The organism is Bacillus sp. HY001 (assembly GCF_007558965.1).
Taxonomy (GTDB): Bacteria; Bacillota; Bacilli; order Bacillales; family Bacillaceae_G; genus Bacillus_A; species Bacillus_A mobilis.
Window position 1 is genome coordinate 1 of the sequence record NZ_VLTE01000056.1, and the last position, 57,671, is coordinate 57,671.

A 57,671-nucleotide genomic window follows, 5' to 3' on the forward strand; every position below is an offset into this window, starting at 1 on the left:
TGGAATTTAAAAAAGATGACTCCTGTTGGATACAGAAATCATCTTCTTGATGTTGCCTAACTTTTTTCAAAATGTCCTTTACAAAGGGTACAGATTATAACCTTTATGCTTTTATATTATTATCCTGCAAACTGCACAGCAGTATTTGCGTGTATTAAAGCAGTATCAAAAACAGGTACAGTAAGGTCGTTTTGAGAAATAAGCAAAGGAATTTCAGTACACCCTAGTAATATGCCTTCTGCACCATTTTGAATTAATGATTTTGCAATTTGTAATAGCTTTTCTTTTGATGATTCTGAAATAATTCCTTTACTTAATTCATTTAAAATAACATGATGTATAAAATCTCTTTCTTCTTTAATTGGGATGATTGTCTCAATGTTATAATTCGCTAGACGAGATTTATAGAAGTCTTGTTCCATCGTTTGTCTTGTTCCTAATAGTCCAATACGTTTTATATTCTGTTCTACCATTTTTTTTGCACTTACATCACCGATGTGAAGGAGTGGTATTGATATTGCCTGTTCTACTTCTTCAGCAAATAAATGGACCGTATTGGAACACATTAATAAACATTCAGCCCCGGAATTTTCAACCTTTTTTGCAACGGTGACTAATTCGTTTTTCACTTCTTCATATTGATGATTTTGTAGTAAGGTAGTTACCTCACCAAAATCCATGCTATATAAAACAAGCTTTGCATTTTGATCGTATTGAGAGAGTGTAAGTGTATTAATATGTTTATAGTATAACGATGTAGATTCCCAACTTAGTCCACCAATTAAACCAATTACTTTCATCATACATTCCTCCCGAAACAATTTTGAGTTCATTATTTCATAATTCCGATAAGAATACAATGATTTAAATGTATCATTTAACAAAAAATAAAAATAATTAGAAAAGTATTGAAATTTATTCTTCTTAGTGCCATAATACGAATTACAAATTAATACTTATCCAGAGAGGTGGAGGGAACGGCCCTATGAAACCTCAGCAACCCCTATGTACATTTATAGGAAGGTGCTAATTCCGCAGAGGACACGATGTGTTTTTTGGAAGATAAGAGGATTCTTGAACGTGAAAGAAAATGACCTCTTATATAAGGGGTCATTTTTTGTTGTATAGAAAGGGAGTGTCGATGCATAATTCAATTTTAAAATAAATATAGAGTAATTAAAGTTGACTAATATGAGAGGGGAATTGTAATGAACAAATTATCAACGAAGTTAGTAGTGGCAATCGGAATTGGAGCAGCATTATACGGCATATTAGGACTTTGGGGATTTTCTATTGCACCAAATACATTTATTAAACCTGCATTAGCTATTTTAACTGTTTTTGGAGCGTTATTTGGCCCAGTGGCAGGACTGCTAATAGGACTTATCGGTCATACCGTAACGGATACAATCGCTGGTTGGGGTATTTGGTGGGGATGGGTTATTAGTTCAGGCATTATCGGCTTTGCAATGGGACTCATTCAAAAAAGAGTTGGCTTTAGTGTGAAAAACGGGACGTATAATATGGCGAATATTTCTTATTTAGCTATTGCGGGGTTACTTGGTATTGTCATTGCTATTATATTTGCTGGTGCATTCGATATTATTGTGATGGGAGAACCGTTTGACAAAATTGTTATACAAGTATTAGGAGCAACAATTGCGGATGTTATTGTATTTTTAGTACTTGGGTTACCAATTACAATAGGTCTAGCTAAGTCTAATAAGAAACATACACATTTAAAAATTGAAAAGTAGGGATGTTAACATGCAACCAATGATTTCTTTTGAACAATTTAGTTTTCAATATGAGCATGCGGCGCAGCCTACTGTAAAAGACATTACGTTTCATATATATCCTGGGGAAAAAGTATTAATTGCTGGACGTAGTGGTTCAGGGAAGTCAACGTTAGCTCATTGTATTAATGGGCTAATCCCGTTTTCTTATGGGGGGATTAGTACTGGAAATATTTTAATTGCCGGAAAAGACCCGAGGAAAGGGAGTATTTTTGAACAGAGTAAACAGGTAGGAACAATTTTGCAGGATCAAGATGCTCAATTTATTGGTCTTACAGTAGAAGAGGATGTAGCTTTTTATTTAGAAAATGAATGTGTAAATCAAAACACTATGAAAAAAATTGTTTCAGACTCATTAAAAAAGGTAAAGATGCATTCTTTTCATAAACAAAGTCCACATGAATTATCAGGGGGACAAAAACAATCTGTTTCTCTAGCAGGGTTGTTAACAACGAATGCCGATATATTATTATTTGATGAACCTTTAGCGAATTTAGATCCTGTAAGTAGCTTACATACAATAGAACTTATTAAAGATATACATAAACAATATAATAAAACAATTGTAATTATTGAACATCGAATAGAAGAAATGTTAAATCTGGATTTAGATAAAATCATTTTAATGGATGACGGGAGAATTGTTGCGATAGGAACTCCAGAAGAGATTTTAACGTCAAATATATTACCATCTATCGGCTTAAGAGAACCTATGTACATAGAAGGATTAAAGAGATTACCTTTTGGTGGTAATAATGGCGTAATATATCCACTCGAAAATCTTCAAAGAGAAAGTGTAAGTAGCGCAATAAATGAGTGGATGGAGAAGCAAGTTTTTTGTAAAAGCACTCCTACCAATAAAGAATTATTAAAAGTAGAAAATTTATCGTTCTCCTATCCTAATAAACAAAAAATATTAGAAAATATAAATTTCTCAATAAAAGAAGGGGAAATTGTAGCACTTTTAGGTCATAATGGCGCTGGAAAATCAACATTAGCTCATAGTCTTATAGGCATAAACAAAACACAAAATGATAGGATTTTATTTGATGGAGTAAATATTAATTCTTGGTCTATTCGTAAACGTGGAGAGATTATATCTTATGTGATGCAAAATCCAAATCATATAATTACGCAACCTACTGTAATAGAAGAGGTTTCATTTTCATTAAAATTAAAAAAAGTTTCAAAGGAAGAAATTAAGCTTAGAGTGGAAGAAACATTAAAAATTTGTGGTTTGTATCCATTTCGTAATTGGCCAATTCAGGCATTAAGTTATGGACAAAAAAAGAGAGTAACGATTGCATCTGTACTAACAACAAATCCGAAACTGATCATTTTAGATGAACCGACAGCGGGACAAGATTATTATCATTATAAACAGTTTATGTCGTGTATTAAAAAACTAGCTGCAAAGGGAATATCTTTTATTTTTATCACACACGATATGAATCTCGCATTAGAATACGCAGATAGAGCAATCGTTTTACACGAAGGGGAAATTATTGCAAATAATACTGCGTCTATCGTATTAGGTCATTCAAAAACGCTACAAAGAGCGAACCTAAGGGAAAGTTCTTTATTCAAGCTAGTTAATTTTAGTGGGATTGCCTATCCTGAAAGGTTTATAGAACTTTATTTTGAGGTTACTAGGAGGGAGGAACATGTATAGTACATACTTTCACCGTATGGATGGAGCAGTGAAATTATTGTTATTTATTTTTTGTATGACGCTTACTTTTTTGTTTTTTGATTTTCGTATATTGTTTATTGTATTTATGATTGGCTGTATCGGACTTCTAATTGCAAAAATTCCATTTCGTAAAATTTTAATTGTTTTTAGTGTTATATTTACATTTAGTTTATTAAATTCTGTCATGATTTTATTTATTACACCAACACATGGATCTGAATTAACTGAATCATATACTTCGTTTTTACAAATCGGATATGCGACAATTACTTATGAAACATTATTTTATGCAGCTACACTTTCATTAAAATATTTTACGTTATTACCATTTACACTTATTTTTATTTATACGACTGATCCAAGTGAATTTGTAAGTAGCTTAAGTAAATTTCGAATTCATTATAAGATAACCTATGCAATAAAAATTGCGTTACGTTATATACCTGATATTCAGTCTGAATATAAAATTATTAAACATGCACAAGAGGCGAGAGGAGTAGCCTTTGAAAAAGGAGAAGCAAGTTTATGGACTCGTATGAAAAATCGTGTCTTAATTTTCTGGCCTTTAATTATTCATTCACTAGAGAGAATCGATACAGTTTCAAATGCAATGGATTTAAAAGGATTTGGAAAAAAGGCTAAACGTACGTGGTTTTATACAAATAAAGCAAAAAGCGGAGATTTCATTGCTTTATTTGTAGGTGTTTTTATTTTAATTGTAGCAGTATATTTAAAGTTACATGTATTTCAAAACTTTTGGTATCCATTTTAAAGCACTCTCAAATGAGTGCTTTTACTTATTTTTTTGTAGACATGCTCAAAAAAGGGATATTTACATAATGTATAATACGAACCAGTTAAAATGATCAACTACCTATTAGTTTTCAAACCAAAAGGAGGAGAAATTATGAGTTACGGTGGTTCTTGTGGTTTTGGTGGAGGTTTCGCTTTATTAGTTGTGTTATTTATTTTATTAATTATCGTTGGATGCAGCTGCTGGGGCGGAGGGTACTAATTTCTAATTAGTCTCCACAAGTGTAAACTTAAAAAACATAGAAGATACTTATGTATCGATACAAATAAAAAAGGAGCATAAATGCTCCTTTTTTATTTGTATTCAGATGAGTTCGTATTCCATTTTGGGAATGTAATTGTCAAAGATGTACCCTTATTAATAACGCTTCGGATTTTTAAACTACCTTGCATCGTTTCAATAATCTTAACAGCAACCATGGTACCTAAACCTGTACCTTTCGTTTTTGTACTAAAATATGGTTCGCCAAATCGATTTATTTGCTCTTGTGACATACCAATGCCGCTGTCCTCAATTCGTATGATAACTTTATTATTACTAATAGATGAAGAGATATTTAAAGTACCACCATTAGGCATTGCTTCAATACCATTTTTTATTAAGTTTAAAAAACATTGTTGAAAGTGCTGTTTATTACCAACAATCGTTGCCTTAGAGAAATCTTTTGTAATATGTATTGTATTCATATTACATAATGGCAAAATCATATTAATAACTCGATTTAACTCTTGTTCTACTGAAATATGATCTAATTTTTCTGGAGCAGGCTTGGCAAACGTTAAGTAATCATCGATAATTTCTTGGGCACGATTTAACTCTTCAAGTATATGTTTAATATACTCGTCTCTCGATTCAGGAGTTAAATTCGGTGTTTTTAAAAGCTGTGTAAATCCTTTTACGACAGTTAAGGGATTTCTTACTTCGTGCGATATACTAGCAGCGAGTTGGCTAACAATCTCCATTTTTTCCATTTTTATCAGCTTCGCTCGCATACATATTGCATCTTTTAAAACTTCATTAAAATAAATTGCAAATAACATCAAAATAGTCGGTAATATTATGAAATAAATAATGTATAAATTATTCACTTCAAAATCCGATAAAGTTAATACAATTACAGTTGTAAATATTGCTAGAAAAAATGTTAAAAACATTGCATAAGCTACTTTAATTTTCCTATTATACGTATTAAATTTTGCGGATGCGAATGCTGTAATGATAAACATTGTGCCATACACGAGTATGGTTAACATACTAAATCCATAAAATGAAATTCTTGTAATTAATAAAATAGCAAACAAAATGATACCGACAGGGAATCCACCATAAAGTGTACCAACTATAACTGGTATTTGTCTTAAATCATGAATACAATTTTCATCCATATAAATCGGATAACGCATACATAAAATAAGAGGGATACTCGTACAAAGGATAATAAGTAGTTTTTTATATTTCTTCAAATAGCGCCCGCTATCATATATAAAATAGAAAATAAATATACTACTTAAAATATAAAGAAGATTATTTAATACGTTTTGATTAATATAAACAAAGTTCATGATATATGCCTCATTATTTTGAATTTCTATTTCATATGTATTATACATGATTATAGTAGAAACTTTTTGCTTTTAATAATATAAGTTTATATCTTTTTAGCATTTGCTACGTTTAACCATTCTTCATAAAATTCTTCAACTGATGCATATCGTTCCGTACGGTTTTCACTTACAGCACGGAAAGCTATCTCATATAACTCCTTACTTGCTTCCCATTTTATAAAAGAACGATCTTTTTCACCACCTAAAAGAGCAAAAGCCATTGCCCCCATATTAAATACATTTGTTCTCGCATCAATCATAGCGTTTAGCTGAAATTCCTCAGGGGACATAAAACGCGAGGATCCCCATAGCCGTCCCATTGTATTTACATAGGGTTTCTTATTGTATAAATCTATATCACAAATCAGCGTTTCATTTGTATGGAAATTATATAAAATACTACCGTCATAAAAATCTATTGCTACATAGTTTTTCTCTTCGATATATGTATGGAAAGAAAAAATTGAATTTAAGGATTGAATGCGTTCCATAACTGATAAATGCTTAAATTTATAAAATGGAGAGTTTGGATTTTTATATTTCTCAGGGGACGGAAAACTCCAATGCGAATGAAGACATTCACCATCAAACCAATCGAAAATTAAAACATATCCAGATTGAACAGGAAAATGCTCAATTAATTGTATAAGCGACTCGTGCTTTAATGTCTCATATAGGGAAACTGAATTTTTTAATCTATCAATAGCATCACTGGTTTTACCGTTATATGCAATTGTATTTGCTCCTGCATATTTAATAAATTTCTTATGCCCATCTTTTTCTACACCGAAAGATAGATTACCTGAATCTTGCTGGTCAAAAACCGCAAATACGGTTCCTAATTTCGTAAGCCAATCAAAATTATGATGTTCTTTTAATTGGAATGTTATTTGATTCAACTGAATTTCAACTGGATTAGCTTTCATAATATACCTCGCATTTATTATAATATAAGTTGTATATTTCAGTATTCGACATATTTTGTGAAAATCCTATGTTAATCACATGAAATTTTATAAATATAATAATAAATAATTATAAGAAGGTGGAAAAAGTGGAACAACAAATCGTAATTAAACCATATCAGAATGACTGGCATGAAGAGTATGTAATAGAAAAAGAGAAATTTATTTCTTTATTCGGAGGAGATTGTATTGCTATTGAACATATTGGAAGTACATCTGTAGAGGGATTAGGAGCGAAACCTCTAATAGATATGATGATTGGCGTAACGGATTTGCAAATTATCGAAAAGTGGATTGAAGCGCTAATAAAAATTGGATATGAATATGTTCCAAAAGAAACACCTAATTGGCGTTTTTTTAGAAAGGGAAAATGGAGAGCTGGTACCCATCATTTACATGTTTATATTTATAATAGTGAGGAGTGGAAGAATAACATTTTATTTCGCGATTTTCTTATAGAACATAAATGGGCACAAATTGAATATAGAGAATTAAAAGAGAAACTTGCAGCTACATATCCGTTTGATCGTGTTTCATATACAAGTGCAAAAGCGCCGTTTATTCAAAATATAATAAAATTAGCTAAAAGTGATCACTAGAAAATTCAAGTGATCTTTAAATTCTCATTTTATTTTAATCTTTCTCTCATGTTCCTTTCTTTTTAATTTGATATTCTGCTTGTTACAGAAGGTTTATAAGGAAGGAGCTTGAATGAATTGGAGAAGCTACTAAGAAATAAGTATTTTCATTTGTATGTTAAAATTATAGGCATTACTATTATTTTTTGTAGTATAGCATTGTTATTTATTAATGTAATATACGGCAACGCATTAAATATGAAAGGGTTAAATAAGAAATTAGGTTCTTTCGGTGAATACGGCGCAATTTTAGCTGCATCGTTATGGATTTTACGTCATATATGGTTATTTTTAAAAAAGAAAAATATAATTGGGTTTAAATTGATAAAGGATGTATATCTTTTTATTAAAAAGTTTCACGTGTTAATTGGATATACTGTATTAGCTGTATCAATTACTCACGGCATTTATTTCTTAGTAAAAGGAAGTCGGCATTTGCTTATATTTTATAGTGGTATATTCTCTCTTTTCATTTTAATCATACTAGGAATCGTTGGATTTTTCTTACAGAAACATAATAAAAAAACAAACTTGATATTGTATAGAAAAGCACATCAAATCATTGCAATTATATTTGGGATAGGATTACTCATTCATTTAACTGTATAGGAGGAATTACTGTTGCAACACATATTAATTATTGAGGATGAGGAAAGTTTAGCTGATTTTTTAGAATTAGAATTAAAGTATGAAGGATATAAGGTAGACATTCAGTTTGATGGAAGGGAGGGATTAGAGGCCGCACTTGAAACAAATTATGATCTTATTTTACTTGATTTAATGCTGCCTGGGTTAAATGGACTAGAAGTGTGTCGTAGATTAAGGGCAACTAAAAATACACCTATTATTATGTTGACTGCACGCGATAGTATTATGGACCGCGTGACAGGATTAGATAGCGGAGCTGATGATTATCTTCCGAAACCATTTGCAATTGAAGAGCTGTTAGCGCGAATGAGAGTTATATTTAGACGAGAAGAACATATAGAAAATAAACATGTTTCATCTCTTACATTCAAAGATTTACAGCTCCAGATTGAATCGCGAACGATTACGAAAGGAAATGAAGAAATCGAACTAACAAATAAAGAATTTGAACTATTACTGATGTTTATGAAAAATATTAATAGAGTACTTACCCGTGATGTTTTATTGGATCAAGTATGGGGATATGACGCGATGGTTGAGACAAATATCGTTGATGTATACGTTCGTTATTTACGTAACAAGTTACATAGTGTGGATAAGGAGGAATATATCCAAACGGTCCGCGGTGCTGGATATATAATGAAATGATTAAAAATATTGTGCATCGAATTCGAAATCTACCTATAAAGTGGAAACTAACACTTTGGTCGACGACTCTAGTATTTATTTTATTCATTTTATATAGTGCTCTGCAGTTTATTGTAATAAATAAGTGGACTATAGACTATGAACAGAAACAAATAAATAGACAAGTGACAGAAATAGCGGCATATTTCCAAGATAAAAATGATACCCTTTCGAGTAAAACGTTTGAAAACAGTAAAGATTTCTTAAACAATATGATTGATAAACATCAAATGATTCGTATTATCGGTATGGACGGGAAAACAATTGTTACTGTTTCGCGAGAGTTTAATGAAGCGTGGATAAAACCAAAACAAGTTACACAAGAGGAATTATTTATAAAAAGACATGTAGAAGATCGCATATTAGTTCAGCGTATACCAATTCAAACAAAAGAGTTCACTGGTACTATTGAACTTACGAAAAACTTAGAGGCTTTCGATCATTTATTAAAAATTATTCTAGTGGTAATGGTTATTGCCGGAATATGTGGACTAATCTTTAGTTTTTTAGGTGGTTTACTAATTACGAAAAAACTATTATCAAGTGTTCAAAATATAACGGATACGATGAAACGTATTAAGAAAAATGGACTAAATGAACGAGTTCCAGTACGTGAAAATAATGATGAACTTGCAAAATTATCGTTTCTTTTTAACGAAATGATGGATGAGGTAGAAACTTCTTTTACACAACAGAAACAGTTTGTAGAAGACGCATCCCATGAATTGAGAACACCACTAACAATTATTCAAGGACACTTGTCCATGTTAAATCGGTGGGGGAAAAATGATCCAGCAGTTTTAGATAAATCGCTTCAATCCAGTTTAAAGGAAGTTGATCGTTTAAATAAGTTAGTTTTAGAATTGCTAGAACTATCAAGAGCTGAATCAGAACAGATGCATCCAATCGCAGCTGATCCAGTCCATGTAAATAGCATATTAAAACAAGTTACACAAAACTTTGGCGTACTTCAAACTGAATTTCAATTTGATATGAAACTAGGTGGAGATGCGGCATATGTCTCAATACCTTCATCTTACTTAGAACAAATTATTATTATCGTAATGGATAACGCAGTGAAATATACAAAAGAAGTTAATAAATATATTTGTATTGAATCTAGTGTACAATCAGGGAAAGTTAAAATTCGTATTATAGATCGTGGAGCGGGAATACCCGAAGCTGATTTACCTTTTGTTCTTAACCGCTTTTATCGTGTGGATAAAGCAAGAAGTCGAAAACAGGGTGGAAATGGTCTAGGTTTGTCTATTGCAAAACGACTTATAGAGAAATACAACGGAACGATACAAATAGAGAGCAAAGAAGGCGATGGAACAATCGTTACGATTACACTGCCTACCGTTTCACTTAAATAATTCGGAAAGAAGGGATGTTTTGTGCGTTCCTTCTTTTTTATGGTCAAATTATTTTGTTTATCCCGAACTTTCTAGTACATTAGAATCATTAAGGGGGAATAATAATGAAAGCTATCGTACAACAATATAAATCTGGATTTGAAGGGGTAGAATATAAAGTATTACCAGAGATAACACCCAATGCTGGAGAAGTGAAAGTGAAATTAAAATCAGCCGGCTTAAATCATCGTGATTTATTTATAATGAATAATAGAAAAGAAATGCAATTACCGTTAGTTCTAGGATCAGATGGTGCAGGTATTGTTACGGAAATTGGAGAAGGGGTTTCAGGTGCTTTATTGCAAACCGAGGTTATTATTAATCCTAGTATCGGATGGGATAATATTGCTGAAATACCTGAGTTACCAGAGGTGTTAGGTGGACCGAAAGATGGAACGTTTGCAGAATATGTTATTGTGCCAGCTGAAAATGTAGTGGCAAAACCGTCATATCTTACTTGGGAAGAGGCTGGGGTTCTATCTTTATCGGCACTAACTGCATATAGAGCACTTTTTACAAAGGGTAGATTAAAGTGTGGAGAACATGTTTTAATTCCAGGGATAGGTGGCGGTGTAGCGACATTTGCTATGTTATTTGCAAAAGCAATTGGTGCAAAAGTAAGTGTTACTTCAAGAGTAGAGAGTAAAAGAAAGTTTGCCGAAACATACGGTGCAGACTTTTCTTTTAATAGTTCTGGAAATTGGGAAGAGAGTTTAAGCGGAAAGAAAGTAGATTTAATAATTGATAGTATAGGTCCAGCAACATTTTTAAAATACTTTGATGTATTAAAACCAAATGGGAGAATTGTTAATTTCGGTGCAAGCTCAGGAGATAAAATTGAATTACCATTACGAGCATTATTTTATAATCAAATCGATATAATGGGAACATCTATGGGTAGCCGTGAGGAATTTCATGAAATGGTTATGTTTATAGAGAAACATAAAATTAAACCAATTATTGATAAAATATATTCGTTAGAAGAAGCCATTCAGGCGTTAAATCGTATGGAACAAGGAGAACAATTTGGTAATATCGCACTTCGTATGTAATAAAAATATGATTTCGCAACTAGTATATTTAAATAACTATGTTATGTATTCTACACATAAAAAGCGTATGATTCGTATTGTTTTAAAGGTTTTTCAGCTTTATACATAATTAGCCGATATAATTAGTCTTACTATTGTCAAATGAGTACTAGTAAAGTGAGAATTTGATGAGAAAAGTTTAAGCCCATTTTCATATTGATGTTGTATACTGTGTAAATCAAGAATGCTTTTATGTAAGGAGAGAGTATTATGAATTACACAGTATTTCAATGGTTTAATAATTTTGCTGGATCGTCCAAACTATTAGATACGCTAATGCTTGCAATTACAAATAGTGCTGTATATGTAGCAGTTTTGTTTATGTTTATCTTATGGTTTAATAATGGAAAAAAAGTCAATGCAATTAAAAAACAATACACAGTGTTATATACGACACTTTCAGTCATTATCGCATTACTAGTAAATGTTGTGATACATGCGGTATATTACCATCCACGTCCGTTTGTATCACATGATGTACATCAATTAGTGCCACATGCAGCAGACTCATCATTTGTAAGTGATCATTCTGTACTTGTATTTTCTATTGCATTTGTATTTTTACTTAGAGGAGAAAAACTTAAATATGTCGCTCTTATTTGGGCAGTATTAGTTGGTGTTTCACGTATGTACGTAGGAGTTCATTATCCTCTAGATATACTTGGCGCTGCTTTCTTAACATTTATTACGAGCGGTTTAGTAGTGCAAAGTACACGTATGTTTGAACCGATAGCGAAATTTGTATTTAAAATGTACGCATTAGTAGCGAAACGAATTCCTTTTTTAGCGAAATATAATCATATAGCTTAATTCTTATAAATAACTATTTGTAAGTTTGTTTAAAAGTTCTCCTTTGGAAATCCAGAGGAGAACTTTTTTTATTGTGCACAAGAAAAGGACATATGCATTAAAAGAGTGGCGAAAGAACAACTGGGTTAGCACCTATTAAATTTGTAGCTTATTATAAGTTAATCATCATACGGCGGAATATTCATAAATTTCACGCACCGTAATATAAATAGAAAAATAAAATAAAAGCAGAAACAATAGCTACATTCAGAACGATTTAAAGGAATTAAAAGGAAAAGTTCGAAAGTTATAGTATTGAAAGCAAAAACTACATAATTTCTAGCACACTATCGCAGTAATTATTTGTGAAAGAAAGGGGATAAATATGCATAAACTTCAAACGAATAAAGGCGCGCGGTATTTTATGGTTGCTTTTATTGTTTTGTTTCTTATTATGCTTTCGCGGTTTTTCTATATTCAGGCAGTAGGAGTCTTGCATAATGTGAATGTAAAGGATCTTGCAAACGAGCAACATAATAAAAATGGTGTTTTGGAAGCAAATCGTGGCACTATATATGATCAAAATGGAAAGGTACTAGTCCAAGATTCCACAACGTATCGTGTCGTTGTAAATTTGAAAGGTACAGATAAGGTGAAAAATAAAGAGGAAACTGCAAGACAATTAGCTGATGCGCTTGAAATTGATAAAGAGGATGTATTAAAAAATTTTCATGAGGGACGTACGCAAGTTGAAATTGGAAAAGTTGGCCGGAATTTATCTAGAGAAGTGAAGGAACAAATTAGGCAATTAAAAATCCCAGGTGTATCCTTTATGACAGAGAAAGCAAGAGTATATCCAAATGAAGATTTTGCATCTTATATACTTGGTTTTGCTAGACCTGATGATAAAGGAAATACAGAAGGGAAATTTGGGCTTGAAAAGAGTCTGGATAAATATTTGCGCTCGACAAATGGGAAAATAGAATATGTGGGAGCACCAAGAGGAATCCCGCTTACAAATGATATAGGGAAAATAGAACCCGCTAAAAATGGGAATAACGTATATCTTACGCTCGATAAACAAATTAATAGTTTTTTAGAAGAAGCGATGAATAAGGCACAAGAGCACTATGATCCTTCTATGTTAGTAGGAATCATAGCGGATCCAAAGACAGGAAAAGTTTTAGCAATGTCTAGTAAGCCTAGTTTTAATCCTAATAAAGGCGATATCGAATATTTTTTAAATGATCCAATCGCAAATGCATACGAACCAGGTTCAACAATGAAAATATTTACGCTAGCTGCTGCAATTAATGAAGGAGTATATAACGGGAAAGAATATTTCCAATCCGGAAAATATTCCGTTGGTTCATCTGATATTAAAGATCATAACGGTGGATTTGGATGGGGATCTATTACATTTGATGAAGGCTTTGAAAGATCATCAAACGTAGCTTTTTCTATTTTAGAAGATCAGTTATTAAAACCGGATAAATTTAAGCAATATATGAATAAATTTGGATTCAACCAAAAAACCGGAATAGATTTACCTGGTGAAAGTAAAAATACTTTATTATTAAATACACAAATTCAACAAGTTACAACTTCTTTCGGGCAAGGTTCTACAGTAACTCCGATTCAATTAATCCAAGCAGCTACTGCTATAGCTAATGACGGGAAAATGATGCAACCATATATCGTTGACAAAGTTGTAAATCCAACTAACAAACAAGTTATTATGGAAAATCAACCGAAAGAAACTGGGAATCCGATAAAAAAAGAGACAGCGGACAAGGTAAGGAACTTAATGGAACGTGTTATTACATCTTCAAAAGGTACCGGTACAATGTATAAAGTGGATGGTTATCCAATAGGAGGTAAGACAGGAACAGCGCAAATTCCGAATCCTGAAAATGGACGTTATATGGAAGGAAAAGAAAATTATATTTTTTCATTTTTAGGAATGGCTCCGATTGATGACCCAGAATTAATTGTATACTTAGCTATTAAGCAGCCGAAGTTAAAGGGAGACGAGTATGGAGCTAAGCCACTTGCTGAAATATTTAAACCTGTTGTGAAAAATAGTCTTGAATATTTAAAAGTGAAACCATATACAGAAAAACAAATGGCCGATGCAACGAAAAAATCTCAATTAAAAGTACAAAATCATGTCAATCAATCAATGGATACCGTAGAGAATAATGTAAAAAAAGAGAAGTTCCAACCGATAATTTTAGGTGAAGGGAAAATAATAAAACAATATCCGCAGTCTGGTGAAGTAATGAGTGAAGGTGATCGTATATTTTTATTAGGAAGCAACGCAAGAATGCCAAATTTACAAGGTTGGTCAATGCGTGATGTTATGTATTTCTCTAAATTATTAAAATTAGATTTAAAAACTACAGGTACGGGCTATGTAACAAATCAAAGCATTGAAAAAGGACAAGCTATACAAGAAGGAGATGCATTACAACTAGACTTAGAACCACCGTTACAACCGTTAGCAGAGGCGAATACAAATTAATTTCAACACTTTGAAGAGCCTAGATCCAATAGGTTCTTTTTAGAGTTATAAGTAATTTCACGCACCGTAATTTTTAGAAAAAATAATAAATAAGTGAATTAACAGAAGCAGCCCGTTAAATATCTGATTATTTTTTATTTACAGTTAAAAATAATTGTGATAATATGGAAAAAATCAAATGCAGTGAAGAGAAGAGTAAATAAAATGAATTTTTCACAGAGAGCTCCATTTAGCTGAAAAGGAGTAAAAATTCTTTATTGAACCAAGTCTCTGAGCAGCGCATCGGAACTTATTATGAGGGGATGGTGTGACGGGAGCTCCCGTTATAGAGCTATGGTATAAGCATGAATTACAATGCAGTACCTGATAAGGTTAATATGGCGACATATTAACAAACTAGGGTGGCACCGCGATGATAAATCTCGTCCCTAAGACTAAAAGTCTTGGGGGTGGGATTTTTTTATTGTTTTAAAACAATTTGGAAAGCGGGGGCCTAAAATGAAAAACTTACTTAAAGATTGGAAATATCCTTTATTACTACTGTCCGGAGTTGGTATTGCAAATTTAGGGGCATGGATTTACTTAATAGCACTGAATGTACTTGTCTATAATATGGGGGGCTCAGCCTTAGCTGTTGTTACTTTATATGTAATTCAACCATTAGCCGCTTTATTTACAAACGCTTGGTCAGGAAGTATGATTGATCGTTTAAATAAACGGAAGTTAATGATTCACCTCGATATATATCGTGCAGTATTTATCGCTATTTTACCTTTAGTTCCATCACTTTGGATTGTTTATGTGTTCGTATTCTTTATTAGTATGGCCAGTGCAATTTATGAGCCAACTGCTATGACGTATATGACGAAATTAATTCCAGTTGAGCAAAGACAACATTTTAACTCATTACGTAGTTTAATAGGATCTGGTGCATTTTTAATTGGCCCAGCGATAGCGGGAGTATTGTTAATTGCAAGTACACCAGAGTTTGCTATATATATAAATGCTATAGCATTTCTCTTAGCAGGAGTAATTACATTACTGTTACCTAATCTTGATATAAAATCCGATATTACTACGTCAAATGACAAGTTATCTTTAGCTGTATTAAAAAAAGATTGGAACATCGTTTTAAATTTCAGTAAGAAATCTTTATATATCGTTTTTGTGTACTTCTTATTTCAAGGGATGATGGTTTTAGTTGCCGCAACTGATTCACTTGAATTGTCATTTGCGAAAGAAGTTTTATTGTTAACAGATAGTGAATATGGCTTTTTAGTTAGTATCGCTGGAGCCGGGTTTATTTTAGGAGCCATAACAAATACAATATTATCAAAAAAATTAACACCTTCATTTTTAATTGGAATAGGATCATTATTCATCGCTATCGGTTATTTAATTTATGCTTTTTCAAATGAGTTTTTAATAGCTACTATCGGATTCTTTATTTTATCTTTCTCTATGGCATATGCAAATACAGGATTTAACACCTTTTATCAAAATAATGTACCTGTCCATATGATGGGACGGATTGGGAGTATTTATGAGCTTGTGATTGCGGTCATAACCATTTTAATTACGATATTGTTCGGAGTTACAACTCAATTTATTTCTATACAACTTGTCGTTATCGTAGGATCATTCGTAATGCTACTTATTACTATCATATTGTGTGTGTTTACTTTATTACCATCACAGTCTAAAGTGCATTCCTCTGAGTCAATTAATTCCAAATAGTTCGCTTGGTTTGCTTTATGATATTCAATAGGAGGGTTCACCCTCCTATATATGGAAATATAAGAAGGGTGAACAATATTGATAAACGAGGGTGGTTTTTGTAATGAAAACAAAAGATCAAATAGAGAGCGTTGTAAAAGAAATACATCGACATATAGATTTCTCTGGGGTAATTTTAGTGAAAGAAGAAAAAGGCTTAGTCTATGAAGAGGCATTTGGTTACGCAAATCGAAATGAATGTATAAACAATACGCTACAAACAAAGTTCGGGATTGCCTCCGGTTGTAAAATATTCACTGCTATCGGTATCTGTCAACTTGTTGAAAAAGGGGTAATTACTTTTCAAACAAAGTTAAAAGAGTGTTTAAGTAGTAACTTTCCAAACTTCAATGAAGATATTACAATACATCATCTATTGACGCATAGTTCGGGTATTCCAGATTATTTTGATGAAAGTATTATGGATAACTTCGAAGATCTATGGAAACAAACTCCTATGTATCTATTAAAAAGTTTAAAAGACCTTTTACCACTATTTCAAAATAAAAATATGATGTTTGCACCTGGAAGTAAGTTTCACTACAACAATGCTGGGTTTATCATACTTGGATTAATTATAGAAGAACAGACAGGACTTACATTTACGGAGTATATAGAAAAAAACATATTTAATCCAATTGGTATGAACGATTCTGGCTATTTTTCTTTAGATACATTACCAAGGCACACAGCTCTCGGATATATAAAAGATGAAATTAACCAAAATTGGAGGACAAACATTTACTCTATACCAATAATAGGAGGATCTGATGGTGGAGCTTTTATTACTGCGCCAGACATGCTGAAGTTCTGGGAAGCGTTGTTTAACTATGAAATCGTAAGCCGAGAATATACAAAGATACTTTTAACTCCTCACATTCAAGTGAATAATAATCAGTCTTACGGCTATGGAATATGGATTGAAACAAGAGAAAATAAGATATTCAAATATCATGTAATGGGATATGATCCAGGAGTCAGTTTTCGCTCGGCCGTATATCCAGACTTAGGAATTACTTTAGTTATTCCATCAAATAAAGGAACAGGACCCGAAAAATTAATGACAGAAATAGAAGGAGCTTTTTAATTATATGGATATAGAAATTAGAGCGTATAAAAAATCTGATGAAACAGGATGGGTACGTTGCCGTGTATTATCTTTTTTAGATACAGCATATTACGATAATGTTTTTAGAGAGAAAGAAAAATATGAAAATCCTGCTATTGAATTAGTAGCTCTATATGAAAATCAAATTGTGGGTTTAATAGATATTGAATATGAATTAGAAGAACGTACAGTTTGTTCAAGAGGGACTGGTCGTGGCGGCATGATTTGGCATATTGCAGTTCATCCGGATTTCCGTAGAATGAAGATTGCTAATCAACTATTAAATGAGGCAGAGAAGTTAGCGAAAGAACATAACCTAAATCGATTAGAAGCATGGACTAGAGACAACCTATGGGTACATGGATGGTATGAAAAGAACGGATTTGTAAATGTAGATTCATATTTACACGTATACTCCGATCATACAGACGAGATAAAAGGTGTAATGAAAAGTAATATAGATCAGTTATATTCAGTTCAAACATTTGCTCATTATACAGGTGAAAATAATGAAGAGATAAGAAAACAATTTAAACGAGTTCATGATTGTTTTTGTTTTGAAAAGTATTTTAACTAACTAGAAAACCTTTATTTTATAAAATAAAGATACTAAAGACGTACGAGTAAAAAGTATGTCTTTTTATTTTTAAAACTAATTCTTCAGACTAATGAGGAATCACATTCCATATTTTACAATTTAAAGTGGCTATCGCATTTTAAGTATGGAGTAAAAAGAGGTGAATATAATTTTATAGGTAAACAAGTATAAAGGGGGATACTAAATGGATATTTTACTTGTTATTCTTATTATCGTATTAATGCAAAGTAAGGAACGTAAAGTGAAAGTTAATCGTATTTGGCTCGTTCCGGCTTTGTTGTGCTTTGTAACAATCCAGTCCATTATTCATATGGGACAATTGACTATATTACAATTACTACTATTTGTTGCCATGCTCGGAATTGGATTGGTTCTTGGGGTTATTAGAGGAAAAGCTTTAACATTTCGAATAGATAGTGAAACGGGTCATGTATTACGAAAAGGAAATTGGTTAAGCGCAATAATTCTTCTTATTATTTTAGGTGCGAAAATTGTAATTAAGCAAAGTATGTTTTCTGGCAGTACGCATTACACATTAATGGTTGTAACGAATGCGTTTTTATGCGTCACATTAGTTACAGTAATAAGTAGACGATATTATATTTGGAAAAAATATAATGAGTTAATTCAAAAAGTATAAATACATGTATCCCTTGTTTAACAATGCTGTGAACGGTAATACTAAATAACATTGAATTTTTACAACAAGGGATGATAATATGATATTCATTTACACAGATTTCGGCGGAACGCATTCAACTGCACTCGCTGCAGCGTATCATTTAAATAAATTACCAACGGATCGTAAGTTAACGAAAGAAGAAATATTAAATGTAGATTACTTTAATAAATTGAAAACAGAGGATATGGGGAAAATCATTTTTCATGGAGTAGATGAATATGGGAATCCTGTATATACAATTGGGTGCGGGGCATCTAAAGTCATCGTACCTGCGATGAAGCATTTAGGAGAGATTCTGCAAAAACATTACCACAGCCATGAAAAAATTATTTTTTCTAATACATCACCAACAGTACCTTTACCTATGACTTTCGGTGGACTATTTTCTAGAAGGTTCCATATCGATTTTATCGGTGTACCATTACTCGTATGGGGAGCAAAACTTAGCTGTGATAACATACAAAGACTTGTTAGTTACACGAAAGAAGCTGGCCGATTGACGAATGATTATGTTGTAATTTTAGATAATGATACTTTTAAATAATGCACGATAAGAAGAAAATGGGGCAAATACTTCGGTTTTCTTCTTTTTTTCGTGAAAATGACAAAAAATATTCACATTTAATATGCATCTACTATAGCCAAAACAATAAAGTCCTGTTACTATTACAGGGATATTCTCTTTTCGTAACATAAATATATAGAAAAGTCAGAAAAGAGGAATTGAATTAAGGGAGGAACAACATGAAGCGTGTTGCTTGGATTACTGATAGTACAACTGCGAGTTTTACAACAGAAGGAGATAACTTTGTTATCCCAATTGAAGTTATTATTGATGGTGTGTCGTACAAAGATTGTGAAGAAGGTGTGCGTGAGCGCGTCTATAATGCGTTAAACGAAGGTAAAACTGTCACTACATCACAGCCTAACATAGGGGAAATGGTAGAGTTATTTTCGAAATGTAAAGAAGAATATGAAGAGGGATTTGCAGTTGCTATTAGCGGAAAAGTAAGTGGAACCTATCAAAACATGAAGTTAGCTGCAGACATGGCAGGTTTCCCATTAACGGTATTAGATAGCGAAACAACAAGCTATCCAATGGATGAACTAATTAGAAAAGCGAAATCGTTATACAATGATGGTATGACGTTACAAGATATACACAATACATTAGCAGATGAAAAAAGAAGACCTTTCCACGTGTTCCCGAAAAGTTTAAAAGGCCTTTACGCAAGTGGACGTGTAAAAGGGGTTCAATTTTTACTTGGAAGTTTATTAAGTGTCAACTTAATATTAGAAGTAAAAGGTGGAGAGCTTTTACTTGAAAAGAAAGTTCGCAAAATCCAAAAATGTCGAGAATACATTAAAAATGAACTTGAAAAAGAATTACCAAAAGTACTTCATATGTTCCATGCTAACGATAAAGATGGAGCTGAAGAATGGATTTCAGATATTAGACAAGCATTCCCTGAAATGGATTTCAAACTATATCCATTACCAATTTCATTTGCGGTTCATGCAGGTGAAGGTACAATAGCAATTAGTTATTAAGAGAAAAACCCGTGAATGATTCGCGGGTTTTTTATTTAATTAAATTGAAAATGGAGGCATATTACGTCGCCATTAAGTAAAAAGCTCATTTTAACGTTTTTAGGAGCAACCAATCTCTCAACTAGATTTAAAATTAAAAATATAAACCTTTTCCTACTGGCTGAACAGTTTCTAGTACAGTATCGACCATTGTTTCATTGATTAGGGTTCTTATAATCCAAGCTGAGAGATCTTGAGCAGCAAAACAACCTGCAGCAGTGGAGATATTTCCTTCGTTTACGAAACTTTGTTCAATAACATCTACATCGAATTCTTTAAGCTTTTCTACTACGGACGGATATGTAGTCGCTTTTTTACCTGTTAGCAATTTTTTAGCTCCTAGTAATAATGAACCAGAACACATAGATCCTATTAATTGTCTTTGAGGATCTAAATGAATGCTATTAATATATTCTTGGTTTTTATATAAATCTTGTACACCCTTACCGCTTGCAAATATTACTGCGTCAGCAGTAGGAATATCAGATATGCTTCCTGTCATGGGAATACGTAAACCAGACATGGATATATGAGTTTTTTCCGTTCCTAATAGTTGAACGTTCCAATCAGAAACACCGCCAACTAAACGTACACGATTTAATAAATCCCATGGTAAAAAAACATCTATATCAGTAAAGTTATCGAAACAGACTATTGCAATTTTCATTTTCTAATCCCTCATTCCGTATGTATGTCCCCTTATTTAGAATATAAACTTCTCCTTTTAATTTTCTATATTAAGTTATAAATTCCTGTATATTCTATGCGATGGAAATTTAATTAAATAAAAGGATTATACACCTATAAAATATGTGGCATCCAAATACCTCATAGATAACGTAAATAATGTTGTTTCGAAAGTTTAAAGGGTTTTTAAATATAAAAATAGAAATCTATATAAAAAAATATACAAATGGTAGTGATGCTATGAAAATAGGTAAATTTGGAGAATTAAATAACATAAGTATTGATACAATTAGACATTATATGGACCTGGGTCTCATTATTCCTGAAAAAAAGGGAGGGCATTATTTTTTTGATGAGTATTGTCAAACAGATTTAAAACTTATATTACATTACAAAGAACTAGGGTTTAGCTTGAATGAAATTAAAGAACTATTTTTTTATAAAAATTTAGCGAAATCTATGAATTACAAAAAAGATACTTTTTACCAATCTTTATTTAAGCTGAAATATGACAAGTTGGAACAGGAAATAGAACTTTTGGAGAAAAAACGGGATAAATTAAAGGAAGTGTTACATGATTTATTATTAACAAGTGAAACTTCTAATTCAATTATAGGAATAGATTTAAGTGTACTACATTTACTGACATGTTCTAAGTGTAGCAAAAAATTAATTCTTCAAGATGGAATTATTACTAACAATCAAATTACCGAGGGGAAGTTAATTTGTAATTGTGGTGAAGAATATAGTATTACTTCAGGAATTATAACTGCTGGTAAAACATTTAAAGTAAATGGGCAAACGGCACTGGAAGATACTATTTCGGATTATATTTATGAAACTGATAAGGCATATTTGGAAAATATGCTTAAAGAAGGGGAATGGGCGAAAAAGAAACTAATACATTTAGATTTAAGTAACAAATTAATACTGGATATAGGATCGGGACTTGGATTCTTTTTGAGAAACATTTATGAAGACCTACCCGAAGATTGCCTATACATTGCAGTGGATCGAGATTTAAATAAACTTATATTTTTAAAAAATGTATTAGCAAGAAGAAATCCGAAAAGAAACATACTCTTTATCTGTGCTGATTTTTTGAACATCCCTATTCAGAATCAGTCTGTTGATATTGTAATTGATCATTCTGGTACGAGCAATTATAGTTTTGAGCATGAAAATTTTTTACTTCACGAGTTAAATCCGCTTTTTAAAATGGATTGCTTTTTATTAAGCTTATTTATTTTATTTAAAAATTTCAGCTCAAATAGCCAAATTACAAATAAATTTCGAGCAAATTTTACACTTTCAAAAGTAACGAAAGAGATCCAAAATCTACAGTTTCATTCGATTGATGAAAGTACTTCAAACTATTTGAAACGAGGAGGTAAGTACGAGGATTTCTTTGTTCAAGGAGAAGAAATTTATACATATTCATTTTTCGGAAAAAGATGGGGTTAACCCCATCTTTTATTTATTTCCCCTTAAAACTTTTCAAATAGTACATATTGATATTGGGTTAACCCAAGAACTTACACTTAATGTAATACAAAGAATAGTGGGGGAATTGTTATGGGAAGTTTACGATTACATATAGAAAATAAAAATAGAAACCCGGAACTAAGAAATATTTGTTTATATTCAATCGCAAAAACAGTATCAATATTCGGGACCTCTATGTATAGTTTCGCATTAAGTTTATATGTTTTACAAATAACTGGATCAGCGTTAAATTTCGCGATTACGCTCATATTAGGAACAATTCCAATGATTATTATGAATCCATTTGCTGGTGTAATTGCTGATAAAGTTAATAAAAAGAAACTAGTTGTTTGTATGGATCTACTAAGTGGCTGCTTATTAATAGCTGTTTATATAGTAAGCTGCCGTTATGGATTAAACTTATTCATCATTTATACTACGACCTTTCTAATGACGGTCTTTTCAACCTTTTTTGGAATAGGATTAGAAGCTGCAAAACCAAATATCGTCTCTAAAGAGAGGCTTATGAGTATTAATTCTATAAGTAAAATTATTGATTCTGTATCTCTAATTCTTGGACCCATGTTAGGTGGTATCGTTTTTTCAGTATTTGATATTAAAACTTTTATCATTATAAACGGTATTTCATTTATTCTTTCAGGGATAGCATTACTATTTATTCACTTTAAACTGTTCGAGTGTAATATAAATGGGGAAAATTCAAAAAGAAGAGTTAATTTTATTAAAGATATAAAAGAGGGGTTTTCTTACTTACTTGAAAAGGAAAGTTTAAAGAATACGTTTCATATTTTAATTTCGTTTAATTTCTTCTTAGGCTTTGCTGTTACCGTTCCATTGCCATACATTATTAACACAGTACTCAATCTTAGTTCTAAGCAATTTGGTATCATTCAAGGGACCTTTCCAGTAGGGATGATAATTGGTGCAATTGTAGTAAAAAAGATAACTAATCGTTTTTCTTACTCTTATCTTTTGAAAAAGCTAAGTTCTATGTTGTCAGTTATTATGATTTTTTCAGGAATTCCAGTTTTATTCAAAAGCTTTGAAGTGAATGATTTTGTATTCGTTATTACGTATTGTGTTGTTATGATCTTTTTAGGGATTATTATAGCGCTAATTGATATTCCTTTAATTTATTTCATGCAAAAAGAGATTCCTGATGAATATAGGGGAAGAGTGCTTAGTATTGGATTAAGCTTAGGGAAAATGATGCAGCCAATAGCACTCGCAATATCAGGTCTATTATTAAATTATATCCCAGCCTACATCATTCCAATTGCAGGTGGAATCTTATATTTAATAGTAATTAAAATTTCATCAAATCGTTTCACATTAGAAGTTCATTCGAAAGATTATAGTGCTTCGTAGTTTCAGAGCTACTTAGAAAACCTTTTAAAGACAATCCTGTAAATCAAGGTAAGCTATATACAGGTGGTTTATTTAAATATGCGATTCATATTAATTATCTTGGGGATTGCATTTGGGTGCTTGGTTTAGCATTAATCTCTTGCAATATTTTTAGTTTATTTATCCCGCTAGGCCTATTCTTAGTATTTGTTTTTGACTATATTCCAAAATCTGATGATTACTTACAGAACAAGTATGGGGAACAATTTACAGTGTATAAACAGAAAACAAAAAACTACTACCGTTTATTTGGTAAATCAACTTCATAAATTATAAAAAGCGCAGGATTCATATCCTGCGCTTTTCTATCGTAATTCAGCTGTTTTTCTAATAACAATCTTATCAATATCATCTTCTTCATCACCGATAAATAACCCGCGTTCTTTTAAATACGCCTCAAAATATAAATCTGCTTCTGCACGTTCATCATACGGTTTTACAGATAGAACGAAACCTAATTTGTTTTGTTCCTCTAAATGAGAAGTGGAGATGTAAGCCGGTACATTGTGGCGTAAAAAGAGTTCTTTAACCGGAATAATCATATCTTTCATTAATTTCGTTAACATACCCATTTCAAACTCGAAATTAAAGCGATCTATGCTACATAAATCAGCGAATACTACACCGATAAAACCTGTATTAAATACTTCTTGATATTCTACTTCTTCATCATTACCGTAAAAATCCTTTTCGATTAAATAATTTACAAAATAAGCAACGCCATCACTTTGTTCAAATGGTTTCGTTGAAAGAACAAAGCCGATTTTCTTTTGTTTATGTAAATACACACATGACATGTATGCTGAAATGTTATGTTCTTTAAATAGAGAACTTGTTGCCCCAGAGAGGCCATCAAGTACGTGATGAACAATTTGAAGTTTTTTACGAGCGAAATAATAGGATTTCTTTTGTAACTCCAATGTATCAATAAAGACAGAGCCGATAAAGCCTGTATTTGAAATGATAGGTGTTTGCTTTTTTCTTCCTCTGCGCTTTGCTTGAGCCATTGTAAAAATCATCCCTTCATGTACAATTAAAATAAAAAGAACGTCTGTTCGTATATTTATATTTTACTATTAAAACGCTATAAAGTAAAGGGTTTTTGACGAAAAAAACAACAAAAAAGACACCTGTAAAAGGTGCCTTAAACGCTGTAGGGAAGAGGGTTCATCCCTACAATTTATATTATGATACAGAAACAATCTCTTCTGTATCTTCTACATCTAAATGACAGTCCATAGTACGAACATCTTGATCTTCATGACTTCCGAAATAAATAGTAATTTTCATATGTATCGCTCCTTTATTCTAGGAATACCTAAAATAATTACTAGTAATGTTAATATTTATTATATACCACTTTTTTCATTCCGACAACGTTATATCATTTTTAATTCTTTTAGGGTGAAAAGAGTGATGTATAGAGCTATTTTTATAGAAATAGGCACATTTCATATATGTTATATTTAATACTGAACGATTCGAATACGAATTTTTATGAAAGGAGAAAAAAGAATGAATTATAAACAGTTATTAATAGATAACTTCACATATAAAACGTCATATATTGCGCGACAGGTACGTGGAATGAATGTAAAAGAAACGAAGGATTATATTGCTGTAGACTGTGGTTTACCTGCAGATACATTTAATATCATTACTTTATTAAACAATGATTTAATGGAAGGAAATGAGAAATTATATAAAGTGGTAAACAGCTATAATCAAAAGAAATTTCCAATGAGTGTTTGGTTTTGGGATGATAGGCATGAGCAAACTATAAAAAACGAATTGATAAAGCTTGGCTTAAAAGAAGCAGAACAGAATATCGCGATGGTAGCAGACTTAAAGACAATTCAACCAACAATGAAAATGCCAGAAGGTTTTACGATACAAAGAGCATTTTCGTTAGGACAAATTAAAAAGTTTGGGGAAACGTTAGCTAATCTATTTGGTACATCAGAGGAAGGTACACATGTGAAAACATTTTACAATGAAACTGCTTCTTTCGATTTGTGGAATAGTGAAAATATGAAACTATATTTAGGGATTTTTAAAGATGAAGTCGTATCTGTTGGTTCATTAGTATGTACAAAAGATAGTATTGGTATTTATGATATAGCAACTAAAGAAGAAATGAGAGGGCAAGGATTTGGCTCCATTATGTTTAATTACTTGCTGCAAGAAGCAAAAGAATTGAAAGTTGCTCAATGCGTATTACAAGCTTCACCTGATGGAATTAATATTTATAAAAAATCGGGCTTTCAATCTGTTGGACAAATGACAGTATTTGAAAATCGGCATTTAATTGAATAAATTATTCGATCCAAATTGCTTTCATGTAGGGGTTACTACATCATTATGAAAAAGGTATATATCATTACAATCATTTGCACCATTATATTAATAGGTACTTTTGTTTTTCATAAAGTAAATGAATTAAGTATACGAAAGCTATTAATCAATTAAATCATATACAAAATATTGCACATAGAGGCGCTTCTGCGTATGCGCCGGAACATACAATACCAGCTTATAAATTAGGACAACAATTTAAAGGAGATTATATAGAAATTGATCTTCAAATGACAAAAGACGGACATTTAGTAGCTATGCATGATGAAACAGTAAACCGTACTACAAACGGTACGGGATTAGTTAAGGAACAAACATTAGAAGAAATAAAGAAACTAAATGCAGGTTCCTTTTTCAATGAAAAGCATCCAAGTTTAGCAAAGATAGAATTTGAGGATGCTAAAGTTCCAACACTAGAAGAAATTATTGAAACGTTCGGGAATGGTGCAAACTATTACATGGAAACAAAATCGCCAGATGAATATGCTGGTATGGAAGAAAAGCTATTAGAAATTATAAAGCACTACGAAATAAGTGATAACGTTCTTATTCAATCATTTAGTAAAGAAAGTCTGCAAAAAATTCATAGTTTAGATGTTACTATACCTCTAGTACAATTATTATCTTACAAAAAGGCAGTTCAATTAACTGAATTAGAGATAAAAAAGTATAAAACATACTGTATCGGCCTTGGGATGAACTATAAATATATTGATTCAGCTTATGTAAAGAGAATAAAGAAACACGGATTAGAAGTTCATCCATTTACTGTAGATAATGAAACAGACATGAAAAAGTTACTTTTATGGGGAGTTGACGGGATGTTTACGAATTACCCGGATTGTTTACATTCGTTATTACAATCTTAAACTATAATAGTGTAATTATGACTGAACCAATAAAACAAGTAGCCTCAATTATACAAAGATGGTTTGTGGTCCAAATGGTAACATCATTGAATACATAGAGCTGATATTGAAATGAAATCCGAAAAAGAATCCAATATTTTATTGGATTCTTTTTATTTAACTCTAAGTGACGAACTTAAAGCGATATGAATTTGAATTTGTTAATAAAATATTACATTGAGTATGATTTTTTATAATTACCATCAGAAAGTAACGAAATTGTAATGAATTTTAACTACGTTTTTTATATTTTTTTGATACACTGGCTACGAGAGGAATACCGATTAATGTAGGTAAAAACCAAAACCATATAGGTGGCAGTAAATTAATTAAGGGAATATGAATACCGACGTTTACTAATAGCGCGGTAACGGCACCAATATAAGAACCTAACATACCTCTAATATGGTGATGCAGCCAATTTTTCCAACGTTTTTTTCGTGCTAGGTAGCCATAAATCGCAAATGAATAAGAGAAAATTGCTACATAAAATAAATATGCGATTTTATCCCAGTTCATAATGGATAATATAATTGCAGTAACGGTGATCACGACATAGGATGCATGATATATTTCACCCCATTCCGTATGTTTTCCTTTTTTCTTTTGAGCAACCATCGCTACAATACCGGTGATTAAACATATTGTTCCAAATAATATGTGGATGGTTAAAAGAACGTTGAAAATGCTCATAATAATTCCTCCTTTTTTATTTTTATGGTATTGCAGTATAGGAGAAAAGTTGAAACATATTGTTTATTCGCCTTAATATACTGAAATAAAGGTACTTCTAGAACAAATTTAAACGGACAAATTTTTCTTGAATTTAGTGAGTCACGTATTACGTGAAATGAAGGAGAGACTTCCATGTTTACATCTATTACATATTTACAATCTGGGAATGAGAAGCAACAAAAAGTGTATGATGTTTTGAATAAATTAAACATAATGGAGGATTTAACTTTGTATAGTCCCGTTCTTTGCGGGACAATCCCTATAAGAATTGATACAATTCAATCCGACTTAGATATAGTAATGGAAGTACATAACTTTGATGTTTTTGAACAGGAAATGAGATCTTTATACGGTTCTTATAAAGGATTCAAAATAAAAAAGAAAAAAATTAAAACTACCGAATCGATAAAGGTAAATTTTGAATTTGAAGGTTTTGAATTTGAATTATTTGCTCAGCCTAAGCCAGTACGTAACCAAAATGCATATAGACATATGATCGTAGAGCACATGCTATTAATGCAGCATCCACATATAAGGGAAGAAATTCTTCACTTAAAAGAGAACGGTTTAAAAACAGAACCTGCTTTTGCTCAAGTATTAAATATCGACGGAGATCCTTATGAAGAGCTTATTATGTTGGGGCAGGAAATGAGATTGTGGTAAATACGAGACACAAAAACTCCTCTATAAATAAAAGAGGAGTTTTTGTTATGTCATTAACTTACGGATTAATTCACCTAATACTTTAATCCCGTTAGTCATTTGCTCTGGAGAAGCATATCCATATGATAAACGAATATACTGATCTGATTCTTCTTCATAGATACGCCCTGGGTTTAAAAGAATTCCTTTTGACAGTGCCTCTGAAAATAATTTTTTCATCGGAATGCTAGGTACAATCTTTAGCCATATAAAAAATCCGCCAGTAGGAATATCCCATGATGCAACATCTGCACAGTACTTATTTAAAGCACGTATCATGATTTGTCTTCGTTCTTTTAATTGAATTCTTACGTTTGCAACATGTTCTCCATAAAAATCATTAGTTATCCATTCAGCAGCAACTCTTTGGGATAATGAACTCGATCCATAGTCTGTTTGCATTTTTATATCTGACAATCTATCAATTACAGGTTCTGGTCCAATAATCCATCCAATTCTAAGACCAGGAGTAAGTGTTTTAGAGAGACTACCAACATATAATACATGTCCATGTTTATCTATCGACTTTAAAGGAGCTGGAGGTGGTTCATCAATCCATAATTCGCGATAAATATCATCTTCAATAATAGGTAACTGTTCCTTTTCACATATTTTTAATATTTCTTTTCTTCGCTCTTGAGACATTAATATCCCTGTTGGATTTTGAAAACAAGGGATAGAATATAAAATATTTTTTTTTTGACTATATTTGATTCGGTTTAATAACTCGTTAGGTAAGATACCGTGATGATCCATACATATACCAGCTAGATTTATATTTGCTGATTGAAACACATGAAGTGAATATAAGTAAGAAGGTTGCTCGAGTAAAACGGTTGATTCTCTATGCAAAAGACCAATTGATATTAATTGCAATGCTTGTAACGCACCAGAAACGATTAATATAGAACCGGCTGATGCATGTATTCCAAATGATTTTACGTATTTACTAATTGCTTCACGTAACGGTAAAAACCCTTTTTGTTCTTCGTATCCAAAATAATCTAATTCGTCACTTACACTTTTCATAATGGACTGCATAGTTTCTAGTGGGAAAAGTTGCGGCGCGAGTTCACCTTTACTTAAATGGATAAGCGTTTTATTTGCTTCTGCTTCATTTATGTCTCGTACCAATAACTTACTAGGTTTATGAATACCAGCTTTTACATATTCACTCCAATCAGGCGGGGGATTCGTCGCTAATAATGACCATGTATTATTTGTTACAATTGTTCCTGCTCCAATTTTCCCTTGAATCAATCCATCTGCAATAAGTTCATCTAGTGCAGTTATTACAGTGCTACGATTTACTTGAAATAATTTGGCTAACTGCCGTTGACTAGGGACCTTACTTCCAATAGGCCATTCTCCGTTTTTGATTTTTTCTTTCATATAGTCTACTATCTGCCGATATTTAGGCAGTTTTTTATTAGTTTTCATAAAAAAACTCCCTCGTTCACTTTAAAAATGCCAAGTGGTTGGTTTTTACAATAAATAACTGGTTGAAGACATTGTAACAACTATTAAATATGATGAAAAGAAATAATTGGTAATTTGAAAGTGGTTGGTTTATTAGGGAGGGAAAGATAACATGCAGAATAAAAAATGGGATTTACGCATCATATGTGCTCACGCTTTTACGATTTTAATATGGGGAACCGCTTTTCCGGCAATTCGTATGGGACTCGAATCTTATACACCAGAGCACCTTACTCTACTACGTTTATTAATTGCTTCATTTATACTTCTTTTGTTTTCCTTTATATATAAGTTGCGGCTACCAGATTTAAAGGATCTCCCAGCAATTTTTATATTTGGTGCTTTAGGGTTTACTATTTATCACATTGCATTAAACTACGGTGAAAAAACAGTAAATGCTGGATCTGCAAGTTTAATTGTTTCAGTCACACCAATAGTAACGGCTATTTTTGCTTCTGTTTTTTTGAACGAAAAAATGAAAGTAAATGGTTGGATTGGTGGTGTAATTAGTTTTATAGGAATTGCTTTCATATCATTTAGTCAAGGAGATGCTATTCAATTGAATAGTGGAGGATTATTTATATTATTAGCAGCGATTTCAGAAAGCCTATTTTTCGTTTTCCAAACTTCTTACTTAAAAAAATACGGCTTCTTACCATTTACCATATATACAATTTTATCTAGTACTGTATGCATGCTTATTTTCTTACCGGGAATGTATACAGAAATACTAGCAGCTCCTCTTGAAGTGAATATGAGTGTTTTATATTTAGGTTTATTTCCAACAGTACTCCCATATATCGCATTGGCTTATATCATCTCTCATTCTGGTGCTGCTGAGGCAACAAGTTCTCTATATTTAACACCAGTAACTGCATGTTTTATTGCGTGGTTATGGTTAGGTGAAGTGCCGACAGTTGTTTCGATAATTGGCGGGGGAATTACTATACTTGGGGTTTTAATTGCACATGTATCATTAAAAAAAGAAATGCAAAGTGAAAAGTACCGCAATACAGCAAGGTAGTTTGGTTAGTATTTGCAAGAGATGTAATTGAACTGTTTATTAGATTTCTTATTAGTGGAAGGATTAGCATAATGTTAATCCTTTTTATTTATACAATTCTTACTAGTAACATCCATATAAAATTGTATAGTTTAATTATTTTTTTACATATACATAGTTATAATCTGCTATTTACTATATGAAAGGAGGCATCCTTTGGAAAAAGTATTATTTTTCGGAGACCCAGGTATTGATGACTCGTTTGCCATTATGTTTGGTTTACTGCATCCTGAAATTGAAATTGTCGGTATTGTAACTGGATATGGAAATGTTGAACATATACATGCTGCACATAATGCAGCGTATATTTTACAGTTAGCAAATAGACAAGACATTCCTGTGATTAGCGGTGCAACAAAACCACTTACAGAAGAAATTACTACATATTATCCTGAAATTCATGGACCAGAAGGATTAGGGCCTATTCATGTGCCAGAAAGTGCATTGTCTATCCCGATATACAATTTTGGTAGTATTGCCTCGATTCTTGTAAAGTACGGAAAGGACTTAACAATTGTCGATGTAGGAAGATCTACCTCGTTAGCGATTGCTTTTAATTTATGGAATGATTTAATGCTAAATGTAAAAGGAATATATTTCATGGGTGGTGTCTTTTTAGAAGTAGGGAACGTTACGCCATTAGCAGAGGCAAATGTGTATGGAGATCCTATTGCAAGTAAAATTGTTTTTCAGCAAGCAAATAATTTATTTATATTTCCTTTAAATGTAACAAACAAAGCTGTGTTAACGCCAAATATGTTTGACTATATTCAAGCTAATTCAAAGAATCCATTTCATACGATAATGAAACCAATGTATGATTACTATTTTTCTGCATACCAAAAACTTAATCCATCTATCGAAGGGCCATTGCTTCATGATGTGGTTGCTATAAGTGGATTAGTAAATCCAGGTTTTTTCGAATTTGTAAATCGTACAGTGAATGTAGATACATACGGAGATACGAAAGGACAAACATTTGCTGATTTTCGACCTAGTTCTATATCAGAAGGAGCCAGTATAGCTTTAGAAATAGATGAAGAAAAATTTATTCAAGATTTTATTAAAACGATGCTATAAGTCGATGCCGAAACAGGGATTTATTTCACTACGTTGAATATATAAATACATTCCCTTTATAAAGGAGCTTACAATATTGAATGTCCAGTTAAAGGTTGTTACAAGAGAGAATTGGGAAGATGCTTTAAAGCTACAAGTTAAAGAAAATCAAACGAAATTTGTTCCAGCTGTAGCAGTTTCACTTGCTAAAGTATATATAAAACCAGATGGTGACAATGTGGAGTACATACCATTTGCGATATACGACGGCAATCTAATGGTTGGTTTTATTATGCATGCTGTTATAAGAGAAACAACTGATATGTATTGGATAAATGGATTTATTATTGATCAAAAGCAGCAAGGGAATGGTTATGGAAAAGCGGCGTTACAAGAAAGTATTTACTTAATAAAAAATACATGTAAGGCGTGTAAAGAAATAAGATTAACCGTACATAAAGAGAATCTCTCTGCAAAGAAATTATATGAACATTACGGTTTTCAATCATTGGGACTTGATTATGATGGTGAGCAAGTATATCGTTTATTCGTTTAAATATTATGAAGTAAAGGTGTGAAAAGAAAGATGCAATTTTCGGAAGTGAAAATCGAAGTATTTATTCCTGAAGAATACATTGAGACATTACGGAATGAACTAAATAAAATTGGTGCTTGTAAAACGGGAAAATATGACCATTGTCTTTCCTATAGTTCCGTGAAAGGATACTGGAGACCATTAGATGATGCATCACCTTTTAATGGAGAAATAGGCCACATATGCGAAGGGCAAGAATGTAAAATTGAAATAAAGTGTAAACGGGACCTTGTAAAGGATGCCCTTGAAGTGATTAATGAAATTCACCCGTATGAAACACCTATGATTTATATTATCCCAATATTAAATGGCTATTTTAATCAAATATAAAATTAATGACTGGGAGGAATAACAATTGGAAAATAAATTTCATCACATTGTACGAGCTGTAATGTTAAAGGATAATAAATTGTTATTGGCTGAATATATTGGCCATCATTATTTTTTACCAGGTGGTCATGTTGAAGTTGGCGAATCAGCTGAGAATGCATTAATAAGAGAACTAAGAGAAGAACTCGGGATAAACTGTAGCATAAAACAATTTTTAGGAGTAATAGAAAACCAATGGCAAGACCGTGAAGTTCTTCATCATGAAATCAATCACATTTTTGAAGTAGATTCGCAAGAGTTACATATTGATTTCATACCAAAATCTAAAGAATCTCATTTGGCGTTTCACTGGATAAATTATAATCAAGAAGCTTTACATACGTATAAAATCATGCCAGCGCCATCAGTTAAAGAGTTATTAGAAAGAAAATTAAGCGATGAACTACTAAACTGTTGGATTAGCAATTTTTAAGCACCTCTATTAATAGTAAATACGTCCACCGAAAGCAGATTAAGAAAATAGGCTAAAAAACAAGGTACATCACCTAGTGTAAGTTCATATTTTGTTGATGTACGCATTTAGTCTATAGTCTTATTTCTACTTTGTTTGCAAAAATATATAAACTTTAACATTTGGACGGAATTTATTTTTATAAATGGAGGGTTTCGTAATGAATCAGTTTCAACAAGACTTACAATCATTAAACCTTAATGATTATCAATCTGGTAATGTTGTGTATTGGGATCAACTACAACAAAATCAATATCCATACTATTACATTCAAGACGAAGCACGTCGTTGCGGCGGATGCGGAGGTTGTGGTGGACGCTGTGGTGGATGTGGTGGCGGAAGATGCGGAGGTTGTGGTGGCGGTCGTTGTGTAGGCTGTGCTGGATGTTTCGGTTGTTTTAACTGCTGGAACTGGTGGATCATTTAAGTATAGAAAGAAAACTATTTTACTTGAAAGAAAGGTGTGGAAATTATTTTGCACTTTTCTTTCAAATGTAATTGTTATGCGTATTAAGGAGGATTTATTTGTATACTTACGATAAGTTAATTTCTTGGGTAGAAAATATAAAAGAAAAAAATCATAGTTCTGCAACAGCACTTTGTATTATAAAAGATAACAAAATTGTACTAGAGCATTATAGTGGATTTCACTCAAATACATCGACTAATAAAAAAGTGACCACATCTTCACAGTTCAATGTTGCTTCTGCCAGAAAAAGTTATTTAGGTTTAATGGTAGCATATGCGCTTTACGAGGGGAAAATAAACTCTATTGACGATGAAGCGATAAAGTATTTTAAAGACTTTGATCCTGCATTGCTCGGTAAAACAACGATAAGACATTTAGTAACCCATTCGCACGGTTTAGGAGAAACGAATGACGGAACAATTTTTCGTGAATTTGAACCTGGACAAGCATGGGCGTATAGAGATGTTAATGTAAGAATGATAACACGTCTTATTTATCAGCTATATAGCAAAAGTTTTCCTGAATTGTTAAAGGAGCGTGTATTTGATCTAGCTTACTTCAAAGAAACAGGTTGGAGAATTAAGCAAGATGAGAATTTAGTTAAAGTTGTTGATAATCCAAATGAAGACGCGATAAGTGAAATTGGTACGGTAGATGATGGTACTGAAAAAAATCTGTTTGTCTCAGCTAGAGAATTTGCTTATTGGGGCAATCTTCATTTAAATCAAGGTATGATAAACGGTAAACAAATTGTTCCAAAAGAAGTTATAAAAATTGCTACGAGCTTGCAGAGTCCAACATATATAAACAAAGAACTACCACAAAACGGGTTGTTTTGGTTCATTCAAAATGAACCTGCGCTTTCAAGTGAACTTGGTGAACGAGTTCCAAAAGGATCATATCAAATACTAGGAATTACAGGACCGACTTTATTAGTAATACCTGAATATAATGTAGTTGTTGCGAAAATGTATAATAAAAGATATAACTACGGCGGTGATCATTATTTATATTATTTACGTGAATTTAGCAATTTAGTCGCTGATACATTTCGTAACAGTAATAGGGCATAATTACTCCTATAATGAAAAGGAGTGAGAAAAGTGAAAGATAAAATGAATACAAACAAAAAGCAAAACATTAAAGATGTAAAAACAGAACAAAATGCAATTTATAGCGATCCAAAAGACGCAGCTAATATGCAGACGGTACCGCAGCCGAAGGATTTTGATGAAATCGAATATTAATTTTTATCCATCCGACTATATGATGAATGAAAAATACATCTTAAGTCCCATCACATGACAGAAGTATTTTGATATCATATATACATAAGCATTTGAAAATGTCTTATCTTAACAAAGCTTTCTTTAAGTAAATCTAATATAACCTGCAAAAAGACACTTCATTATGGAGTGTCTTTTTGTGTACATGAACTGAATTACCATTTTCCGTACAGTATTTTGCAATTTATGATGGATATACTAACTGTGAAAATTCATGTCATGATTAAAGAAGGGGACAGTTAGTATGAAACAAACTTCTATAAATCCGTTACTAATTGTTCTAGGTACAATCATTGTTCAAATTGGCCTTGGGACAATTTATACATGGAGTTTATTTAATCAACCCCTTGTCAGTAAGTTTGGATGGAACCTCAATGCCGTTGCGATAACTTTCTCCATAACAAGCTTTTCTTTATCATTTTCAACCTTATTTGCAGGAAAGTTGCAGCAAAAGTTAGGACTTCGTAAACTCATCGCTACGGCAGGGATTGTTCTGGGACTTGGGTTAATACTTAGCTCACAAGTTTCTTCCTTACCATTACTATATTTATTAGCTGGTGTCGTTGTTGGTTATGCAGATGGAACTGCCTATATTACATCACTATCCAATTTAATTAAATGGTTTCCAAATCGAAAAGGACTTATTTCTGGCATATCTGTTTCTGCATATGGAATGGGTAGCTTAATCTTTAGATATATAAACGGAAGTCTTATTGATAGTCTTGGTGTATCACAAGCATTTTTATATTGGGGTATCATCGTCTTGCTTTTAGTTTTAACCGGATCGTTCTTCTTACGTGAAGCAATCGTAAGTAACACCGTAACTGAATCCGTACAAAATGACTATACACCTCGTGAAATGATGCGAACGAAACAAGTATATCTCTTGTTTTTTATGTTATTTACATCGTGTATGGGCGGTCTATATTTAATCGGTATGGTAAAAGATATTGGGGTACAGCTCGTTGGACTTAGCGCAGCAACCGCAGCTAACGCCGTCGCAATGATCGCAATCTTTAATACAGTAGGAAGAATCGTACTTGGAACGTTATCAGATAAAATTGGCCGAATGAAAATTGTTTCTGCAACGTTTATAATAATTGGATTGTCAGTCTTTACTTTAAGTTTCATTCCTCTAAATTACGGAATTTATTTCGCTTGTGTAGCAAGTGTTGCCTTTTGCTTTGGTGGTAATATCACAATCTTCCCAGCCATTGTCGGAGATTTCTTTGGATTAAAAAACCATAGTACTAATTACGGGATTGTATATCAAGGTTTCGGGTTCGGTGCACTTGCAGGAGCGTTCATCGGAGCATTACTTGGTGGATTTCAACCGACATTTATTATAATTGGTGTTTTAAGCGTTATTTCCTTTATTATTTCGATATTAATTCGTCCTCCAAAAGCAGAAAAGAAAAAAGAAACACAACATTTATATCGAAAAGTAGCTTAATTCTGGAAAAGAGTCCTCATGATAGGGCTCTTTTTTCAATGTAACGTTAACTTTGCTCCCGTTTTTATTAAAAGACAGGACAATATCATTAAGTGATTGAATAAATAAGTAAAGAGGAGCGTGATAATTAAAATGAAAATAGTACAGCAATGGGTCCAAGAAGATAGTGATTACATAAGAGAAAAAGTAATTGAATATAACCAAAAACATATTGCTGATGAAGAGAAAAAGCCTTCAGAAAAAATTAGTTTTATAGTAAAAAATGAAAAGGAAGAAATTGTAGGTGGAATAACTGCAATTACATTTTGGCACCACGTGCATGTCGATTTCCTTTGGGTTTCTAAAGATTATAGACACGAAGGATATGGAAGTAAGTTATTAAAACGTATTGAAGAATTTGCAATTGAAAAAGAGTGTAGGCTAATCAATTTAGATACTTTTAGTTTTCAGGCACCTGATTTTTATAAAAAACATGGGTATAAAGTGATTGGAGTAAGTGAAGATCATCCGAAAGGACACAATCGATATTATTTAGAAAAAAGGTTAGAAAATATATAGAATTCCAAAATAAATCAAAGCATAAAGAGCGTACATTGAATAATTACTTTCAACATACGTTCTTTTTCATATAGCAATGAAAGGTTATCGGTTATTAACTTTACTAAGAGCAGATAAATGAAATACTCTATTAATTTTTTATATTTTATAACGATTAAATGGTAGAATGTAACAAAGACAGAAAATTCTCGTTATTGAAGGTGGACTTAGATGAAAAAAGTAAATGTTACATATGCACTTTTATATGATAAAACAAACGAAAAAATTCTAATGGTAAAAAACAAAGGGAAGAATGGCTCTTATTACACGTTACCAGGTGGCGCAGTTAAATTTGGAGAAACGTTAGAAGAGGCAGTAATTCGGGAAGTGAAAGAAGAAACCGGGCTACATATAACTGTAAATGGTATTGGTTACATTAGCGAAGCTTTTTTTGAAGAGAGAGGGCACCATGCCATTTTCTTTAATTTTTTAGGTGAAATAATCGACGGGGAGACAAATATAACAAGACCAAAAGAAATTGAAGATATTACTTGGATGGAATTACATAAAGCAGCACCGCATTTACGTATACCAGAACAATTATTAAATACATTACAAAGGAAAGAAACAGCACCTTACTTTTTTAACGGAACAATCATTCATCAATCTTCATAACATTAACATATCATGTAAGGCGGGGAAAAAATGGAGTTTATCGTTAATCATAATCATTTCACTCAAGCACTTTCAGAAGTAAGTAAAGCTATATCTACCAAAGCTATAATACCTATATTATCTGGTATAAAAATAACCGCAGATCAATCTGGAATTACTTTAATCGCAAGTAATTCAAATATTTTCATTGAAAAATTCATCCCTAGTTCCAACGAAAACGACCAAATTACAACTATATTAAAAGCAGGAACTATTGTAGTACCTGCAAAATATTTCATTGAAATTATAAAGAAAATGCCAAGTGATGTATCAATAAAAAGTACGAATGAGCAAATTATTACGATACAGTCAGAAGAAATTACATTAAACTTAAATGGACTTCCAGCATATGAATTTCCGAATGTACCACTTATAGACGGTCATACAAAAATACAAGTGGAAACAGAACAATTAATTGAAGTATTTAAACAAACTGTCTTTGCAGTAGCTAAAAATGAATCTAGACCGGTTCTTAATGGCGTTCATTTAGAGTTAGATCATAATAAATTAATTTGCGTAGCAACTGATTCACATAGACTTGCTATACGCGAAACGATTATATCTACAGATGTGAAAGCAAGTTGTATCGTACCAAGTGCAACTATTAGTGAACTTCTAAAATTAATGAGTAGTAATTCAGAATTCGTATACATCTATCTTTCAGAAAGTCACATTATTTTTACATTCGGCACAACTACTTTATATTCAAGACTAATTGAAGGGAAATATCCTAATATATCTAGTTTAATTCCAAATGATTTTCAGACAGTCATTAGCATAGATAGAAAAAAGATTTTACAAGGTGTAGATCGATCAAACTTATTAGCAAGTGAATGGGCAAATAACAATGTCAACTTAGAAATCATAGACGCATCCACATTGAAAATTTCTTCTAACGCTTCTCAGATTGGAAAAATATCCGAGACACAACAGATAGATGCGATTCAAGGTGAAAATCAATTAAATATATCTTTCGATGGAAGATTTATGATGGATGCTTTAAAGGCGATAAAAGAAGAAACGGTTACTTTGAGTTTCAGTGGTTCTATGAGACCAATATTAATTGGAGCAGGGACGCGATCTGCAGCAGTACATCTTATATCACCAGTAAGAGCATATTAAAAACGTAGGAAGGAATTACATTATGTACAAGCATACTTTATGTTTTATAAAAAGAAATGAAGAGATACTTATGTTAAATAGAGAATATGACCCTGTAAAGGGATTGTGGAATGGGGTAGGAGGAAAAATAGAAAAGGGAGAAACACCTTTAGAAAATGCAATTCGTGAAATAAAAGAAGAGACTAATATAAAAGTTACGCATGACCAAATTAAATTTAAAGGTATTATTAAATGGGAGGACTCTTCATATTCTGGCGGCATGTATGTTTATCTAATAGAGCTAATGAATGAATTTATATATCACACTCCAATAAAAGCCTCAGAAGGAATTTTAGACTGGAAAGAGATTTCGTGGATTTTAAGTGACTATAATTATGGCGTAGGGGAGATGATACCTAATTTTTTACCGGAAGTACTCCACAATGAATTAATATTAGAGCACAATTTTGTTTTATCTAATCATAAATTAATAGATTATAGGAATGCAGAATTGATTAAGCAGGATAGTTCTATAGATAATATAATTCGATTGTAAAAAGCAGGAATGAACCTCTGTACGAGCAAGAGGAGTTTCAGATATCGTAAAGGCAAACATAGTGAAATAAACTTAAATACATAAAAAGAGCGAATCACTTATAAGAAGGTTCGCTCTTTTTTATTTATAATTAAATTTCTTTCCACCAAGCTGACGATGGATAGTCTGTAGATTTTAACGTAATCGATTCACCAATTTGCGGCGTTGCGATTTTAACTCCTAAACGCTTAGCTTCTTTCGTTACTCGTTCAATTGGATCACTCCATTCATGTAAGGCCAATGTAAAAGCAGCCCAATGAATCGGAAGAAGTAGATCTCCTTTCACGTCAATATGAGCTTGAACCGTCTCTTCAGGTAACATATGAATAGCAGACCACCTTGGATCATATTGTCCACATTCCATTAACGTAAGATCGAATGGACCATATTTATCACCGATCTCCTTAAAGTGAGGAGCATACCCGCTATCACCACTAAAGAAAACTCTAGTCTCTTGGCCAAGAATAAGCCATGAACACCATAACGAACAATCTCTATCTGTCATACTTCGTCCAGAAAAGTGCCTTGCAGGTGCACAAACTAACTTTATATTATCAAACGTAATTTCGTCCCACCAATTATGCTCACTAATTTTACTAGGTGAAACACCCCATTTAATTAAATATTGCGCAACTCCAGTTGGAACATAAAAGTGCTTTGCACGATCTTTTAACAGCATAATACTCTTGTAATTCAAATGGTCATAGTGATTATGAGAAATGATAATCGCATCAATTTCTTGAAGATCTTCACGTTCTAAAGAAAAAACACCACTATAACGTTTACTAGTAAACACAGGAAATGGGGAAGATGTATCTCCAAACATCGGATCTAATAACAATTTTTTACCTTCTATTTTCAAAAGGGAAGCAGAGTGCCCAAACCATGTCACATTCTCTAAAGACTCATTATTTTTATCCGATAAAAGAATAGGTAAATTCTTTAAAGGACGCAGCTTTGATTTCATTTTAAAGTAATCAGTCATTAAACCGATAATATCTTTCGGTTTAAAACTTACATCAGTATGAATTTGATTTATATATTTCTTTTTCATTCGTTCTCCTTTTTACGTTTAACAATATACGTATGTTGTTATTGTAGCTAATTGTAGTGTAAACGAAATTATCTTACCTTTCATCTTAAACGCAGTACATTTCATAAATTTGTCAAATTCATTATTCTTATATATAAAATGAAAATCATATAGCAGCAGAGGAAACTAATATGAAGTAAATGTAAATTGTTGTGATTTAGTAAATTCATTCTTATACGCAACAAAGAACATACGTTTCGTTGTATGTTATAGAAGTAAATAGATCTCTAAATAATAAAAGGAAGGAGAAGTTGTAAATGCAAACAGAAAGAAACAAGAAATCAAAATGTAAACTATCAAAATCTGAAATAACGCAGCTATATGCAGATGGGAGGAGTACCTCAGAAATCGCTATACTGGCTAATGTGTCTGCAAGGTATATTCGTTTGGTTTTATCAGACAATAACGTACCAAGGCGCGCTATAGGGAGTTGGAAGAGAAAGTATGACATAACAGAAGATTATTTTAAAACGTGGTCAAACAATATGGCTTATATTTTAGGGTTTATAGCAGCAGATGGTGTTATACAGAAAGAAAATCAATGTGTCAGTATATCTCAAAAAGAAAATTACATTTTAGAAGATATTAAACAAGAACTAAACACCAACCAGCCACTATATCAAAACAAAAAAACAGGCGTATATATGCTAAACATAAATAGCAAAACAATAAAAGACGATTTAATGAACATTCACGGAATTAAGCCATGTAAATCTTTTAACATTGAATTTCCATTTATACCAGAAGAATATTTACATCATTTTGTGCGTGGGTATTTTGATGGGGATGGTTACGTCAAGTATGAAACTTATACAGTAAGCTTTGTAGGAGGATCATATAGCTTTATGAATTCTTTACATCAAATACTACAAAATCACAATTTATCAGCCGATTTATTAAATCAAAATAAACATTATCGCGTCATTTTAACCGGGAGAAAATCAATACAACTATTTTCAAATTGGATTTATAAAGACAAAAATATTTATTTGCATAGAAAATATGAAGAATTTCAGAAAGAAAGTCTAAGTCTAGATCAATTAAAAGATCGAAACCTAAAAAGAACTCAAGCTGCTGTTAAGCAGAGAAAACAAAATTTCCTTAAGGAATATATGAAAAATAAAAGTATCGCCAAAACTTGTTCCAATTTAGAAATTAAGGAACCAACTTTTAAAAGTTGGTTAAAAAATGATAATCAATTTAAAAAAGACTATGAAAGAATTAATTTTGATAAATCCAACTACCAATAACTAACTTTAAAATTCTAGATGACCTTAGTATAGGCATTAACATAGCCATACTAAGGTTTTTTAGTTGAAATTATTAAAGGATTCTTATTTTTATTTATGGAACATAGTAAATACACAGATTTTACAATTAATTTACTAAAAAAGGAGGGGCTTTATAATGTTCGCCAATTATATTTCAGAGAATATACTTCAAACATCTTATGAGTCAAAAATGATTTCGTCAGGTGACAATTATCCAACTTTAAAAATAAGTGGAACAAAGCTTCAATTCTTACTTGTAATGCTTCATCTTGGAATTGAGTCAAAGACAATAAAAACGAAACTAAATTGGACGAACGAAGAATTCGAAAAACATATATATGCATTAGAACTAGAAGGTTTGTTGAAACAGATAGGAGAGAGTTATTATCCAACATGTATGGTTATAACAGCAAATGAAGGAAAAGAGCTGTATAACCTATGTGAACCTCTAATTAAACCTACACTTAAAATCATTGAAAATTATTCAAATCAAATTGATGTTATTTCTAAAAGAATAGAGACGCTTAATCATTTATGTAAAGAATCTTATAGTCTTTTACTATATAGTGGAGTGTTATTAGATTTTGGACAAATAAATAACATTGAAGGAAACATTTGAAGAATATTTTCAAAACACTAATACTGATATTTATTATAAGAAAAAGCAATTAGTAAAAGGTTTCGTAGCAGCAGATAGACAAATAGATTTACATTTAAATATAGTTTATGAAAAATTAGGTTTATATCAAAATTCACAACCTGTTATCCCTGTATTTAAATCAACAGACTTATCTATACTTAACGAAATTGCGAACACAATCAGTAAAGATTTAGTCTTATTATTTAAAGAAAACGATACACCTTTAAAAGAATACTTTGTTAGCAGTAGATACTCACATGAAATAACTTATGAAGAGTATTTTATCTGGTGGTATCATTTTTTCTATACAAAAGTAACAGAAGAATTAAAAACAAAAGGTGTAATTAAAACTAATACTCAAAAAAATCAACCATACATAATCTATTAAATCTAATACAAACGTATTTTAACGAAATTTAAATAATAATGACTTATTTATATAATTTCACGTATGCAGCAGCTAAATATGCGAAGGATTATTAGTAAATAGATAATAATCTAAATTAAAATCTAATATAAAGAAAATAAGATTTTTAAAGGAGAGAAGGATCTTGCAAAAGAAATTTATCAATCCAGAAACAATGCCACCAACTTTCGGATACTCACATGTAGTCGAAATTAGTAACGCAAAACGAACAATTTACATATCTGGACAAGTAGCAATCAATACCGATGGGCAAATAGTTGGCGTTGGCAATTTAGCCATACAAACACGACAAGTATTCGAAAATATTAAAAGTGCATTAGAAACTTCGGAATTACAATTTAATGATGTAGTAAAATTAACATTTTTCTTAACAGATATTTCTCAAATGGCCATTGTTAGAGATATACGAGATCAATACATAAATACTAAAAATCCACCAGCAAGTTCAGCTGTAGAAGTTAGAAAGTTAATTAACGATAACTTATTAATTGAAATTGAAGCAATTGCTGTAGCAAACTAATTTTAAAAACTTATTCGTAATCATATCAATACAATTCGTTTAAAATGAATGCATTAAACGAATTGTATTTTTTATTGTCTTACATATCATTTATATCTAGAGACATTATCAGTAACAACTTATTAAACTACAACAATTACATAATCAATCATACAGAATGAATCCCGTGAAAAGGGGAACCTAACAAGAATAAACTAACATATAATAAGTTTATTATTTTTTTACAGTTAACATAATATATATTATAGGCAGTTATAGAAACAAAGTGATATCAGGTATCAAAAACCAAGTAAACTATACTTAATGAGACGAAACAGAGATTTTTAGTGAGATTCACATAAAATCTTATCTAAACGAATTTCTACAGTTTTTATCGTTTTTTTGTTATAAATCCATCACAGCAAATCTTAATCAATAATCGTTTAAGGTTTAACGATACAAAAATATTTTTGATCGGCAAGAAATTTTTATACAGAAAAATTATTTCTATACAAAATATAAATTATTAAATTCATTTTATGTTTTACTTAATGAATTTATTGCTATTTACACACATTTGATAACGTTACTTTATTTGTAGTTATTTATGTTTTTTACGCTTGACTTTCATTACATACATTGTTCTTTATTCTAGTTAACATAACGTTTATTTTTAACATAAAAAAATCTCCCTTACCTTCAGGAAGATTTTTTAACTTGCTAGTATTTCATTTCTATATTTTTAATAACAATCCCAATTGTAAATAACATTGGAAAAATCTAGATTTAATAAATCGTCTTTATTTATAAAGAAATTAGCAACACCAGAATCTCCCCACATAATATTTAATGAATCGTCTGTATCGATTTGTAGCAATAATACATCATGTTGCTGGTATTTTTCTTCCCATTCTCTCGGATCTGTCTGTGTGAAAAATGGATAACCACCAATTTTATGCCCTTGATCTTTACATAAATCATCATACAGTTCGCCTAATTCTGTATTATTTTCTTCATCAACAATTTCTTCCCAATCAATTTCCTCACTAAACATCTTTTCAAATCGATAATCCCTTGGTGTTACTGGTTGATAACCTAATTCGAAATTTAATTTTGCTGCTTCGGGTATGATAAAGTCCTCTAATTCTAATGTGTTTAAATAACTAAAATCAGTAATAACATTATTTAAATCTTCTATAATTGTAGAATGATAAATAATTCGAAAGTCTTTTTGGGTTGTTGGATGGTCAAAATCTGCTCCGTAAAGCTCATCATCAGCACTTACGAAAAATTGTAACATTCCCTTTTGAGGCATATATTCAACATGTGGCATTTCTTCAAAGTTTAGCTGCGCAAGTAACATCATAGGTTGTCCATTTGAATCTTTAGGATGCTCTTGATCTATAGGTAAATACGGATAACCACCAAACTTACTCTCAAAAAGCGTTGTCTCTGCTAATGTTCCAGACACTTTAATATACGGTTTCACACTTTCTTCTAAAATACTACGATACTGCTCTAGTTCTTTTGGAATTTGAAGTTGATACGTATTCTTCATCACATTTGCCTCCCTTTAATAATGAATTAAAAATGCCTTGCTTAATTATATAGCAAGAGATAGTTTCATTGAAAATTGTTAAAAGTCCGTTTTCACCCTTGTTTTTTGCGCACTTGGTGGACAAAGTAGATTATGTTCTAATACCTTTTTATTAATAGTTCGAATGAAATCCGCTGCTTCTGCAGTATTTGTATTTTCTTTTAGCCTTTCTTTTAAATCATCAATTTCCTTTGAAAGCTCAATCCACTTAGGTAAAACACGATTATTCTTTAACGTTCTATACAGTTGCTTTTCAGGATTGTACGAAAGGTCTTTATCTAGATTTAGAGGCTTCCCTTTACCAGGCATATTATCAAAAGACCCTTTCTTTTCTGCTTCTTTAACGATAGAACTAATATGATCCTCATACGTAAAGGACCAAACTTTCTCATCTTTTACTAAAATCTCTTGTTTTTTTAGTTTTTTATCTAGTTCTTCTTGATTCATAGATTCTCTCTCCTTTTTATTTTTATAGTGTGTTTTTTGTAAGTTTTAAAGCTTTCAACCCGTCAAATAACTTTTCTCGCCACCAAATGCCGTCATGACCGCCTTGGAACTCTTCATAAGTAATTTGGTATCTGTTTTCTTTTAAAGCTTTATATAGGCGTCTATTAGCTGTTAAAAGAGGTTCGTTTTCAATCTCTCCGGCTGCAATATAAAAATTTGGTTGAGTTCTATTAGAATGTATAGATGAAATTTGATTTTCAATCCAAGGAATTTTATTTTCATAACTATCTTTTTTCCAATGAACGGATCCAGACATTGACAAAACGTTCCCAAAAATTTGTGGATTTTGAAGCGCTGCATAACAAGCTGCTAAGCCACCAAGACTGAAACCGGCAATTGTTGTATGTTTCGCTTCTTGATGCACACGATACTTCGCCTGAATCCATGGAAGTAATTCCTCTGTTAAAAATGCATTCATTTTATCGTTATAAGTTAGCTCTTCTAGCCGATCAACAGGATCTATTGCAACAGCAATACAAGATGGGATTTCTTTTTCGTGAATTAAATAATTGAGTGTTCTTGCGATTGAAAGGTCATTAATGAATGAATTCCCATCAAATACAATGAGAAGTTCTTGAAGATGTGAAGTGTGAGAATAATCATGAGGCGTATAAATATGAATTTTACGTGTGTTATTTAAAATCGTACTATGAAAAGAATATGTTTCAATTTTACCAGATGGATAATGGTTTGAAGGAAAACGACTGCTATACTGCACTTCCATGCCTATGTTTAACACAGACGCTTTATGGGCACCTTCGCCAAATGTATTTCTATTAAATTGGTCTAGTTCGTACTGTTCACTACGCTTTATCCAATCATTTTCGAAAACATCGTTTACTGAAAAATAGTACGTTGAAATAAAACTCTTATCCGTCCTAAACGTCGCATACCAAATATCTGTCTGTAACAATCGTTTTAATTGATTTACAGACAGATCCCAACCAGGAAAACTGCCGAATACATAAACGTTTTCAGTTTTTCGATCCCCTAACCAAATATACGTTATATGCCTATACTTACTATCTAGAGGACATTGTTCTATTAGTGGCGTATGATTCGACTTTATTTCATGCAAAAAAGTATAAAAAGCTTTCTCGTTTCCATTCTTTAATTGATTATTAAGCTCCTCTAACTTAGGACTAATTATTAAAGTCACCCATCTTCCTCCTTTGTATTTCTTTTCACTAGATTGCTTTTATAAAATTTAGGATTAGGATGTTATGTATTTAGATGAGTTATTTATTAGAAAGTTTATCAATTGCTTGAATAGAAAGTTCCAATGCTTTTATCCGTCTTGTTAAAAGTGTTCTTTGAGGACTTCCAGTTTTAGACTTATCATAGGCACTCTCTATTGATGGAAGTAAACCAGCAAGGACATTACGAGCTTCTTCTAACTCTTCTTGACTATACTGGTGACTTTCTTGATTCCAAACGTTTTCTAGTACTGCTAACCCTACACAAACGGCTTTAAGTCGTTTTTTTACTAATGTAGTATTGGCACCTTTTTCAGTCATCTGTAATAGTGCGTTTTCAAGTTTACGAATTGTTGATAGTAAAGATTTTATTGATTCCAATTTATCTATATTTGATACGATATCCATTTTAATGTTGTCCCTTCTAGTTTTGTTATTGATAAAATAAGCACTTAATTTTACTCGAAATATTTTAACATAAATAACAAACTTTATTTGAGTTGGACAATGCATTAACGGAAAACAATCGTTAAATGTCTCTCTCCTCCCTTACATCATTCTATAAGTACTTCTTTCTGCACATTAAAATCCCTATATAAACAAGTTATAAATATTGTCTTTTTTATGAACAAAAAACACACAAGCAGCATAACTTGTACGTTTTGATTTTTATTCAGTAAGATAATATAGTAATAGTCTTCGGGTCTTCTCATAATTCATGAAATCTCTATACAAAACGGGATACTTTACAATTTCTGATTCTATAGAACGATATTGTGGAAACCATTCAAAAAACGATTTCCTTAGCCACTTTATTTGCTGATACGTAATGTTCTGTTCGTCTCCATTTAGTACAGAACTTAAAGTGCCTGCTGTATGCATCCAATAATGATTAAAATCAGCATTTATATAGTCATCTTCGGTAAATTTACTTTTTAAATCTCGCTGCAATTTTCCTATAGCACGATACGGAAACGGTTTATGCAATGCACTATGCATTTTCTGTAATTCATTAAAAATAATCTTTTTACCTAATAGCAACTTTCCACCCCTTTATTTCTCTATCCAGCTTAATAATTTTTCATAATGATATTGAGCATCTGTATAGCCGAGATTATATAAATTAACGAGTTTTTCTTTATTTCTTTCTATTCCGCTTATAGGAAGCTGTACGCTAGGCTGAATGACATAAAAGTTGTCTTTTTGTTCTTTATGATTCATATAAGATATCGTCCCATTATAAAAACGATAATGTTCTACTAAAGATTCTGCGATATTCGGGTATTTTCTATATAACATTTTAGCCAGACCTGAAAATTTGTTACGCTGCTTCTCATATCCTTCTGGCTTCGTCATAATCACAACGTTCTTTTGAAAACCATCAGTTTGCGCTTTTAGAACCGGTATAGGATCAATAATCCCTCCATCTAGTAATTTTCGATTATCATAATCTACAGCAGGTGCTATAAACGGGACAGAGCTTGATGCACGAATGATTTTTAAAATATCATTTCCATGTTCTGTTTTATTGTAATAAACTGCTTTTCCTGAATCACAATCAGTCGTTCCTATGACAAACTGTTCACTTGAGTTTAAGAAAGTTTGAAAATCAAATGGAACAATATGATTAGGCACCTCATCAAATAAAAAGTCCATTCCGAATAATTCACGTTTTCGAATCAAATTTCGATAAGATATATATCGGTGATCTGATACTAGCTCTGTATTTACTTTTTTATTTCTTCCTTGTTGGCGTGATAAATAAGTGGCTCCCATACAGGCTCCAGCGGATACGCCGACTACATAAGGAAAGTATAAGTTCTTTTCCATAAAATATTCGAGTACTCCCGCAGTATATAACCCTTTCATTCCTCCGCCCTCTAATACTAAACCGATATTTTTCATACTATATCCCTCTGCTTCTTTTTTCTTACTTACATGTTAGCACAAGATTTTAAGATGAGGTTATATAAATTGCTTGCAACTATAACCAGAAACTACTAAAGCAATGACATAATTTCTTAGTAAATAACATGGTACAATATAAGTAACACTATCCATAAATAATGGAGGAGGAATTTTATATGGGTTTATTTAGCGGTATTTTAGGAAATGCATCAAATGCGAGTACAGAAAGTGTAGAACGTGATTTAGAAAAGATTATGCTAGACGATGAGAAAGTTGAGCATGCTTATAAATTAATTCGTGATTTAATCGTATTTACAAACCGTCGTCTTATTTTAGTAGATAAACAAGGGATATCTGGTAAAAAAACAGAGTATCATTCAATTCCTTATAAAAGCATTACACAATTTAGCATTGAAACAGCTGGGCATTTCGATTTAGATGCTGAGCTGAAAATTTGGGTATCTAGTTTGAGTACGCCAATTACGAAAGAATTTAAAGGTGACGATAGTGTTTTAAGCATTCAAAAAGCGTTAGTAACATATACGACAAAATAACGTCTTTTTGTATGTTTATTCACATCTGAAATTACTAACCCGAGTATTTTGGAAGAATATGCATTTAATTTGTATATTTAATCTTAAATAACATAAAAAGGTAAAGCGTATTTTAAATGCTTTACCTTTCTTTTTTGTAATAAATAAGTGTAGTTTTATCATTTAATTTCTTTATTATTTCCGTTCTTTTATACCCCATCTTTTCGTATAGAAAACAATTTCTTTCTTCTTCTAAAATCGTAGCAAGTTCAAAACTCCGTACTTCTGGAAACATCTTTTCAATTAGAATAAGTACCTTCTGAGCGATTCCTTTCCCTTGATAGTTTGGATGAATGAACATTGGACTAATCCAAAATTTATATGGTATTTCTTTTTGAGATATACATATGGCTCCAACAAGGTTTGAATCTAATATCATCTTATAATAGTTACTGTTAGGATTATTTATCCTTAAAATAGTTTTTTCAATAGATTCATTTGCTGGATTTGTATTATAGTCTTTATATTTATTTAATAAAGGGTTAAATGAGTCTTTTTGCATTTGAAATAAAACTGCTGCATCATTTTCTATCGCCTTCTTTAAACTAATCTCCATGTTACCAATTTAGTCGTTTTCTTAATGAAGTTATATGAGCAGTATGATGACGTCCGTGCCATGCATATAGTCCAATTGCAGCAGCAAGTTTTGTTTCACCGGTATCTGGATGGTTAAATGTCTTTTCTAAATCTTCCAGTTCTAGAGAATATAAAAGGTTAACCCATCTTTTATGTAATGAATCTAACATTACTAGTGAAACATCTACTGGTAATTTAGAATCAGGTAGTTCTGCCCACTTCTCTTCTTTATATGGTTTAATCGTTGGATTCTTTTCTGTTAGTGCTAATTTAAAACGTATGTAGCTGTTCATATGGCTATCAACAACGTGATGTACAACTTGACGTACTGTCCATCCACCAACTCGATACGGTGTGTCTAACTGCTTCTGATCTAAATCTTTGATTGCCTTTGTTATTTCATCAGGTAAATCTTCAATTTCTTGAATCCATGTATCAATCATTTCTTCAGTTATAGGACGTTTGTAAGTAAATTGGCCAATTGGATAACGTAAATCATTCATGAATAAGTCCCCCTTATTATAAGCGCGAAGTATTTCTCCATATATAATGTACAAACTTCACAAGTTCCCCGTTTAATTCTACAGAATTTGTATCTGCTTCGTTTTGATAAGAATAAAATCCGCTTTTTTCTAGTACAATTTGTGATGCGAGATTATTAGTAGTTGTTTTAGCATGAACTTCATTAATTTCATTATTTTTTGCTACGTTTAACACTAATTGTACAGCTGCTGTTGCAACTCCTTTTTTAGTAAACTTTTCTCCGACTCGATAACCTAACGAACTGCTTCGATTTTCCGCATCTATATTTACTAAATTTATTCGTCCTACAATTTCTTTTTCTTCATTACGAATTAAATAGAAATAAGAATCTCCATCCGCTTGTTCTATTAATAAATCATCTAGTAGTTTTTGAAAATATTCAAAATCAAAATATTGCGAGCCACGATTTGGTACCATTGTTTCAAAAAAAGATTTATTCGTAAGTTCAAACGTAAATAAATCTTTCGCATCGTGTTTCTTTAATTGTTCTATGTATATTTTCATCTCACTTACTCCTTCTATATCTACTAACTGTTATATATTCTTTTTTAATCAACTATTTTCCTTCTATTTCTTTCGCTTCAGTAACACAGCAAGTAGCACTTTCGGATGAAATAGGTGCAATGGACTACGCATTAAATTCATTACTCTTACCAATCGAATATAAACGTCAGAATCAGTTGCAGATAGTTGATATATTTGTTTCGTATACCATTGCTGAAATTTTTGCTTTATCGATAATTCTCTTTTTAGCTGAGGATGACGTGATATTTCCGTTGTAGTCATTTCCCAAGGAGTTTGTATGATATGAACGGTCCTTTTATAAAACTGCTGAGTAAATGCTTTATCAAGTATTTGTCTTCTTTGCAAAAGTAACTGTAATTGGTGAGCCTCCATAGCAGCAACTGAAACACCTTGCCCAAATACAGGATCAAAACGACAATGTGCATCCCCAACTACTAACAGTCTTTCAGGTAGATCATTCACTAAATCAAATCGCCGACGTACTTGATAAGGAATTTTGTACGTTTTGATATCTGAAATGGCTTCTGCTTTATTTAAAAAATCTGTAACATTAGAGATTGATAGGTTTTCAGCGAAATTATAAAAATCTTCATCAGTTTGTGGTGCTTTCTCATTTGCGTACCCACTGAAAGTAACAAAATAACGATGATCCTCGATTGTTTGAATAAGAACACCATGCGAATTGTCAGGGAAACTTGGAGACATTAGCATATTACAACAGTCAAATTTCTCATTTTCTTTGAGTTTAAACAGTCTAGTTGCGTAAAATAAATCAATACGCACTTTCTCTTCTTGCACTTCGATATTGTGTTCGCCTAACCAAGCTATACTTTTTGAACCAAATCCACTCGCATCAACGACAATATCTGCTTGGATTTCTTCCTGCGAGCTAGTTTCTAAACATTTAGCTTTTACTCCACATACTTTGTTGAGATTTCTATCTACTAATAACCCTTCAACCGATGTTCTATATTTAGTCGTAACATTGGAAATACCATCAATTCGTTTTTGGATATGCCATTCAAGCAAAAACCTACTTTGTTGGATCATATGTACTTTTCCTATGAATTGCTGTTTCCATAAACCAAATTGGTGCCATTTTATATCACGAGTAAAATTATTTACGATACTACCGGCTTCAATTAGTTCATTAGTGATAGCAGGAAACAATTCCTCAATTGCTTTTTCTCCACCCTTTAATAACACATGGGGATGACTACTTTGCGGAACTCTTTTTCTCGAAGCTTTTCCATCCCATCTTTCACCAGCTTCTATAATGATTACTTCTTTAAAAGTAGTTGATAATGCTTTTGCTGCGAGTTTCCCTGCGATACTTCCGCCAATCACAATAGCCTTATTAAACATATTTTCCTCCTTAATGAAAAAAGATCCTGCCTTGTATGAATGAAACAGGATCTAAACGAATAGTTAATACATTAAAACACGTTAGTATATTGCAACGTTAAAATTAAAATACCTAATCCCCATACGTAGTACGCGAATACTTTTAAAGAGTGACGTTTTAAGTATTGAATCATCCATGAAACAGCTATGTAACCGAAAAATGCTGCGGATAACGTTCCGACGATTAAAGATGTACTGGAAATAGATTCTGCTTTCCCTTGATAAACATCTGCTAATTGCAAAATGATAGCTCCGACAATGGCTGGAGTTGATAACAAGAAAGAAAAGTAAGCAGCAGTTTCACGGTCTAACTTCCTCCATAATGCAGCGACGATTGTCATTCCAGAACGAGAAATTGCCGGAAAAATAGCAGCTGCTTGAAAAGAACCGATAATTAATGCATCTTTATATGTAATGTCATTCATTTTTTTACGACCATTTTTTTGTTTATCGGCCATATATAGAAATAAACCTGTCACTAAAAACTCCCAACCAATCGTAATACCTGTTTTAGAAATATCCTCAAAGAAGTCTTTAAATAACAATCCAATTACAACTGCGGGTATCGTTCCGACAATAAGTAATAGCATTAGTTTTGAAAATGGATTTTTAATTAAATATATAAATTCTTTTTTATAATAAATAAACACCGCAAGCAAAGTCCCAATATGCAGCATCGTATCTAAAAACAATCCGGCTTCATCTAATTGAAACAAATGTCTTCCTAAATAAAGATGACCTGTACTACTTATCGGTAAAAATTCTGTTAAACCTTGTATGATCCCTAATATAAAAGCTTCTAACCAATTCATGATAGTCCCCTTTCTCGTTTGCTTGTACCAATATATGAAGGTTAAATTTTCGATATGAAAAAAACTATATTTCTCTATGAATTTACTTTCATTTTATGGATATATATGTAAAAAGAGGTCGGGAGGGTTACTATGTGGCAACATACGAAATTCGGCAATGTATTACTTTGGATAGGGCCAATCTTTGTGTTTGTAGGGTTATGTATGACAAATGTTATTTCAGATATTCCTTTTTTTGAAGGGAAACATAAAACGCTTGGAATTATAATTTTATTTATAGGGCTTTTCTGTTTAATTGCAGCTAATCATTTTAAAAAAGGAGAAAGAAATGAAGAATGAAACAATAAAAAAACAATCCTAGTATATGTGCTAGGATTGTTTTTTGTTACTTATTTATAGAACACTTTATCAACGTTATATTTTGCTTTATATTCATTAATAATGTATGTTTCGTAAATTTCTCTTTCTGTTGGATCTTCTACGATACATGCATCAATGCGGTATACTTCATCACGGTGATTTTTAATTGGTGAAACATTGTCTTCAAAATGCTTCTTAATACGTTGTCTAATTTTACGGGCTTTACCTACGAAAAGAAGTTCGTCATTAATATTGTAAAACATAAAAATGCCGCCTTTATCTCTAGGGAACAAGTGGAAATCGATAAAACCATTAATTGGAGTGATTATTGGCTCGTCTCCTTTAAAAACTTGTTTACGTTCAGTAATTGAAACGTTAGCTTCAGGAATATTAATTTTAATCAAGTTCATTCACGTCCTCTTTTATTATAAAGATAAATAATAGCATACATATGTAAGAAAAGCTACGTTCAGAGGCATATTTCATTTTATAATTCAAATATTATAGGAGCATCATGTAAACTCTTCTTCCAAATCATATGATCACTTGATTCTCCCCAATAATCCTTCAGTACATAACTAGGCTCTCCAAACTTCTTTGTCCATATACTTTGCGCTTTTTTGTATCCACTATCTAAACAGTATTCTGTTATTCCTCTGCTAAGTAATGTAATATACATTGCATTTAGTAATACATTGCCTATGCCCTTTCGTTGATATTCAGGTAGTACAAATACTGTTCCTATTTCATATAAATCTTTAAGAACACCGCCTGTACAACTATGAATCAATGTACTTGCTGGACCGATTTCAATTGTTCCTATGATTTTATCGTTACTTGTATCAATTGCTAATAAAAAGTAACGACTTTCTCCGTTACTCTCCAAATCATTTTTCAAATACTGCTTTTTCGTATGTATTTCATTTTCTATGTCATCCAATAATTTTGATAACCCTTCATTTTTAAATGTATGTGTAATAACAAGACGAAAAAACAAATTAAGTTCATCTAAATCATCCGAATTTGGCCTTCTTATTTCAACGTTATACACGACTTAAATCTCCAATCTTTGAAAATGTTAAGACAATACTTTATATACTCTATTCAACATTATTCTACAAAGGCCTGCATAGATCCAACAATATAGAAAGCTCAGTATAAATATCGATAATATAATTTTTATATCCATAGTTGTATGAACAGTAGGACCTAATACAGGAAATCGAAAGACATCAAGAACGACCATAATTCCTATAAGTAAACATATCGCTGAAAAGGAAACCACCAAAATCCTCCTCTTGAATTGTATAAAGGATACTCCTAACGCTATACCTAATAAGCCTGTAGTAAAAGGGAAGACAATTAATTCACTTGGCTCGATAATAAATAATAGGAGAATAGTAAGAATATAAGAAAGTATTCCCTCGCGAATAGAATAACAAATAGCTAAAAAAATCGGTAACGTAGCAAAAGGGCTAATAAATAAGCCAATACCAGGGATTAAGTTCCCCGCCGATTGAAAAATAGCAGCAAGTGAACCAAGTAACGCTGTAATGACTAACCTTTTTGCTGGTGTCATCTTTCTTTTGTGAACAAAATTGGTATCATGCGCGATCATCGGTTGATACCAATAGTTTCTAAAGTGATTCATCAAAATCCCCCTAAAGATATATAATTTATCACTTTCTATTTTTATTCATGCACTTCATGAAAGTTTTTATCATATCAAAGAACGACTTCAAAAATAGTACCTTTGTTAAAATCAGTTACTTTCATAGAACCGTAAACTCCTAAATATAATCTAGTTTGATCTAAGTTTGTTCCTAAACTCATAAAATAAGCTGCTTGCTCACCAAAATCATAATTAGTTTCAATAACTTGAAAATCATTACGTGTCCCGTCTATACTAGCTCTAGAATAAGCTAACGCACCCTTTACTGGAGACTGAGATTTTTCTTTCTTAGCAAGATCAGTAAACACGATACTACCCGTTAAATTAGGTATTGCAGTTCCCATATATGGCTGGACTCCTGTAAGTGAAGTTCCTCCAAATTTATCTGGTCTAGAATCTTTATGAAAATAACTGATTAAAGGTTGGATACGCTTTGCGGATGTTCCTATTGTTTCATTATAATAAGCCATTGTTCTCTCATCTAAAGCAGGATTCTCAGAACAGTGCCTTATAAAAGAAGTAGGTAATTCTCCTTCCCACCCTCTCCAACCAAAATTAATAAATCCATATTGATCGGGAGTATCTCTCATTAAATAGCTTTGAACAAGTTCAGTAACTGGTATTGGTTTATATTGAACAAAAGAAAAAATAGACTCTACAATATCCTGTCCGACATTTCCGGCATATTTGATATATTGATTATAAAACCTTTGAAATGAAATACCTGTTATATTTCGAACGCCTTTTGCAATTACCGTAAGTGTTTCTTGTATAGATAAAGGAAGTTCATTAAAGCGTGTAACTACTGGAGGATTGTTTATGGACGTATTTTTACTTACATCGATTTCAATTATTTTCCCCGCTATTTCTAAATCATCCTGACTTAAATTAAATGGATCATAGCCTGAACCGCCATCTCCATTTGTAAAAATCAGTTTTCCAGTCTCAGGTGAAAAGTTTAAGCTATTTACTCCATTATGATTAAAAAATGGCCGTTTTATATTCAGTAATGTTCGTCGCTTTTGAGGTTGACCGTTTGATTGTAAAATCCATTCTTCAATTGTATCAATATGATCATATTGAGTATCTCTATTTATCCACTTTAAGTTTAAAGTTTTCGGGTCACACGGATTCGGTTTAAATTGTTCTGAAAGTGCACCTGGTCCTTGAGTCCCAACCATTGAATAATGAAGATAAAATAAACCATTATGATTAAATTGCGGATGAAACGCTAATCCCAGCAATCCACGTTCATCATAACCGCTACTTGCAACACCTTCTTCAAATGTGCCTAATTTAATAATTCGGTGACGAATATTTAAAAATGTCTTTATAGCTCCGTCTCCTATGTAAAAAACCTCCCCTAATTGAGTTGCGATAAATAGCCTTTCGGTCGATTCACCTGGAAGTATAGCTGTTTTTATTACAGTTGGTAAATTTAAGTTATGAACGATGGGCTGTAAACGAACCTTAACTTTTGTCAATTAACTGTACACCTCTTTTTATTCTTTTTAATAGAAGAATATGATTAGAGTGGTTCAATTAGTATCAAAACTATAGACGTGAAAGCGTGATATCCCTGTTCGTACAAGTCTGTTTTCTATTTAGCATCAATTAACTTACATTCCTTTTTATTGCATTTTTTTGATATAATGTAAGTATAAAATATAAATTAGGGGGATAATCCATGGGAATCTTACTACAAATCATCGTACCACTTATATGTGCAATATACTTATTTACCCTCTATCGTAATAGTACAATTGGAAAAGCCGCTTTTCTCTTAGCAGTCATTATTGGGATTTTTGGTTTAGAGAATATCTTTCAATATGCTAGTTTAACAAACCATACTATTTATCCATATTGGGGTGGTTTGAAGGCTGTAATCTTTGTTTTATCAGTTGTGTTTTTATTCAAAAGAACACCCACTTCATATAACAATTAACTATAAGGGGTATCGATAGCAGTTCGGAGAATAACCACGCTAATTAAATTTTGATAGGTAAAAAGCAGTTTTTGCCCAGTTATGATTAAACATGTTTATGAACAATTAATTATTCATATTTATTTAAAGATTATTTTGTGGAGGCAGTTATATAATGAGAGCACCATATCAAGTATTGATATTTCCTTATATA

63 protein-coding genes, 3 pseudogenes, 1 riboswitch and 1 other annotated feature (1 of these 68 running past the window's edge) are annotated in these 57,671 nt (G+C 31.9%); of the genes and pseudogenes, 43 read left to right on the forward strand and 23 right to left on the reverse strand.

Features of this window, described 5'->3' with window-relative positions; genetic code table 11:
• Positions 1 to 119: 119 nt before the first annotated feature.
• A complete protein-coding gene (locus FOT98_RS22735) occupies positions 120 to 803 on the reverse strand; it encodes an aspartate/glutamate racemase family protein (RefSeq protein ID WP_116758395.1) in 684 nt (227 codons plus the stop codon).
• Between the two features lie 150 nt (positions 804 to 953).
• Positions 954 to 1,069, forward strand: a riboswitch (SAM riboswitch).
• A gap of 139 nt (positions 1,070 to 1,208) precedes the next feature.
• On the opposite strand from FOT98_RS22735, the gene FOT98_RS22740 reads away from it, so the two are divergent.
• From FOT98_RS22740 to FOT98_RS22755, 4 genes are all read left to right on the forward strand, one after another.
• Positions 1,209 to 1,757, forward strand: coding sequence for an ECF-type riboflavin transporter substrate-binding protein (locus tag FOT98_RS22740; protein ID WP_063263380.1), 549 nt, complete (start codon positions 1,209 to 1,211; stop codon positions 1,755 to 1,757).
• Positions 1,758 to 1,767: 10 nt separating this feature from the next.
• The gene (locus tag FOT98_RS22745) at positions 1,768 to 3,468 is read left to right on the forward strand and encodes an ABC transporter ATP-binding protein (protein ID WP_063263381.1); all 1,701 of its coding nucleotides are present in this window, start codon (positions 1,768 to 1,770) and stop codon (positions 3,466 to 3,468) included.
• Positions 3,461 to 4,261 (forward strand): energy-coupling factor transporter transmembrane component T family protein, encoded by an 801-nt coding sequence (locus tag FOT98_RS22750; RefSeq protein WP_063263382.1) that lies wholly within the window; start codon positions 3,461 to 3,463, stop codon positions 4,259 to 4,261. Before FOT98_RS22745 ends, FOT98_RS22750 begins: the two co-directional genes overlap by 8 nt.
• Before the next feature lie 135 nt (positions 4,262 to 4,396).
• Positions 4,397 to 4,504: a YjcZ family sporulation protein gene (locus tag FOT98_RS22755; protein WP_000120182.1), complete on the forward strand. Its 108-nt coding sequence runs from the start codon at positions 4,397 to 4,399 to the stop codon at positions 4,502 to 4,504.
• 92 nt (positions 4,505 to 4,596) lie between these two features.
• Here the strand turns inward: FOT98_RS22755 and FOT98_RS22760 are convergent, their stop codons facing one another.
• A complete protein-coding gene (locus FOT98_RS22760) occupies positions 4,597 to 5,865 on the reverse strand; it encodes a sensor histidine kinase (RefSeq protein WP_063263383.1) in 1,269 nt (422 codons plus the stop codon).
• A gap of 86 nt (positions 5,866 to 5,951) precedes the next feature.
• Positions 5,952 to 6,833, reverse strand: coding sequence for a protein kinase family protein (locus FOT98_RS22765; RefSeq protein ID WP_063263384.1), 882 nt, complete (start codon positions 6,831 to 6,833; stop codon positions 5,952 to 5,954).
• Positions 6,834 to 6,961: 128 nt separating this feature from the next.
• Here FOT98_RS22765 and FOT98_RS22770 point away from each other — a divergent pair, with 128 nt between their 5' ends.
• From FOT98_RS22770 to FOT98_RS22830, 13 genes are all read left to right on the forward strand, one after another.
• Positions 6,962 to 7,471 (forward strand): GrpB family protein, encoded by a 510-nt coding sequence (locus FOT98_RS22770; protein WP_063263385.1) that lies wholly within the window; start codon positions 6,962 to 6,964, stop codon positions 7,469 to 7,471.
• Between the two features lie 117 nt (positions 7,472 to 7,588).
• Positions 7,589 to 8,119, forward strand: coding sequence for a hypothetical protein (locus FOT98_RS22775; protein ID WP_063263386.1), 531 nt, complete (start codon positions 7,589 to 7,591; stop codon positions 8,117 to 8,119).
• Positions 8,120 to 8,131: 12 nt separating this feature from the next.
• Positions 8,132 to 8,806 (forward strand): response regulator transcription factor, encoded by a 675-nt coding sequence (locus tag FOT98_RS22780; protein ID WP_063263387.1) that lies wholly within the window; start codon positions 8,132 to 8,134, stop codon positions 8,804 to 8,806.
• A complete protein-coding gene (locus FOT98_RS22785) occupies positions 8,803 to 10,221 on the forward strand; it encodes a HAMP domain-containing sensor histidine kinase (RefSeq protein WP_061678538.1) in 1,419 nt (472 codons plus the stop codon). Before FOT98_RS22780 ends, FOT98_RS22785 begins: the two co-directional genes overlap by 4 nt.
• A gap of 104 nt (positions 10,222 to 10,325) precedes the next feature.
• Complete coding sequence (locus FOT98_RS22790) at positions 10,326 to 11,312, forward strand: zinc-binding dehydrogenase (protein ID WP_063263388.1); 987 nt, start codon at positions 10,326 to 10,328, stop codon at positions 11,310 to 11,312.
• A gap of 249 nt (positions 11,313 to 11,561) precedes the next feature.
• On the forward strand, positions 11,562 to 12,161 hold the full coding sequence (locus FOT98_RS22795) for an undecaprenyl-diphosphatase (RefSeq protein WP_063263389.1): 600 nt from the start codon (positions 11,562 to 11,564) through the stop codon (positions 12,159 to 12,161).
• A gap of 364 nt (positions 12,162 to 12,525) precedes the next feature.
• Positions 12,526 to 14,664, forward strand: a complete 2,139-nt coding sequence (locus FOT98_RS22800) for a penicillin-binding protein (protein ID WP_063263390.1) — start codon at positions 12,526 to 12,528, stop codon at positions 14,662 to 14,664.
• A gap of 174 nt (positions 14,665 to 14,838) precedes the next feature.
• Positions 14,839 to 15,097 (forward strand) — a binding site (T-box leader).
• Between the two features lie 65 nt (positions 15,098 to 15,162).
• Positions 15,163 to 16,401, forward strand: a complete 1,239-nt coding sequence (locus tag FOT98_RS22805) for an MFS transporter (protein WP_063263391.1) — start codon at positions 15,163 to 15,165, stop codon at positions 16,399 to 16,401.
• Between the two features lie 103 nt (positions 16,402 to 16,504).
• Positions 16,505 to 17,527 carry a serine hydrolase domain-containing protein gene (locus tag FOT98_RS22810; protein ID WP_063263392.1) on the forward strand — a complete coding sequence of 341 codons (1,023 nt, stop codon included), beginning with the start codon at positions 16,505 to 16,507 and terminating at the stop codon, positions 17,525 to 17,527.
• A gap of 4 nt (positions 17,528 to 17,531) precedes the next feature.
• A complete protein-coding gene (locus FOT98_RS22815) occupies positions 17,532 to 18,125 on the forward strand; it encodes a GNAT family N-acetyltransferase (RefSeq protein WP_063263393.1) in 594 nt (197 codons plus the stop codon).
• Positions 18,126 to 18,330: 205 nt separating this feature from the next.
• Positions 18,331 to 18,786, forward strand: a complete 456-nt coding sequence (locus FOT98_RS22820) for a CcdC protein domain-containing protein (protein WP_063263394.1) — start codon at positions 18,331 to 18,333, stop codon at positions 18,784 to 18,786.
• 79 nt (positions 18,787 to 18,865) lie between these two features.
• On the forward strand, positions 18,866 to 19,372 hold the full coding sequence (locus tag FOT98_RS22825) for a DUF3189 family protein (protein ID WP_063263395.1): 507 nt from the start codon (positions 18,866 to 18,868) through the stop codon (positions 19,370 to 19,372).
• A gap of 200 nt (positions 19,373 to 19,572) precedes the next feature.
• Entirely contained in the window at positions 19,573 to 20,379 is an 807-nt protein-coding gene (locus tag FOT98_RS22830; RefSeq protein WP_063263396.1) for a DegV family protein, read from the forward strand.
• Positions 20,380 to 20,512: 133 nt separating this feature from the next.
• Here FOT98_RS22830 and FOT98_RS22835 read toward each other — a convergent pair whose 3' ends face one another.
• Complete coding sequence (locus FOT98_RS22835) at positions 20,513 to 21,085, reverse strand: DJ-1/PfpI family protein (protein ID WP_063263397.1); 573 nt, start codon at positions 21,083 to 21,085, stop codon at positions 20,513 to 20,515.
• Positions 21,086 to 21,345: 260 nt separating this feature from the next.
• On the opposite strand from FOT98_RS22835, the gene FOT98_RS22840 reads away from it, so the two are divergent.
• The 3 genes and pseudogenes from FOT98_RS22840 to FOT98_RS22855 all read left to right on the forward strand — a co-directional run.
• Positions 21,346 to 22,569: a MerR family transcriptional regulator gene (locus FOT98_RS22840; protein WP_063263431.1), complete on the forward strand. Its 1,224-nt coding sequence runs from the start codon at positions 21,346 to 21,348 to the stop codon at positions 22,567 to 22,569.
• Between the two features lie 111 nt (positions 22,570 to 22,680).
• Positions 22,681 to 23,979, forward strand: coding sequence for an MFS transporter (locus FOT98_RS22850; protein ID WP_063263398.1), 1,299 nt, complete (start codon positions 22,681 to 22,683; stop codon positions 23,977 to 23,979).
• Positions 23,979 to 24,274: pseudogene (locus FOT98_RS22855) on the forward strand (methyltransferase family protein); the annotation flags it as partial. The gene FOT98_RS22850 and the pseudogene FOT98_RS22855, both read left to right, overlap by 1 nt.
• A 49-nt stretch (positions 24,275 to 24,323) precedes the next feature.
• On the opposite strand, the gene FOT98_RS22860 reads toward FOT98_RS22855, so the two are convergent.
• Entirely contained in the window at positions 24,324 to 25,037 is a 714-nt protein-coding gene (locus tag FOT98_RS22860; protein ID WP_097863557.1) for a hypothetical protein, read from the reverse strand.
• A 496-nt stretch (positions 25,038 to 25,533) separates the two neighbouring features.
• Between FOT98_RS22860 and FOT98_RS22865 the strand changes: the two genes are divergently transcribed.
• Complete coding sequence (locus FOT98_RS22865; RefSeq protein ID WP_063263400.1) at positions 25,534 to 26,334, forward strand: GNAT family N-acetyltransferase; 801 nt, start codon at positions 25,534 to 25,536, stop codon at positions 26,332 to 26,334.
• A 45-nt stretch (positions 26,335 to 26,379) separates the two neighbouring features.
• Positions 26,380 to 27,242 (forward strand): annotated as a pseudogene (locus tag FOT98_RS22870) (glycerophosphodiester phosphodiesterase).
• Positions 27,243 to 27,512: 270 nt separating this feature from the next.
• Here the strand turns inward: FOT98_RS22870 and FOT98_RS22875 are convergent.
• Positions 27,513 to 27,974, reverse strand: a complete 462-nt coding sequence (locus FOT98_RS22875) for a DUF2306 domain-containing protein (RefSeq protein WP_061679012.1) — start codon at positions 27,972 to 27,974, stop codon at positions 27,513 to 27,515.
• A 174-nt stretch (positions 27,975 to 28,148) separates the two neighbouring features.
• Here FOT98_RS22875 and FOT98_RS22880 point away from each other — a divergent pair, with 174 nt between their 5' ends.
• Entirely contained in the window at positions 28,149 to 28,679 is a 531-nt protein-coding gene (locus tag FOT98_RS22880) for a DUF4269 domain-containing protein (protein ID WP_061679013.1), read from the forward strand.
• Between the two features lie 45 nt (positions 28,680 to 28,724).
• Here FOT98_RS22880 and norG read toward each other — a convergent pair whose 3' ends face one another.
• Entirely contained in the window at positions 28,725 to 30,158 is a 1,434-nt protein-coding gene (norG, locus tag FOT98_RS22885; RefSeq protein WP_063263401.1) for an efflux pump transcription regulator NorG, read from the reverse strand.
• A 151-nt stretch (positions 30,159 to 30,309) separates the two neighbouring features.
• Here norG and FOT98_RS22890 point away from each other — a divergent pair, with 151 nt between their 5' ends.
• From FOT98_RS22890 to FOT98_RS22945, 13 genes are all read left to right on the forward strand, one after another.
• On the forward strand, positions 30,310 to 31,221 hold the full coding sequence (locus FOT98_RS22890; RefSeq protein ID WP_063263402.1) for a DMT family transporter: 912 nt from the start codon (positions 30,310 to 30,312) through the stop codon (positions 31,219 to 31,221).
• Between the two features lie 195 nt (positions 31,222 to 31,416).
• A complete protein-coding gene (locus tag FOT98_RS22895) occupies positions 31,417 to 32,340 on the forward strand; it encodes a nucleoside hydrolase (RefSeq protein WP_063263403.1) in 924 nt (307 codons plus the stop codon).
• 76 nt (positions 32,341 to 32,416) lie between these two features.
• Positions 32,417 to 32,875: a GNAT family N-acetyltransferase gene (locus tag FOT98_RS22900; protein ID WP_063263404.1), complete on the forward strand. Its 459-nt coding sequence runs from the start codon at positions 32,417 to 32,419 to the stop codon at positions 32,873 to 32,875.
• A 30-nt stretch (positions 32,876 to 32,905) separates the two neighbouring features.
• On the forward strand, positions 32,906 to 33,244 hold the full coding sequence (gene cutA, locus FOT98_RS22905; RefSeq protein ID WP_063263405.1) for a divalent cation tolerance protein CutA: 339 nt from the start codon (positions 32,906 to 32,908) through the stop codon (positions 33,242 to 33,244).
• Between the two features lie 25 nt (positions 33,245 to 33,269).
• Positions 33,270 to 33,716, forward strand: a complete 447-nt coding sequence (locus FOT98_RS22910; RefSeq protein ID WP_063263406.1) for an NUDIX domain-containing protein — start codon at positions 33,270 to 33,272, stop codon at positions 33,714 to 33,716.
• Between the two features lie 199 nt (positions 33,717 to 33,915).
• Complete coding sequence (locus tag FOT98_RS22915) at positions 33,916 to 34,182, forward strand: heterocycloanthracin/sonorensin family bacteriocin (protein ID WP_061679019.1); 267 nt, start codon at positions 33,916 to 33,918, stop codon at positions 34,180 to 34,182.
• Between the two features lie 98 nt (positions 34,183 to 34,280).
• Positions 34,281 to 35,297 (forward strand): serine hydrolase domain-containing protein, encoded by a 1,017-nt coding sequence (locus tag FOT98_RS22920; protein ID WP_063263407.1) that lies wholly within the window; start codon positions 34,281 to 34,283, stop codon positions 35,295 to 35,297.
• Between the two features lie 30 nt (positions 35,298 to 35,327).
• On the forward strand, positions 35,328 to 35,471 hold the full coding sequence (locus tag FOT98_RS32510) for a hypothetical protein (protein ID WP_061679021.1): 144 nt from the start codon (positions 35,328 to 35,330) through the stop codon (positions 35,469 to 35,471).
• A gap of 283 nt (positions 35,472 to 35,754) precedes the next feature.
• Complete coding sequence (locus FOT98_RS22925) at positions 35,755 to 36,963, forward strand: L-lactate MFS transporter (protein ID WP_063263408.1); 1,209 nt, start codon at positions 35,755 to 35,757, stop codon at positions 36,961 to 36,963.
• Positions 36,964 to 37,095: 132 nt separating this feature from the next.
• On the forward strand, positions 37,096 to 37,521 hold the full coding sequence (locus tag FOT98_RS22930) for a GNAT family N-acetyltransferase (protein ID WP_063263409.1): 426 nt from the start codon (positions 37,096 to 37,098) through the stop codon (positions 37,519 to 37,521).
• A 210-nt stretch (positions 37,522 to 37,731) separates the two neighbouring features.
• Positions 37,732 to 38,175, forward strand: coding sequence for an NUDIX hydrolase (locus tag FOT98_RS22935; RefSeq protein WP_063263410.1), 444 nt, complete (start codon positions 37,732 to 37,734; stop codon positions 38,173 to 38,175).
• 30 nt (positions 38,176 to 38,205) lie between these two features.
• The gene (gene dnaN, locus FOT98_RS22940; protein WP_063263411.1) at positions 38,206 to 39,336 is read left to right on the forward strand and encodes a DNA polymerase III subunit beta; all 1,131 of its coding nucleotides are present in this window, start codon (positions 38,206 to 38,208) and stop codon (positions 39,334 to 39,336) included.
• Between the two features lie 22 nt (positions 39,337 to 39,358).
• A complete protein-coding gene (locus FOT98_RS22945) occupies positions 39,359 to 39,871 on the forward strand; it encodes an NUDIX hydrolase (protein ID WP_063263412.1) in 513 nt (170 codons plus the stop codon).
• Between the two features lie 130 nt (positions 39,872 to 40,001).
• Here FOT98_RS22945 and FOT98_RS22950 read toward each other — a convergent pair whose 3' ends face one another.
• Complete coding sequence (locus FOT98_RS22950; protein WP_144291154.1) at positions 40,002 to 40,964, reverse strand: MBL fold metallo-hydrolase; 963 nt, start codon at positions 40,962 to 40,964, stop codon at positions 40,002 to 40,004.
• A 296-nt stretch (positions 40,965 to 41,260) separates the two neighbouring features.
• On the opposite strand from FOT98_RS22950, the gene FOT98_RS22955 reads away from it, so the two are divergent.
• From FOT98_RS22955 to FOT98_RS22965, 3 genes and pseudogenes are all read left to right on the forward strand, one after another.
• Positions 41,261 to 42,253: an LAGLIDADG family homing endonuclease gene (locus FOT98_RS22955; RefSeq protein WP_144291155.1), complete on the forward strand. Its 993-nt coding sequence runs from the start codon at positions 41,261 to 41,263 to the stop codon at positions 42,251 to 42,253.
• Positions 42,254 to 42,410: 157 nt separating this feature from the next.
• Positions 42,411 to 43,302, forward strand: a pseudogene (locus tag FOT98_RS22960) (hypothetical protein).
• Between the two features lie 163 nt (positions 43,303 to 43,465).
• On the forward strand, positions 43,466 to 43,861 hold the full coding sequence (locus FOT98_RS22965; protein ID WP_063263415.1) for a RidA family protein: 396 nt from the start codon (positions 43,466 to 43,468) through the stop codon (positions 43,859 to 43,861).
• Positions 43,862 to 44,582: 721 nt separating this feature from the next.
• On the opposite strand, the gene FOT98_RS22970 is transcribed toward FOT98_RS22965, so the two are convergent.
• The 6 genes from FOT98_RS22970 to FOT98_RS22995 form a co-directional block, all read right to left on the reverse strand.
• Positions 44,583 to 45,398, reverse strand: a complete 816-nt coding sequence (locus FOT98_RS22970) for a YwqG family protein (RefSeq protein ID WP_063263416.1) — start codon at positions 45,396 to 45,398, stop codon at positions 44,583 to 44,585.
• Positions 45,399 to 45,476: 78 nt separating this feature from the next.
• Positions 45,477 to 45,884 (reverse strand): DnaJ family domain-containing protein, encoded by a 408-nt coding sequence (locus FOT98_RS22975; protein ID WP_063263417.1) that lies wholly within the window; start codon positions 45,882 to 45,884, stop codon positions 45,477 to 45,479.
• A 22-nt stretch (positions 45,885 to 45,906) separates the two neighbouring features.
• Positions 45,907 to 47,103: an alpha/beta hydrolase gene (locus FOT98_RS22980; protein WP_063263418.1), complete on the reverse strand. Its 1,197-nt coding sequence runs from the start codon at positions 47,101 to 47,103 to the stop codon at positions 45,907 to 45,909.
• 79 nt (positions 47,104 to 47,182) lie between these two features.
• The gene (locus tag FOT98_RS22985) at positions 47,183 to 47,548 is read right to left on the reverse strand and encodes a hypothetical protein (protein ID WP_063263432.1); all 366 of its coding nucleotides are present in this window, start codon (positions 47,546 to 47,548) and stop codon (positions 47,183 to 47,185) included.
• A gap of 261 nt (positions 47,549 to 47,809) precedes the next feature.
• Complete coding sequence (locus FOT98_RS22990) at positions 47,810 to 48,181, reverse strand: YxiJ-like family protein (RefSeq protein WP_063263419.1); 372 nt, start codon at positions 48,179 to 48,181, stop codon at positions 47,810 to 47,812.
• A gap of 12 nt (positions 48,182 to 48,193) precedes the next feature.
• A complete protein-coding gene (locus FOT98_RS22995; protein ID WP_063263420.1) occupies positions 48,194 to 49,045 on the reverse strand; it encodes a patatin-like phospholipase family protein in 852 nt (283 codons plus the stop codon).
• Between the two features lie 179 nt (positions 49,046 to 49,224).
• On the opposite strand from FOT98_RS22995, the gene FOT98_RS23000 reads away from it, so the two are divergent.
• Positions 49,225 to 49,602 carry a PH domain-containing protein gene (locus FOT98_RS23000; RefSeq protein ID WP_000522465.1) on the forward strand — a complete coding sequence of 126 codons (378 nt, stop codon included), beginning with the start codon at positions 49,225 to 49,227 and terminating at the stop codon, positions 49,600 to 49,602.
• A gap of 121 nt (positions 49,603 to 49,723) precedes the next feature.
• Here FOT98_RS23000 and FOT98_RS23005 read toward each other — a convergent pair whose 3' ends face one another.
• The 5 genes from FOT98_RS23005 to FOT98_RS23025 all read right to left on the reverse strand — a co-directional run bounded on the left by FOT98_RS23005 (position 49,724) and on the right by FOT98_RS23025 (position 53,501).
• On the reverse strand, positions 49,724 to 50,197 hold the full coding sequence (locus tag FOT98_RS23005; RefSeq protein WP_061679036.1) for a GNAT family N-acetyltransferase: 474 nt from the start codon (positions 50,195 to 50,197) through the stop codon (positions 49,724 to 49,726).
• Between the two features lies 1 nt (position 50,198).
• Positions 50,199 to 50,720: a YfiT family bacillithiol transferase gene (locus FOT98_RS23010; RefSeq protein ID WP_063263421.1), complete on the reverse strand. Its 522-nt coding sequence runs from the start codon at positions 50,718 to 50,720 to the stop codon at positions 50,199 to 50,201.
• 16 nt (positions 50,721 to 50,736) lie between these two features.
• The gene (locus FOT98_RS23015) at positions 50,737 to 51,264 is read right to left on the reverse strand and encodes a GNAT family N-acetyltransferase (RefSeq protein ID WP_063263422.1); all 528 of its coding nucleotides are present in this window, start codon (positions 51,262 to 51,264) and stop codon (positions 50,737 to 50,739) included.
• Between the two features lie 63 nt (positions 51,265 to 51,327).
• Positions 51,328 to 52,650, reverse strand: coding sequence for an FAD-dependent oxidoreductase (locus FOT98_RS23020; RefSeq protein WP_063263423.1), 1,323 nt, complete (start codon positions 52,648 to 52,650; stop codon positions 51,328 to 51,330).
• A 71-nt stretch (positions 52,651 to 52,721) separates the two neighbouring features.
• The gene (locus tag FOT98_RS23025; protein WP_063263424.1) at positions 52,722 to 53,501 is read right to left on the reverse strand and encodes an undecaprenyl-diphosphate phosphatase; all 780 of its coding nucleotides are present in this window, start codon (positions 53,499 to 53,501) and stop codon (positions 52,722 to 52,724) included.
• Positions 53,502 to 53,633: 132 nt separating this feature from the next.
• Here FOT98_RS23025 and FOT98_RS23030 point away from each other — a divergent pair, with 132 nt between their 5' ends.
• Complete coding sequence (locus tag FOT98_RS23030; RefSeq protein WP_063263425.1) at positions 53,634 to 53,840, forward strand: hypothetical protein; 207 nt, start codon at positions 53,634 to 53,636, stop codon at positions 53,838 to 53,840.
• 50 nt (positions 53,841 to 53,890) lie between these two features.
• Here FOT98_RS23030 and FOT98_RS23035 read toward each other — a convergent pair whose 3' ends face one another.
• The 4 genes from FOT98_RS23035 to FOT98_RS23050 all read right to left on the reverse strand — a co-directional run bounded on the left by FOT98_RS23035 (position 53,891) and on the right by FOT98_RS23050 (position 57,017).
• Positions 53,891 to 54,271 carry a nucleotide excision repair endonuclease gene (locus FOT98_RS23035; RefSeq protein ID WP_061679041.1) on the reverse strand — a complete coding sequence of 127 codons (381 nt, stop codon included), beginning with the start codon at positions 54,269 to 54,271 and terminating at the stop codon, positions 53,891 to 53,893.
• Between the two features lie 77 nt (positions 54,272 to 54,348).
• On the reverse strand, positions 54,349 to 54,912 hold the full coding sequence (locus FOT98_RS23040) for a GNAT family N-acetyltransferase (protein WP_063263426.1): 564 nt from the start codon (positions 54,910 to 54,912) through the stop codon (positions 54,349 to 54,351).
• A gap of 27 nt (positions 54,913 to 54,939) precedes the next feature.
• On the reverse strand, positions 54,940 to 55,512 hold the full coding sequence (locus FOT98_RS23045) for a YybS family protein (protein WP_063263427.1): 573 nt from the start codon (positions 55,510 to 55,512) through the stop codon (positions 54,940 to 54,942).
• Positions 55,513 to 55,586: 74 nt separating this feature from the next.
• A complete protein-coding gene (locus FOT98_RS23050; protein WP_063263428.1) occupies positions 55,587 to 57,017 on the reverse strand; it encodes a PQQ-dependent sugar dehydrogenase in 1,431 nt (476 codons plus the stop codon).
• 203 nt (positions 57,018 to 57,220) lie between these two features.
• On the opposite strand from FOT98_RS23050, the gene FOT98_RS23055 reads away from it, so the two are divergent.
• Positions 57,221 to 57,478 carry a hypothetical protein gene (locus FOT98_RS23055; protein WP_063263429.1) on the forward strand — a complete coding sequence of 86 codons (258 nt, stop codon included), beginning with the start codon at positions 57,221 to 57,223 and terminating at the stop codon, positions 57,476 to 57,478.
• A gap of 154 nt (positions 57,479 to 57,632) precedes the next feature.
• Positions 57,633 to 57,671: the 5' portion of an NUDIX hydrolase gene (locus FOT98_RS23060; protein WP_063263430.1), read on the forward strand. The gene runs 411 nt beyond the window's last position; only the first 39 of its 450 coding nucleotides appear in the window; the start codon lies at positions 57,633 to 57,635; its stop codon lies beyond the right edge, outside the window.

Bases quoted from the DNA above. Each gene is read 5' to 3' on its own strand.
- FOT98_RS22735 (WP_116758395.1), bottom strand. From the start codon at position 803: ATGATGAAAGTAATTGGTTTAATTGGTGGACTAAGTTGGGAATCTACA.
- FOT98_RS22740 (WP_063263380.1), top strand. From the start codon at position 1,209: ATGAACAAATTATCAACGAAGTTAGTAGTGGCAATCGGAATTGGAGCA.
- FOT98_RS22745 (WP_063263381.1), top strand. From the start codon at position 1,768: ATGCAACCAATGATTTCTTTTGAACAATTTAGTTTTCAATATGAGCAT.
- FOT98_RS22750 (WP_063263382.1), top strand. From the start codon at position 3,461: ATGTATAGTACATACTTTCACCGTATGGATGGAGCAGTGAAATTATTG.
- FOT98_RS22755 (WP_000120182.1), top strand. From the start codon at position 4,397: ATGAGTTACGGTGGTTCTTGTGGTTTTGGTGGAGGTTTCGCTTTATTA.
- FOT98_RS22760 (WP_063263383.1), bottom strand. From the start codon at position 5,865: ATGAACTTTGTTTATATTAATCAAAACGTATTAAATAATCTTCTTTAT.
- FOT98_RS22765 (WP_063263384.1), bottom strand. From the start codon at position 6,833: ATGAAAGCTAATCCAGTTGAAATTCAGTTGAATCAAATAACATTCCAA.
- FOT98_RS22785 (WP_061678538.1), top strand. From the start codon at position 8,803: ATGATTAAAAATATTGTGCATCGAATTCGAAATCTACCTATAAAGTGG.
- FOT98_RS22790 (WP_063263388.1), top strand. From the start codon at position 10,326: ATGAAAGCTATCGTACAACAATATAAATCTGGATTTGAAGGGGTAGAA.
- FOT98_RS22795 (WP_063263389.1), top strand. From the start codon at position 11,562: ATGAATTACACAGTATTTCAATGGTTTAATAATTTTGCTGGATCGTCC.
- FOT98_RS22800 (WP_063263390.1), top strand. From the start codon at position 12,526: ATGCATAAACTTCAAACGAATAAAGGCGCGCGGTATTTTATGGTTGCT.
- FOT98_RS22805 (WP_063263391.1), top strand. From the start codon at position 15,163: ATGAAAAACTTACTTAAAGATTGGAAATATCCTTTATTACTACTGTCC.
- FOT98_RS22810 (WP_063263392.1), top strand. From the start codon at position 16,505: ATGAAAACAAAAGATCAAATAGAGAGCGTTGTAAAAGAAATACATCGA.
- FOT98_RS22815 (WP_063263393.1), top strand. From the start codon at position 17,532: ATGGATATAGAAATTAGAGCGTATAAAAAATCTGATGAAACAGGATGG.
- FOT98_RS22820 (WP_063263394.1), top strand. From the start codon at position 18,331: ATGGATATTTTACTTGTTATTCTTATTATCGTATTAATGCAAAGTAAG.
- FOT98_RS22825 (WP_063263395.1), top strand. From the start codon at position 18,866: ATGATATTCATTTACACAGATTTCGGCGGAACGCATTCAACTGCACTC.
- FOT98_RS22830 (WP_063263396.1), top strand. From the start codon at position 19,573: ATGAAGCGTGTTGCTTGGATTACTGATAGTACAACTGCGAGTTTTACA.
- FOT98_RS22835 (WP_063263397.1), bottom strand. From the start codon at position 21,085: ATGAAAATTGCAATAGTCTGTTTCGATAACTTTACTGATATAGATGTT.
- FOT98_RS22840 (WP_063263431.1), top strand. From the start codon at position 21,346: ATGAAAATAGGTAAATTTGGAGAATTAAATAACATAAGTATTGATACA.
- FOT98_RS22850 (WP_063263398.1), top strand. From the start codon at position 22,681: ATGGGAAGTTTACGATTACATATAGAAAATAAAAATAGAAACCCGGAA.
- FOT98_RS22860 (WP_097863557.1), bottom strand. From the start codon at position 25,037: ATGATTTTTACAATGGCTCAAGCAAAGCGCAGAGGAAGAAAAAAGCAA.
- FOT98_RS22865 (WP_063263400.1), top strand. From the start codon at position 25,534: ATGAATTATAAACAGTTATTAATAGATAACTTCACATATAAAACGTCA.
- FOT98_RS22875 (WP_061679012.1), bottom strand. From the start codon at position 27,974: ATGAGCATTTTCAACGTTCTTTTAACCATCCACATATTATTTGGAACA.
- FOT98_RS22880 (WP_061679013.1), top strand. From the start codon at position 28,149: ATGTTTACATCTATTACATATTTACAATCTGGGAATGAGAAGCAACAA.
- norG (WP_063263401.1), bottom strand. From the start codon at position 30,158: ATGAAAACTAATAAAAAACTGCCTAAATATCGGCAGATAGTAGACTAT.
- FOT98_RS22890 (WP_063263402.1), top strand. From the start codon at position 30,310: ATGCAGAATAAAAAATGGGATTTACGCATCATATGTGCTCACGCTTTT.
- cutA (WP_063263405.1), top strand. From the start codon at position 32,906: ATGCAATTTTCGGAAGTGAAAATCGAAGTATTTATTCCTGAAGAATAC.
- FOT98_RS22915 (WP_061679019.1), top strand. From the start codon at position 33,916: ATGAATCAGTTTCAACAAGACTTACAATCATTAAACCTTAATGATTAT.
- FOT98_RS22925 (WP_063263408.1), top strand. From the start codon at position 35,755: ATGAAACAAACTTCTATAAATCCGTTACTAATTGTTCTAGGTACAATC.
- FOT98_RS22930 (WP_063263409.1), top strand. From the start codon at position 37,096: ATGAAAATAGTACAGCAATGGGTCCAAGAAGATAGTGATTACATAAGA.
- FOT98_RS22935 (WP_063263410.1), top strand. From the start codon at position 37,732: ATGAAAAAAGTAAATGTTACATATGCACTTTTATATGATAAAACAAAC.
- dnaN (WP_063263411.1), top strand. From the start codon at position 38,206: ATGGAGTTTATCGTTAATCATAATCATTTCACTCAAGCACTTTCAGAA.
- FOT98_RS22945 (WP_063263412.1), top strand. From the start codon at position 39,359: ATGTACAAGCATACTTTATGTTTTATAAAAAGAAATGAAGAGATACTT.
- FOT98_RS22950 (WP_144291154.1), bottom strand. From the start codon at position 40,964: ATGAAAAAGAAATATATAAATCAAATTCATACTGATGTAAGTTTTAAA.
- FOT98_RS22955 (WP_144291155.1), top strand. From the start codon at position 41,261: ATGCAAACAGAAAGAAACAAGAAATCAAAATGTAAACTATCAAAATCT.
- FOT98_RS22970 (WP_063263416.1), bottom strand. From the start codon at position 45,398: ATGAAGAATACGTATCAACTTCAAATTCCAAAAGAACTAGAGCAGTAT.
- FOT98_RS22975 (WP_063263417.1), bottom strand. From the start codon at position 45,884: ATGAATCAAGAAGAACTAGATAAAAAACTAAAAAAACAAGAGATTTTA.
- FOT98_RS22985 (WP_063263432.1), bottom strand. From the start codon at position 47,548: ATGGATATCGTATCAAATATAGATAAATTGGAATCAATAAAATCTTTA.
- FOT98_RS22995 (WP_063263420.1), bottom strand. From the start codon at position 49,045: ATGAAAAATATCGGTTTAGTATTAGAGGGCGGAGGAATGAAAGGGTTA.
- FOT98_RS23000 (WP_000522465.1), top strand. From the start codon at position 49,225: ATGGGTTTATTTAGCGGTATTTTAGGAAATGCATCAAATGCGAGTACA.
- FOT98_RS23005 (WP_061679036.1), bottom strand. From the start codon at position 50,197: ATGGAGATTAGTTTAAAGAAGGCGATAGAAAATGATGCAGCAGTTTTA.
- FOT98_RS23010 (WP_063263421.1), bottom strand. From the start codon at position 50,720: ATGAATGATTTACGTTATCCAATTGGCCAATTTACTTACAAACGTCCT.
- FOT98_RS23015 (WP_063263422.1), bottom strand. From the start codon at position 51,264: ATGAAAATATACATAGAACAATTAAAGAAACACGATGCGAAAGATTTA.
- FOT98_RS23020 (WP_063263423.1), bottom strand. From the start codon at position 52,650: ATGTTTAATAAGGCTATTGTGATTGGCGGAAGTATCGCAGGGAAACTC.
- FOT98_RS23025 (WP_063263424.1), bottom strand. From the start codon at position 53,501: ATGAATTGGTTAGAAGCTTTTATATTAGGGATCATACAAGGTTTAACA.
- FOT98_RS23030 (WP_063263425.1), top strand. From the start codon at position 53,634: ATGTGGCAACATACGAAATTCGGCAATGTATTACTTTGGATAGGGCCA.
- FOT98_RS23035 (WP_061679041.1), bottom strand. From the start codon at position 54,271: ATGAACTTGATTAAAATTAATATTCCTGAAGCTAACGTTTCAATTACT.
- FOT98_RS23045 (WP_063263427.1), bottom strand. From the start codon at position 55,512: ATGAATCACTTTAGAAACTATTGGTATCAACCGATGATCGCGCATGAT.
- FOT98_RS23055 (WP_063263429.1), top strand. From the start codon at position 57,221: ATGGGAATCTTACTACAAATCATCGTACCACTTATATGTGCAATATAC.